The organism is Pseudomonas sp. ICMP 8385, from assembly GCF_002699915.1.
In the GTDB taxonomy this organism is placed as follows: domain Bacteria; phylum Pseudomonadota; class Gammaproteobacteria; order Pseudomonadales; family Pseudomonadaceae; genus Aquipseudomonas; species Aquipseudomonas gessardii.
The window spans coordinates 114,407-172,077 of record NZ_LKBY01000157.1; the positions used below are offsets into that span (position 1 = coordinate 114,407).

A 57,671-nucleotide genomic window follows, 5' to 3' on the forward strand; every position below is an offset into this window, starting at 1 on the left:
GTGGGGTGGCGCTCGCGGCACTGGCGCGCGGCAAGCGAGTCAGGCGCAGGGCGTTGAGCACCACGGTCAACGAACTGAGGGACATGCCGATCGCGGCCCAGATCGGCGTGATCCAACCGAGGGCGGCAAACGGCAACATCAGGCCATTGTACAGCCCGGCCCACAGCAGGTTTTCAATGATGACCCGGCGTGTGCGCCGAGCCAGGCTGAAGGCTTGCACCAGGGCATCCAGGCGGTTGGACAACAGCACCGCATCGGCGCTGGTTTTCGCCAGGTCAGTGGCCGAGCCCATGGCCACGCTGATATCCGCGGCGGCCAACACCGGCACGTCATTCACGCCGTCACCGAGCATCAATACCTTGCGGCCTTCCTTGTGCAGCTGTTGCAGCACTTGCAGCTTGTCATCCGGGCGCAGGCCGCCACGGGCTTCATCGATGCCCAATTCGGCGGCCACGCTGGCGACCATCGGCGAGCTGTCGCCCGACAGCAGCAAGGTGCGCCAGCCTCGCGCCTTGCACGCGGCCAGCAGTGCCGGCGCATCGCTGCGCAGGCGATCATCCAGGACAAACCAGGCCAGGGCGCCGCCGGTATCGCCCAGTAGCAGCCATTGGCCGGCATCTTGCGGCGAATCGGGCATCGCACAGCCGCTTAATTCACACACGAAACCAGGCTGGCCGATGCGCAGCAGGCGTTCGCCGACCCGGCCTTCGAGCCCCAGGCCCGGGGTGCTGAGCACCTCATCAGCCGCCAGCGGGGCACGGCCAAAAGCCCGGGCAATCGGGTGTTCGGAGCGGTTTTCGAGGGCGGCGGCCAGGGCCAGGGCCAGGTCGCTGCTCATCGCGCCCAGTGGCCGGATGGCACGCAGGGCCAGGCGGCCTTCAGTGAGGGTGCCGGTCTTGTCGAAAATCACCGTGTCGATCTGGTTCAAGCCTTCGAGCACATGGCCACGGGTCAGCAGCAGGCCGAGTTTGTGCAGGGTGCCGGTGGCGGCGGTCAGTGCGGTGGGGGTTGCCAGGGACAGGGCGCACGGGCAGGTTGCCACCAGCATCGCCAGGACAATCCAGAACGCCCGCGACGCATCCAGCTCCCACCACAACAGGCCAATCACCGCGGCGGCGATCAGCGAGCAGAGCAGGAACCATTGTGCGGCGCGGTCGGCGATTTGGGCCAGGCGTGGTTTTTCGGCCTGGGCCCGTTCCAGCAGGCGCACGATGGCCGACAAGCGGGTGTCGTGGCCCAGGGCGCGCACTTGCACGGTTAACGGGCCTTCGACATTGAGGGTGCCGGCGGTGATGCTGTCGCCGGCCTGTCGCGGTTGTGGCAGGTATTCGCCGGTGAGCAGGGATTCATCGATGCTCGACTGTCCCTCCAGGATCACCCCGTCGGCCGGCAGGATGGCACCCGGATGCACCAGCACCCTGTCGCCCAGGGCCAGTTCGGTGAGCAGGATACGTTCGCTCTGGCCATCGTGTTTGAGGCGCAGGCATGAGGCGGGCAGCAGGTTGACCAGTTGGGCGGTGGCGGCGGCGGTGCGTTCCCGGGCGCGGCGCTCCAGGTAACGCCCGGCCAGCAGGAACAGGGCGAACATGCCCACGGCATCGAAATACAGCTCGCCCACCCCCGTGATGGCCGTCCAGATGCCCGCCAGGTAAGCGCCGCCGATGGCCAGCGACACCGAGACATCCATGGTCAGGTGGCGGGTGCGCAGGTCGCGCATGGCGCCCTTGAAGAACGGCGCGCAGCTGTAGAACACAATGGGGGTGGTCAGAAACAGCGCGACCCAGCGCAGGATCTCGTGCAGCTCGGGGCTCAGGTCGATATTGAATTCCGGCCAGGTGGCCATGGTCGCCATCATCGCCTGGAACCAGAGCAGGCCGGCCACGCCCAGTTGGCGCAGGGCCAGGCGGTTTTCACTGGCCAGTTGTTCGGCGGCGCGGTCGGCTTGATACGGGTGGGCGGCGTAGCCGATCTGGCGCAACTCGCTGAGCACCTGGCTCAACGGCAATTGCCCGTCGGCCCAGCGCACGTGCAGGCGATGGTTGGACAGGTTCAGCCGCGCCTCGGCCACGGCTGGCAGGCTGTGCAGGTGTTTCTCGATCAGCCAGCCACAGGCGGCGCAACTGATGCCTTCCATCAACAGGGTGGCTTCGGCCAGGTCGCCGTCGTGGCGCACGAAGGGTTTTTGCACATCGGCGCGGTCGTACAGTGCCAGTTCGTCCAGCAACTGCACGGGCAGGGCTTCGGGGTTGGCCGAGGCCTCGCTGCGGTGTTGGTAATAGCTTTGCAGCCCGCCTGCGACAATGGCTTCGGCCACCGCCTGGCAACCCGGGCAGCAGAGCTCGCGGGGCTCGCCGAGGATCACCGCGGTGAAGCGGCTGCCAGGCGGGACGGGGAGGGCGCAGTGGTAGCAGGGGGTTGGGCTGGTCATGGTTCTGGATCTGTGTGGGCGGGAGGGCCTCATCGCTGGCAAGTCGAATCGTCGCACCGCCGCTCCCACATTTGATCGCGATCTCCTGTGGGAGCGGCGGTGCGACGATTCGACTTGCCCGCGATGCGCGAAGCGCAGGCTGTCAGTTCTTCAGGTCTTCAGCACCCTGTAACGGCTCGTCACCCAGCTTCAGGTCCGTGCCGTGGCTGACGTCTTCTTCCTCAAACATGCGCCAGGTGCGGTCACCTTCCACCCCCAGCAGTTCGACGAAGCGCCGGCCCTCGACCTTGTCGGTCACCTGGCCAATATAGCGCCCCGGCTCGCTCTGGCTGCGGGTGAGTACGACCTTGCGGTCCTTTTCCGGCTGGGTCGGCGAAATCAGGTTCAGTTCCAGGGTGGTCGGCCCGCTGTTGCCGGTGAGGAACAGCTCCACTTCGCCGGTCAGTTCATCCAAATGCATGTTGGCGCGCATTTGCAGGGTCTGGGCCAGCAATTCGCGGTCCAGGGAGCGGTTGATGCCTTTGCCGGCCTCGTAGTAATTGTCGTTGACCAGGTTGACCGGGTGGTTCACCGCAATGGTCACCATGGACAGGGTCAGCGTCACCGAGCAGGCCAGGATGGCAATGATGATCCAGGGCCAGAGATGCTTGTACCAGGGGCTTGCGGCAGTTGCTACGGGCATTGTTCTGCTCTCTTTTAACGAATTTGTGGGCCGATGAACCGGCTCTTGGCTTCTACGTGGATGCTGTCATCGTCAGCATCCTTGAGGATGAATTTCACCTCGTTGGTGCTCGACGGCATTTGTTCTGGCGCGCTCGACAGCTCCACCGGCAGGGTGAAGATTTCCCCGGCGGCAACCTTGATCTCGCGCTTGCCTTGCAGCTTGAGGTCCGGCAGGCCGCTGGCGTCCAGCACATAGGTGTGGTCGCGCTGGTCCTTGTTCATGATTTTCAGGCTGTAGACGTTCTCGATCCGCCCTTCGGCGTTTTCGCGGTACAGCACGCGGTCCTTGCTGACATCGAAACCCACCAGTGAGCGCATGAAGAACGCCGTGGCCAGCAGGCTGATCATCGCCAGCAGCACCAGCGCATAGCCGATCAGGCGTGGGCGCAACTTGTGGGTTTTTTGCCCCGACAGGTTATGTTCGGTGGTGTAGCTGATCAACCCGCGAGGGTAGTCCATCTTGTCCATGATGGTGTCGCAGGCGTCGATGCAGGCGGCGCAGCCAATGCACTCGATCTGCAGGCCGTCACGGATGTCGATCCCGGTGGGGCAGACCTGCACGCACATGGTGCAGTCGATGCAATCCCCCAGGCCCTGGGCCTTGTAGTCGACGCCTTTCTTGCGTGGGCCACGCACTTCGCCACGACGTGGGTCGTAGGACACGATCAGGGTGTCCTTGTCGAACATCACGCTCTGGAAGCGCGCATACGGACACATGTAGATGCACACTTGCTCGCGCAGCCAGCCGGCGTTGCCGTAGGTGGCGAGGGTGAAGAAGCCGACCCAGAAGTACGACCAGCCATCGGCCTGGCCGGTGAAGAACTCGAACACCAGCTCGCGGATCGGCGAGAAATAGCCGACAAAGGTCATGCCAGTGACAAAGCCGATCAACAGCCACAGCGTGTGTTTGCTGAGTTTGCGCAGGAACTTGTTGGCGCTCATCGGCGCCTTGTCCAGCTTGATCCGTTGGTTGCGGTCGCCTTCGGTGACCTTTTCGCACCACATGTAGATCCAGGTCCACACGCTTTGCGGGCAGGTGTAGCCGCACCAGATACGCCCGGCGTACACGGTGATAAAGAACAGGCCGAAGGCCGAGATGATCAGGATGCCCGACAGCAGGATGAAATCCTGGGGCCAGAATGTCGCACCGAAAATAAAGAACTTACGCTCCGGCAGGTTCCACCAGACAGCCTGGTGCCCGCCCCAGTTCAGCCACACCGTACCGAAGTACAGCAGGAACAACCCGGCGCCGCCGAGCATCCGCAGATTGCGGAACATCCCGGTGAAGGCACGGGTGTAGATTTTCTCCCGCGAGGCGTAGAGATCGACGGTGTCGCTGGTTTTTTTGGCAGGCGGGGTAACGTCATGTACCGGAATCTGGTTGCTCATCATTGCATCCCACGGCAGTGGAGATTTGCCTTGGCCAGTACGTGCCGGCCAGGGTCAAAATAGGGGTCTTGCAGTGGCGTAATGATACGCCTGTAGTACCGATGAACGGGTGCGACCTTTGGTCGCGTTGGGGGAAATCAATTGATGGTGTACGTGACTTGAATCAATTGACAGGATGAGTATGGACGGTTTTTCAGGGCCCGAAGGTCATTCGTCCCATGGGTTGATCAGTATCACACCACTGCCTTGGAAGTCGGCGACATTGCGGGTGACCACGGTCAGGCCGTGAACCAGAGCGGTTGCGGCGATCAGTGCATCACTTTCGTTGTCTCGATCCGGTACATGCAGGCTGGCACAGCGCAGTGCCACGGCCGCGTCAATCGGCAGGATCCTGGCATCGAAGGCCGGCATGACATGGCGTTTGAGCCAGGTGCGCAAGACCTTGCCTTGCGCGGGGTCACGGCGCTCCATGCGCAGCACCCCGGTCTCCAGTTCCTTCAAGGTAATCGCCGAAATATACAGGCGCGGCGCGGCGACGGTTTTGGCCCAGGCCACCACATTTTTGTCGGCCTGGGGTTTGCGTAACTCGGAAATGACGTTGGTATCGAGCAGATACATCAAGAGAGGTCCACGGGTCGATCAATGATCACGGCGCGCTCGGTTTCAAACTCGATGTCCGCCGCCTCTGGCATCACCAACAGGTCAACAATATCGGCGTTGAGGCCTGTCAATTTTTGGTAGTCCTCAATACTTAGCAGTACATGGGCAGGCTTGCCTCGGTCGGTGATAAAAACCGGTCCTTGGCGCGCGGCTTTTTTGGCACCGCTTGTGTCTTGGTTAAATTCGCGGCTGGAGATTGTCGTAATTGTCATGGAGCGCCTCCCAGCGGGATGGGTGAATGTAGTTACGTTACTACGTTGAAGTGGCGAGCTTCAAGCGGTCGATGCGCTTCACCAGATACAAAAAAGCCCCGCCAGCATGCACTGTACGGAGCTTTTTCTTGCAGCTTGCAGCCTAAAGCTTACTTCTGCTCTGGCTGCTCTTTGTGCGACAGGCTGTAAACATACGCCGCCAGCAAATGCACCTTGTCGTTACCTTGCAGGTGCTCTTGTGCAGGCATCTGGCCCTGGCGGCCGTAACGGATGGTCTGCTGCAGTTGCGCGAAGCTGGAGCCGTAGATGAACGCGCCCGGGTGGGTCAGGTCCGGCGCGCCCATGGCAGGGGTGCCTTTACCGGTCGGGCCGTGGCAGGCCACGCAGTTGGTGGCGAACAACTTCTCGCCGTTGGCCACGTCGGCCTTGGCGCCTTCCGGCAGTTTACGGCCATCGAGGTTGGTCAGCACGAAGCCGGCCACGTCGGCCACGCCTTGTTCACCGATGACTTCAGCCCAGCCTGGCATCACCGCATGGCGGCCAGCCATGATGGTGGCCTTGATGGTTTCCGGCTCGCCGCCCCAGCGCCAGTCGGCGTCGGTCAGGTTGGGGAAGCCATAGGCGCCCTTGGCGTCGGAACCGTGGCAGACCGAGCAGTTGGAGGCGAACAAGCGGCCACCCATCTTCAGGGCTTGCGGGTCCTTGGCCACTTCTTCAATGGGCATGGCCGCGAATTTGGCGAAGATCGGCCCGAACTTGGCGTCCGAGCGCGCCATTTCCTTTTCCCACTCGTGCACGCCGGTCCAGCCGCTCTGGCCGTTGGCGAACTGGGTTTGCTTGTCGTTATCGAGGTAGGCATAGCCCGGCAGCAGGCCTTTCCAGTTGCCCAGGCCGGGGTATAGCACCAGGTAACCCAGGGCAAACACGATGGTGCCGACGAACAGCATGAACCACCACTTGGGCAGTGGGTTGTCGTATTCCTCGATACCATCGAACGAGTGGCCAACGGTCTCGTCGGTTTGTTCGGCGCGCTGGCCCTTGCGGGTTGACAGCAGCAGCCAGGTCAGGGCAAAAATGGTACCCAGACTGAGGACTGTGACGTACAGACTCCAGAACGTAGTCATTCTTTGTTACTCCTAGAAGCTTGCTCGACGTGCTTGATGGCTTCGGGATCATCCGCAAAAGGCAACAAGGTCGCGTCTTCAAACTCTGACTTGCGCTTGGGGCTGAACACCCACAACGCCAGGCCGATAAAGGCCACCATCACGACAACGGTGCCCAGGCCTCGAATCATCCCGATATCCATTCAGATCACCGTTTGCTTTTGATGATGGTGCCCAGGCCTTGCAGGTAGGCCACCAGCGCGTCCATTTCGGTCTTGCCCTTGACGGCTGCCTGGGCACCGGCGATGTCTTCGTCGGTGTAAGGCACGCCGAGGGTGCGCAAGACTTCCATTTTCTTGGCAGTGTCTTTGCCGTCGAGCTTGTTTTCCACGAGGAACGGGTACGCCGGCATTTTCGACTCGGGCACCACGTTGCGCGGGTTGTACAAGTGCGCACGCTGCCAGTCATCGGAGTAACGACCGCCAACCCGGGCCAGGTCCGGGCCGGTACGCTTGGAACCCCACAGGAACGGGTGGTCCCACACGCTTTCACCGGCGACCGAGTAGTGGCCGTAGCGTTCGGTTTCGGCACGGAACGGGCGGATCATCTGCGAGTGGCACTGTACGCAGCCGTTGGCGATGTAGATGTCGCGGCCTTCCAGTTCAAGGGCGGTGCGCGGCTTCATGCCTTCGACCGGCTTGTTGGTCACGTCCTGGAAAAACAGCGGAACGATCTGGGTCAGGCCGCCGATACTCACGGCGATGACCATGAAGAAGGCCAGCAGGCCGATATTCTTCTCGACTACTTCATGCTTCATCAGTGGGCTCCCACAACAGCGATCTTGGTGGCGGCTTCAGCGGCTACAGGGTCTGCCGCACGCACGGTGCGCCACACGTTGTAGGCCATGAACAGCATGCCGCTGGCAAAGAACGCGCCGCCTAAGGCACGCACGATGAAACCAGGATGGCTGGCTTGCAGCGCTTCGACGAAGGAGTAGGTGAGGGTGCCGTCGTCGTTGATCGCACGCCACATCAGGCCCTGGGTGATGCCGTTGACCCACATCGAGGCGATGTACAGCACCGTGCCGATAGTGGCCAGCCAGAAGTGGGTATTGATCAGGCTGATGCTGTGCATCTGCGCCCGGCCGTAGAGCTTGGGAATCATGTGGTACAGCGCGCCGATGGAGATCATCGCTACCCAGCCCAGAGCGCCGGCGTGTACGTGGCCGATGGTCCAGTCGGTGTAGTGGGACAGGGCGTTGACGGTCTTGATCGCCATCATCGGGCCTTCAAAGGTCGACATGCCGTAGAACGCCAGCGACACCACCAAAAAGCGCAGGATCGGGTCGGTGCGCAGCTTATGCCAGGCGCCCGAGAGGGTCATCATGCCGTTGATCATGCCGCCCCAGCTGGGCGCCAGCAGGATGATCGACATGGCCATGCCCAGGGACTGTGCCCAGTCTGGCAACGCGGTGTAGTGCAGGTGGTGAGGACCGGCCCAGATATACAGGGTGATCAGCGCCCAGAAGTGCACGATGGACAGGCGATAGGAGTAGATCGGACGCTCGGCCTGTTTTGGCACGAAGTAGTACATCATCCCCAGGAAACCGGTGGTCAGGAAGAAACCTACGGCGTTGTGGCCGTACCACCACTGGATCATCGCATCGGTCGCACCGGCGTAGGCCGAGTAGGACTTGAAGAAACTCACCGGCAAGGACGCGTGGTTGACGATGTGCAGCATCGCCGTCACGACGATGAATGCGCCGTAGAACCAGTTGCCGACGTAGATGTGCTTGGTCTTGCGCTTGACGATGGTGCCAAAGAACACAATGCCGTAGACCACCCAGACAATCGCCAGAAGGATGGCAAGGGGCCATTCCAATTCCGCGTATTCCTTGGTGGTGGTGAAGCCCATTGGCAGGGTGATGATGGCGCCGATGATGACCGCTTGCCAGCCCCAGAAGGTGAAGGCGGCGAGACCGTCGGAAATCAGTCGCGTCTGGCAGGTTCGCTGCACGACATAGTAGGAAGTGGCAAACAGTGCACATCCGCCGAAGGCGAAGATCACCAGGTTGGTGTGCAGTGGGCGTAGGCGTCCAAACGTCGTCCATGGCAGGTCGAAGTTCAACTCCGGCCAGACCAGTTGCGAGGCGATGAAGACACCGAGCCCCATGCCAAGGATCCCCCAGACCACCGTCATGATGGCGAACTGGCGGACTACCTTATAGTTATAAGCAGTCGGACTGATTGCTGTGCTCATTCTAAGGTTCCACGGTTTAGGTGTTTTATTAGGATAAAAATCGGTCGCAAGTATGGAGAAAGCGAGGTGCCATTGCAACGTAACGCTGACCTGCGTCAATGCTTTACAAACCAGATTCTGCGCCCTTTCCATGTTTGGCGTAAGGACAAAATCCAAAATGAAAAGCTGACGGGTTGGACAGGAATTTTGAGCGGACGCAGGTCCTTGCGCCGAGGTCAGTGCAAACACGCTGGCGGGGGGATGAGCGGTCAATGGCGCGATAGCCGGTCACTGCCAGCCTTTGCGCCTGTCACCCTGCTGGAGCGTTTGACTCGTCGAGTGCAAGTCGAGCTGCGACCGACCAACGCCGGCCCACTGTCGAAACAAGCGTAGACCCGAATGGCGAGAGGGGAAAGGTGTGCTTTGGAAGGGTGCGACAATGGGGCGCAGGGCGCAGTGGTGAGTAGCAAGCTGCAAACGGAAAGTTTGGAGCGGGGAGGGAGAGGGCTGCAAGAGCCGAGTTGAGAACCCTTCTCTTGCAGCTTGCAGCTTGAAGCTTACTTCTGCTCCTTCTGCGACAGACTGTAAACGTAAGCCGCCAACAGATGAACCTTGTCATTGCCTTGCAGGGCTTCCTGCGCCGGCATCTGGCCCTGGCGGCCGTGGCGGATGGTCTGTTGCAACTGCGCCAGGCTGGTGCCATAGATGAACCCGGCAGGTTGCGTCAGGTTCGGCGCGCCCATGGCTTCGACACCGCGGCCCTCTGGGCCGTGGCAAGCTACGCAGGTGGTGTCGAACGCTTGCTTGCCAGCGGCCAGGTCGACCTTGCTGTCAGCCGGCAGCGGCAACTTGGCCAGGTCTTGGCGTACATAGGCGGCGACGTTTTTCACTCCGTCTTCGCCCAGTACTTCACCCCAGGCCGGCATGGCGGCATGGCGACCGTTCATGATGGTCAGCTTGATTGCCTCCGCCGACCCGCCCCAGCGCCAGTTGGTGTCCGCCAGGTTCGGGAAGCCATAGGCACCCTTGGCGTCAGAGCCGTGGCACACCGCGCAGTTGGAGGCAAACAGGCGGCCGCCCATTTTCAACGCTTGCGGGTCCTTAGCCACTTCTTCCACGGGCATGGCAGCAAATTTGGCGAAGATCGGCCCAAACTTGGCGTCGGCCTTGGCCATTTCCTTGTCCCATTCCTTGTTTTGCGTCCAGCCGTCTTCATAGCCCGGCAAGACGCCTTTCCAGTTGCCCAGGCCGGGATAGAGGATCAGGTAGCCGACGGCAAACACCAGGGTGCCGGCGAACAACAGGAACCACCATTGGGGCAGGGGGTTGTCGTACTCCTCAATCCCGTCGAAGGCGTGGCCCATGGTCTGGTCGACGCTGCCCTTGGTCTCGCCCTTGCGGGTGCCGAACAGCAGCCAGGTCAGGCCGATCAGGCTGCCCAGGGTCAGTACACAGATCCATGTACTCCAAAAGGTAGTCATGGCCGAATGCTCCTTGTTACAGGCTCTTCTTGAGCGTCGGATGGGGTGTCGATGGCGTCAGGCTTAGGCTCATCGGCAAATGGCAGCAGGCAGGCCTCGGCGAACTCCGGGTTGCGCTTGGCGTTGAACACCCACAGCGACAGGCCGATGAAGGCAATCGCCACCACCAGCGTGCCGAGGCCGCGGATCATTCCGGTATCCAGTTCAAAACCCATGGTTCACCTCTTGCTCTTGATTGCAGTGCCGAGCACTTGCAGGTAGGAGACCAGGGCGTCCATTTCGGTCTTGCCCTTGAGGCTGTCCACGGCCGCGGTGATGTCCGCGTCGGTGTACGGCACGCCGAGGGTGCGCATGACCTTGAGCTTGGTTTCGGTGTGGCTGCTGTCGACCTGGGCGGTGACCAGCCATGGGTAGGCCGGCATCTTCGACTCAGGCACGACGTTGCGCGGGTTGTACAAGTGCGCGCGGTGCCAGTCGTCGGAGTAGCGTGCGCCCACCCGGGCCAGGTCCGGCCCGGTACGCTTGGAGCCCCACAGGAACGGGTGGTCCCACACGCTTTCGCCGGCGACCGAGTAGTGGCCGTAGCGTTCGGTCTCGGCGCGGAACGGCCGGATCATTTGCGAATGGCACTGTACACAGCCTTCGCGGATGTAGATGTCACGGCCTTCCAGTTGCAGCGCGGTGTAGGGCTTCATGCCTTCGACCGGCTTGTTGGTCACGTCCTGGAAGAACAGCGGGACGATCTGCGTCAGGCCGCCGATACTCACGGCGAGCACCATCAGCAGCATCAGCAGGCCGACGTTCTTTTCAATCGTTTCGTGTTTCATCATCGACTCCTCAGGCCATCTGCGCCGCAGCGGCCACTTCGGCAGGTTGTGCCGAACGCACGGTGCGCCAAGTGTTGTAAGCCATCAGGAACATGCCGCTGAGGAAGATCGCCCCGCCCACCAACCGCACGATGAAGCCTGGGTGGCTGGCCACCAGGGTTTCGACGAAGGAATAGGTCAAGGTGCCGTCTTCGTTGACCGCACGCCACATCAGGCCCTGGGCAATGCCGTTGACCCACATCGAGGCGATGTAGAGCACGGTGCCGATAGTGGCCAGCCAGAAGTGCGCGTTGATCAGGCCGAGGCTGTACATCTGCTCGCGACCGAAGACTTTCGGGATCATGTGGTACAGCGCGCCGATGGAAATCATCGCCACCCAACCCAGAGCGCCGGCGTGTACGTGGCCGATGGTCCAGTCGGTGTAGTGGGACAGGGCGTTAACGGTCTTGATCGCCATCATCGGCCCTTCAAAGGTCGACATGCCGTAGAACGCCAGCGATACAACGAGGAAGCGCAGGATCGGGTCGCTGCGCAGCTTATGCCAGGCGCCCGAGAGGGTCATCATGCCGTTGATCATGCCGCCCCAGCTTGGCGCCAGCAGAACCAGTGACATCACCATGCCCAGGGACTGTGCCCAGTCCGGCAGCGCGGTGTAGTGCAGGTGGTGCGGACCGGCCCAGATGTACAGGGTGATCAGTGCCCAGAAGTGCACGATGGACAGGCGATAGGAGTAGACCGGACGCTCGGCCTGTTTCGGCACGAAGTAGTACATCATCCCCAAAAAGCCCGCAGTGAGGAAGAAACCTACGGCGTTATGGCCGTACCACCACTGCACCATGGCATCCGTCGCACCACCGTAGAGGGAGTAGGACTTGGTCAGGCTGACCGGGATTTCCAGGTTGTTGACGATATGCAGGATCGCCACGGTGATGATGAACGAACCGAAGAACCAGTTGCCCACGTAGATGTGCTTGGTGTTGCGCTTGGCCACGGTGCCGAAGAACACGATGGCATAGGCGACCCAGACGATGGTGATCAGGATGTCGATCGGCCATTCCAGCTCGGCGTATTCCTTGGAGCTGGTGTAGCCCAGCGGCAAGCTGACCGCTGCCAGTACAATCACCAACTGCCAGCCCCAGAAGCAGAACGCGGCGACTTTCGGCGCGAACAGCTGGGTCTGGCAGGTGCGTTGTACCGCGTAGAAGGAGCTGGCAAACAGCGCACAGCCACCAAACGCGAAAATCACCGCGTTGGTGTGCAGTGGGCGCAATCGACCGAAACTGGTCCAAGGCAGGTTGAAGTTGAGTTCGGGCCATACCAACTGGGCAGCGAGAAAAACCCCGAGCCCCATGCCGACGATGCCCCACACCACCGTCATAATGGCGAATTGGCGGACCACCTTGTAGTTATAGGCGGTACTTAAAGTAGTGTTCATGGTTCCCCATCCACGGTTCAACCCAAGCAGATACGGCACTTGGGCTGGAGTTATAGGCAGACTAAAAAGCGAGGTAAGCATGGGCAAAGAGCACAAGGCCAGTATTGACGGGGATCAATGGGCGCAGTGTGTGCGTGAACACGGGTGGTTGTGGAATGCGGCCACGAGCGTTGACGTGGGCCAATCACCGACGCTGATCCTGGCTCACGGTGCCGGTGCGCCGATGGATTCGGGCTTTATGGGCGACATGGCTGCACGCCTTGCCGGGCATGGGGTCAACGTGTTGCGCTTCGAGTTTCCCTACATGGCCCAGCGCCGTGTGGACGGTGGCAAACGCCCACCGAACCCGGCCCCCAGACTGTTGGAATGCTGGCGCGAGGTGTATGCCCAGGTGCGACGTCATGTCGCTGGGCCGCTGGCTATCGGCGGCAAGTCCATGGGCGGGCGAATGGCCAGTTTACTGGCCGATGAACTGGCGGTTGATGCGCTGGTGTGCCTGGGTTATCCGTTCTATGCGGTGGGCAAGCCGCAAAAGCCCCGGGTCGAGCACTTGGCCGGGCTGAAGACGTCGACCTTGATTGTGCAGGGCGAGCGCGATGCGTTGGGCAATCGGGCGGCGGTGCAGGGTTATGTGCTGTCGCCGGGCATCGAGGTGATGTGGCTGGTGGCGGGGGATCATGATCTGAAGCCGTTGAAGGCTTCGGGGTTTACCCATGAGCAGCATTTGGAGGCTGCGGCGGGGAAGGTGGCTGGGTTTCTCGGCGGCTGTTAGGGCCTCATCGCAGGCAAGCCAGCTCCCACATTTTGAATGTATTCACAGATCAAAATGTGGGAGCTGGCTTGCCTGCGATAGCGATCTAGCGGTTAAACCGCTCCACCAGCGAATACTGCGTATTGGCCGTATGGGTCAGCTCCTCACTCAACTGCGCCGAGTTCAACGCCTGCTCCGACGTCTGGTCCGCCAACAAGGCAATGGTGCTGATATTGCGGCTGATCTCTTCGGCCACCGAGCTTTGCTCCTCGGTCGCGGCGGCGATCTGGGTGGTCATGTCGGTGATGTGCGCCACCGCCTCGCTGATCCCCACCAGCGCTGCGTCAGCCTCCATCACCCGGGCCACGCCTTCTTCAGCCTGGCGATGCCCGGCATCCATGGTCTGCACGGCGGTGCTGGCGGTCTGTTGCAACTTGGCGATCAGGGCATGGATCTGCCCGGTGGACTCGCTGGTGCGTTGCGCCAGTTGCCGCACTTCATCGGCCACCACCGCAAACCCGCGGCCCATCTCACCGGCACGTGCCGCTTCGATGGCGGCGTTCAGGGCCAGCAGGTTGGTCTGGTCGGCAATGCCCTTGATCACATCCACCACACCGCCGATTTCGTCGCTGTCCTTGGCCAGTTGGGTCACGGTGCTCCCGGTCTCCCCGACCACCACCGACAGGCGCTGGATGGCTTCGCGGGTTTCCCCGGCAATGTCGCGGCCACGGCTGGTCAGGCGATTGGCTTCCTGGGTCGCATCGGCCGTGCGCTGTACATGGCTGGCGACTTCCTGGGTGGTGGCGGCCATCTGGTTGACCGCGGTGGCCACCTGTTCGGTCTCCACGCGCTGGCGCTCCAGGCTCGTTGAGCTGTTGTGGGCCAGGGTGTTGGACTGCCGCGCCTGGTCGTTCAGATGCTCGGCGGTGTCCTGCAAACGGGTCAGGCAGGTCTTCAGGCGGGCTTCCTGGCTGAGGATCGACATCTCCAGGCGTGCTTGCGCGCCACGGCTGTCGGTGTACATCTGCGCGATCAGCGGGTCGGAGGTGGTCTGTTCGGCCAGGCGCAGCAGGCGCTTGAGGCCGCGCTGTTGCCAGCTCAGGCCAAGCAGGCCCAGCGGCACCGACAAGGCGGCGGCCAGGGCAAAGCCCCAGTGCGAGTTGAACCAGATGCCGATCAGGAAGCCCAGCTGGCTGACCAGGATAAACGGCAGCCAGTCCTGGAGCACCGGCAGCCATTGGTCGCTGCGTGGGATCGCCGACTTGCCCTGGTTGATCCGCAGGTACAGCGCTTCGGCGCGGCGGATCTGCTCGGCGGTCGGCTTGACCCGTACCGATTCGTAGCCGACCACCTGTTCGCCGTCGAACACCGGGGTCACATAGGCGTTGACCCAGTAGTGATCGCCGGTCTTGCAGCGGTTCTTGACGATGCCCATCCATGGCAAGCCTTGTTTGAGCGTCGCCCACATGTGCCCGAACACGGCCGCCGGCACGTCGGGGTGACGAACCAGGTTGTGTGGGGCGCGCATCAGCTCTTCCCGGGAAAACCCACTGATCTCGACAAACGCGTCGTTGCAGTAAGTGATCACGCCTTTGGCATCGGTCGTGGAGATCAACCTTTGTTGAGCCGGGAAGGTACGTTCGCGCTGGGTAACGGGTTGGTTATTACGCATGATTGATCAATCCGCAAGGCTTTGACGGGTTGTCGGCCGCGGCGGGCTTTTATTTAACTTAATTTTTGCAATAATCGGCGCGGCCTCAGCGGGTGCCCAGGATGTCGACAGCCATACGCTGTTGGATGGTGGTCCGGGCGTAGTCGCGGATGAAGGCCGAGCGGTCGGTGGGCTCCAGTTTCAAGCGGGCCAGGGCGGCGATGGCTGCCTCCAGGTCGGCGGGGGTAAACACCGAAGCGTTGGCGATATGAGTGGTAGCAAAGTGTTTTGGATAGCCGGCCAGGCCTGCCAGGATCGGCTTGCCGGTGGCGGCGTACTCGAACAGTTTGGAGGGGACGACCTTGAGGAACGCCTGGAATGTATTGAGGTGCAAAAAGAGCACATCGGCCTCTTGATAGTCATCAATGAGTTGGGAGCGGGGCCTGGGGGCAATCAGCTCGACATTGGTGATCTGCAGGCGTTGCAGCTCGTCGCGCAGCTTTTGCAGGGTGCCGCCATGGCCAATCACCGAGAAGCAGGCGCTGTCAGCCAGCCGTTGTGCCAGCGGCGGGATGATTTTTTCCAGGCCCTGGCCAGCACCGATATTGCCAGCATAGACAATTTTCAGTCGGTCGGTGGGTGCGCGGGCTGGGCCCTGTGGGAGCGGTGGCTTGAAAAAGGCATCGTCCACGCCATTGGTAAAGGTGGAAAACGTCTTGTGCGGATAGCGTTCGACGAAATAAGCGAGAAACCCCGGTGACACCAGGTTGACCCGCGACGCCTGGTTGATCGTCAGTCGTTCGACCACGGCAAACAGCCGGGCCAGGACCTTGCCCCGGATACCGGGGAAAAGCTCGGGCAACACATCGACGAAAATATCGCGGATATCCAGATAGAGCGCAGTCTTGCGCGTGTGGGCGATAGTGGCGGCCAGGGCGGCGGTCATCAGCCGCGAGGACGAAGCAAGGATCAAGTCGTACGCCTTGCCTTTTATCGCCTGGCGCACCCCGCGGGCATAGGCCGTGAACCCCCAGGCCTGATCGCAGAAGTTGTTGGCGTGCCTGGGCAGGGCTATGCGCGTAATACAAAGCCCCGGGCGCTGCGGGTCAGCGCTGTCGGCGGTGTAGGAGGTGGCATAGCGGTTGGGGTGAGTGGTGAGCAAGTCGATCTGCACCTCGCCGCCAGGGTGCGCCAGCAGGGCCTCGACCATCGCTTCGACACGGAAGGCTGCCAGGTCAGGCGGGTAGTAGAAGCTCAAGAGCAGGATACGGGTGGTCATGGATGCCCCCGGCCCTTGCCCGCTAACCGCTGGTACAGCGTCACCAGCTCTGCCTCCTGCTGTTCCCAGTTCAAGTATCTGGCGGCAACTCGTGTGTTGCCGGCATACCGGCGGCGTAGCGCGGGATCATTCAGCAGGCGCGTGAGAGCCGTTTGCAGTGGCAGGTCGTCGCCCGCCGGCACCAGCAGCCCGATGTCATGGGTCCTGACAATCCGACGAATTTCCGGGAAGTCCGTGGCGATCACCGGCAGCCCGGCAATCACGTACTCGAACAGTTTGTTGGAGTCGGTGGTGAAGTGGTTCAGGCAGGTGTTTTCGAGGGGCTGTACGCCAATGTCGGCCGATGCGGTGTAGCTGGGTAACTCCGCCAGGGGCACCACCGGGATAAAATGCACGCGTTCAGTCAAGCCCAGTTCATCGCGCAATGTCATCAGCGGTACGCTCAGTTTTCCGCCGCCGATCAGCACGAAGTACGCATTCTGTACGCTGGCTGCTACCCGCAGCAGGCGCTCCAGCCCGCGTCCCTGCTGCAATCCACCCTGATAGACGACGATCGGCCAGGGCTGCAACAGCCCCAGTTCCGCGCGGATCCGTTGTGTCGGCGGGCTGTTGCTGAACCGTGGCCGATTCTGCAGCACCTGCGGGCGGGCAATGGCGTAGGCCCGGGCAAAGAACTTCGCCCGGGCCTGGGTGGTGGTGATGTTGCCGTCAGTCCTGGGCATCAACGTGCGCTCGACCCGCGCCACCCACTGGCGATAGCGCCCGTAACCTTCGCGGCTGGTGCTGAGCTCATGGGCGTCATACACCAGCTTTGCGCCACTGAGCCGGGCGGCGAGCCAGGCACTGGGCAGGGTATTGACGTCATGGGCGTGGATCACGCTTGCGCGATGCCAGGCGATACGCGTTACCAGGCCGATATGGGTCCACAGCCGCGCCACGACGCGCAGGGCGGTCATGGGGTTGCCGGCAGCCGGCGCGCCCGTCGATGGGGGCACCTTGGCGCCGCGCCATCGCCATAGCGGACGGCGGGCTACCCGTATCACCTGGATACCCTCCGTGAGGGTTTCTTTACTACGGGTCACGCCGGGGGTATGCAGCGCGAATACCGTGACGTGATAGCCCGCCGACTGCAGTGTCTGGGCCTGTTTCAAGACCCGGGCGTCGTGACGGAATTCGTTCCAGACGATCATGGCAATACGGGGCACGTGAACCCACTCCTGTTCGGGCAGTTGCAAATCAATGGGCCAAAAACAGGGCATTGATTTTGTGTTGGTGGCTTTTCAGATAGATCGCGTCCTCGATCAGCGCCTTGAGCCGGGCAAGACTTTGCCGGACCAGGATCAACGAGATCAGGGCGATATAAATGGGGGCAGGGTTCATGTACAGGAAGTCCATGACCATAAAGGCAAAGGTTCCCAGGAAACCCAGGGAGGACAGGGCATTGAGCAGTGGGTTGTGGTGGCGCTGCACAAGTGAGCGAATGCGCGCTTGGCGATTGTATAAAACGATGACCAGTGCTGTGGCCACGACAATATAGAGCAGGGCAATGGTCAGTAACGCCGGGTAGATATACAGCAGGGTGCCGAGGGCGGTTGTCACAAAGGTGGCCGCGGACAAACCGCGGGTGAACCTGGAAAACACCAGCACTGCCAAGGGGCGCTGATTATTTAAAGGGGCCGGCTTTGGGTGGCGGTTCATCAGTTGGTCGGCGCCCGTTCTTGAATAGCGCGACGCGATGAGTTCCGAGACTAGATACAGGCCGTAAAACACAGCGGTCAACACACTGAGGCCGATAATCAGCCAGGGCTTGCTGAACGCCTTGAATACCGGCGGTAAATACTCGGGTATCGAGTCGGAGCCCAGCAGGATGAGGATTTTGATCGGCAACAAGAACGTGACGATCAATAGGCCTTGTGCGCAGAAGTGTGCGGTATGTGCGGTCAAGGTGGCGGTTGGAGTGACCCGCATGAATTTACGAGCCAATGACATGCACCAACCGAGTGTCGAGAGCAGGATGATCTGTAGGGTCGACGCTTTCTCGATGGTCATTTGCATCTCGTATGAGGTTGAGTTCTGCCCTGGAAATCTGCAGCGTGTCGCTTTGCATGACCACGCGTTGCCTGGCGTTCAGGGATTTTTCCTGGAAAATGCCCGGGTTCAGGAACAGGCTTTCAATGGCATCGCTCAGTTCGGTGAAACTGTCCGGGGCCGCCAGGAAACCACTGTCGTCATCGACAAATTCCGGTATTGCGCCGACCCGATTGGTGACGGGCACCAGGCCCGAGGCCATTGCCTCGTCGCGGGAAACACCTTGGGTGTCCATACGGCTGGGGCACAGGAACACCCCATAGTGTTTATGCAGTTCAGCGATTTCGGATTGTTTCAGGTAACCCTTTTCAATCCGTACATTGGGGTATTGGCGTAGGGGGGCCAGTGTTTCCTCAAATAACGGCCCATCGCCGATCAGGCGAAACTCCAGTTCATTGAACCAGGGTTTTTGCGCCAGCAACTGGATGGCCTTGACACTCAGGTCATTGGCATAGGTGCGCGAGACATAGGGGCGGATCGAGAGGATTTTCTTGCGCTGCTCAGGCGGTTTTTCCTGATAGGAAAACAACTGGGTATTGATCGGGTTATGAATGATCCGGTACTGGTTGTTCGGCAGGCGAAAGCCCAGGTCCTCCATGACTTCCTCGGCAAAGTGGCGCGAGACGAAGACCAATTGCAAATTGGCCGGCATGGGGTTCAGCAGCGTGCGCCAGAACGCCAGGCGCCGGTCGCTTTCAAGTTTGCCCAATTGCCGTTGCTCTTCGCTGGCGTAGTTGTGCGCCCGTCGCCACCAGGGCTGGATTTCGGCGCCGTGGACCCAGACGATCATGCGCAGGCTGTGCACATGCAGGCGCAAGACTTCCCACATCTGCGGGTCCAGGAAGTGCACCAGCACCGAGGGGTATGCCCCCGACCCGAGCAGGGTGGCCAGGGCCGCCTGGGCGCCGGTGATGACATCCACATTTTCAAACTCTTGGTAGCTGACCGGCTCATTGGGCCGCAGGCGGAACACATCCACCGCCAGCCCTTGGGCTTGATAGGCGCTCACACGGGTGTGCAAGAAACCGTTGCGGTACAGGTCGTCATAGGCCGGGTAATGGTTGGTCAGCAGCAGGTGCCCGGCCTTGGCCAGCAGGGTCGACGGCTGGATATCGCGATGGCCCAGGACCAGTGCCTTGAGCGTTGTACTGCCGCTTGCATAAACGCGGACCCCCAGGCGTACATAGGCGGCTTCAGGCGGTACGTCGCAGCTCTGGTTGCGGTTGGCCGTGTGCAGCAGCGTGCTGATGCGTTGTTGCTGGGCATCAAGAAACAGGATGACCAATTGAATGTTCAGGCCTGGGGTGGTGTCGAGGAACAGTTTCAGGGGCGCACTGCTCGCCAGCTGGGCCACGGGCAGTTCTTGCCTGGCGTAGTGGTACTCGTGGCGACCGTCCGCGAGGGATGAACGGATGTGCCAGGTATCGGCCTCAACCTCGGTTTGCAGCAACCGGCTGCCGATTGGGCCAAACAGTTTGGCCAAGGCTGCACCGCTGATGTGGGGTGTACTGGCACTCACGTGCAGCGGTGGGATGCTTTCTGCGTGACGTTGAAGTGCGTCGAGGCTGATACCGCTGTCCACCCCCAGATCATCCACCCTGGCGCTGAGGTGCTGTGGGTTGGTGCCAGCCGCGTCCTTGCAGTAGTTGAAGGCGTCAATCGCCAGGGCCTGCGGGTCTTGGTAGGCAAGGGTGGGCAGGGCGTGGAGCCAAGCGCAAGCCGTTTGCCCGGCCAGCGCCGAGGGCTTGATCAGTGCGCACCGGGCGGCAATGGCGCGGGCGCACCGGTAGTCTTGCCCGGCGTTGCGCAGGTGGATGCCATGCTCGTCGGCCATGTAGTGCGCGACCTTGCCGATCACGTTGGCCTGGCTGTAGCGTGTGGCCAGGGCCAGGTCGAGCAGGTAGTGGGGGCCGTAGTAGTCCTCGGCCATCATCCCGCCCACCCAGTCTGCGCCGTTGGCCAGTTCGGCCACGGTCACGGCGTTCAAGTGTTTGCGGCTGATCAGGCGCAATCGTGGGTCTGTGGCGGTTGCACCGACGTTGACCACGACCTGCATGATGACATTGCTGTAGCGCTGCCGCTGCAGGTGCCGGGTCAGAGCCAGGAGTTCGGCGTTATTGACCGCGTTGGCGAGGATGCAAATCGTGGGCAAGGGATCGGCTTGAGGGGTGCCGGTGACTTTGGCCATGACATAGCGCAAGCGATGCGCGTAGGTATGCTCCTGCATCACCTTGCGCAAGCCGGCCAGGCGCAATTTGGCGCTGTGTTGTGGGTTGTCCGCCAGCGCCTGGAGCCGGTTGAGCCGGTGCGCGCTGTTGTCGGTGGTGATCACCAGGTCACCCAGCAATACGCGCAGGCCCCGGGAGAAATTGCTGACCGTCAGGGTGTTGGAGCCCAGCAGCTCGAAGACGCGCCGCGCAAACATGGACTGGGATTGCTTGATCGAATTGAGGTTGACCCCGTAACGATAGCCTTTGTAGGCCAGGTCCATTTGCGCGCTGCTCAGCGTGCCGACGATGTAAGGCTGATACTCGCTGGGGAATTGGTAGCGGGGGTCTTGTTTGCCGAGGTTGCGGTCGAAGATCTCCAGGGGCCGCAAGCGTGGCAGCTCGCTGATAAGGTTGACCAGATCGCGGGTCCGCTCGGGATAACGCACGTAGTAGGCGCCTGCAAAGCAGAACCCATCCTTGCGTTCATACAGTTCGATCGGGTTGTGCACCGCCGGCTGGCAAGCAAAGGGCAGCAGGTAGACGCGCTCGTGCCCCAGGGCGCCTTTGTAGCGGTGGATGCAGTCGATATCCGTGGTGAACACCCAGTCGAACTGCTTGGCCGTGTTGAGGAAGGTTTCATAGTGCACGGGGTCTTCCTTGTTCCAGAACACCGTGGGCACGCCGTGGTCCTTGCACCACTGCACGATCTTTCGCAGCTCTTCGCCGTTGTGCCCGACCTTGTTGCGCCACAAGTCGTCCTGGCCGCGCCATGCCGATTCGATAAACAGCAGCTCGGGCTGGAAGGCTTCAAGCTCCGCCAGGCCGTGGGCCGGGGTCAGTTGCAGCAGCTGGCATTCATGGCGGTACGCATCGTAGGTAAAGCTGTCCATTACACAGGCCACTTTTAATGGCCGGGCATTGTCCTGCGCGCCTGGCAACAGGTGGCTGTGGATATAGTCGGCCTCTGCCAGCGGGCGCGGTGCGGGTGTTGCGACCAGGGGTGCCGGGGCCGGCAGGGACTGGCGCGTCTGGTCGCCCCCTGCCTGTCGGGTGAGCGTGCGACGCCTGCGGGCTTGCCGGTACAGCCTGAGCAAGACCGCTGGCAGACGCAGCAGTGCGCCCAGCGATTGGCTGGCGGTCTTTAGCTGATAGCCCAACTGATAGGTCAAGCTGGCGCGTGTCTTGATCAGCCGCTGTTCGGCCAGGTGGCGCTTGGCGTTGGCACTGTGCAGGTGGTCGTTGAGCGTGGCGATTTGCTCACGGGCCTGGGCCAGTTGTTTGCGTAAAGAGCGTTCCATCGCATTCATTCTCGGTATTTCCTCAAGCCGCCAGTACACCGCCAGCATCAATCACCAGGAGGTCATCGCGCAGGGCGGGCATTGACATGAATTCGCGGTGCCTGACCAGCAAGACATGAATCTGCGCCCGCTCAAGGGCGTCGGCGGCATCGGTCAGCGCGTGCATCGACAGGTCGGCGGGCAACGCCTCGATATTCGGCTCCACCAGCAGCAGCCTGACCCCCAGCTCCTGGCCCAGCTGCCGGGCGATACACAGGGCGGGGCTCTCGCGCAGGTCATCGATATCGGCCTTGAATGCCAGGCCATAGCAGGCAATCTGCACACTCCCTGCCGACAGGTCCGTGCGCTTGAGCAGCAGGGTGGCCAACGCCAGCTTGACCTGCTGGATCACCCACTGCGGCTTGTAGTCATTGACCTCACGTGCGGTGCGGATCAACCGCGCCAGTTCCGGGGCCTGGCTGACGATAAACCACGGGTCGACGGCAATGCAGTGCCCACCGACCCCCGGACCTGGCTGGAGTATGTTCACCCGCGGGTGATGGTTGGCCAGGCGAATCAGCTCCCAGGGGTTGATCTTCAACGGTGCGCAGATCATGGAAAGCTCATTGGCGAAGGCGATATTGACGTCGCGAAAGCTGTTTTCCGTGAGCTTGCACATCTCGGCCGTGCGCGCGTCGGTCACCAGGCATTGCCCCTCGACGAACGTCTGGTACAGCTGTGCGGCGGCGGCAGAACAGGCCGGCGTCAGGCCGCCGATGATCCGGTCGTTGCTCACCAGCTCGCGCAGTACATGGCCCGGCAACACGCGCTCCGGGCAATGGGCAACCCGGATATCGCTGGCTTCGCCGTGGGTCGCCGGAAAGCTCAGGTCGGGGCGCGCCCGGGCGAGCCACTGGGCCATGCGTTCGGTGGTGCCTACTGGCGAGGTGGATTCGAGGATGACCAGGTCGCGTTTTTTCAGCACGGGGGCCAGGGCTTCGGCGGCGGCCCTGATGTAGCTCAGGTCGGGCTCATGCTGGTCCTTGAACGGGGTGGGGACGGCGATCAGGAACGCCTGCGCAGGTTCCACCGTGGTGGTTGCCCGCAGGTAGCCTTGGGTGATCACCGCGTGAACCAGTTGCTCCAGCTCGGGCTCGACAATATGCACGGCCCCGCGATTGATGATATCCACGGTGTGCGGGTTGATATCCACGCCGATCACCTGTTTTTTGCGCGAGGCAAAAATGGCGGCCGTGGGCAGGCCGATGTAGCCAAGGCCAATGACGCAAATCTGCTCGACACTCATGCGGCGGCTTCGTTTTTTTGGGGAAAGTCCAGCAGTGCTGCGCGGATACGCAGGCAAGCATTGCCATCGCCATAAGGGTTATGGGCAATGCTCATGGTTCGATAGGCGGCCTGGTTGTTGAGCAACATATTGAGGTGCTGGGTAATGCGCATGACATCGGTGCCCACCAGCTTGACGGTCCCCGCCTCGACCGCTTCGGGGCGCTCGGTGGTATCGCGCATCACCAGCACCGGCTTGCCCAGGGCGGGCGCTTCTTCCTGGATGCCGCCCGAATCGGTGAGGATCAGGTAGGCACGGGTCATCAGGTACACGAAGGGCAGGTAATCCTGAGGGGCAATCAGGTACACATTGTCGATCCCGGCCAACAGGCGTTTTACGGGCTGCTGCACATTGGGGTTCGGGTGCACCGGGTAGACAAAGGCCACCTCTGGAAAGTAGCGGGCGCTGTCAGCCAGGGCCCGGCAGATTCGCTCCAGGCCCTCGCCAAAGTTCTCGCGGCGATGGCCGGTCACCAGCACCATGCGTTGTTTTGGGGGCAGGAAGGAAAACTGCCGATCAAACCTGGCGCGCATTGGCACCAGTTTTTCCACGGCACTGAGCAGTGCATCAATCACGGTGTTACCGGTGACATGAATGTTTTGCGGGGCCACCCCCTCATTGAGCAGGTTCTGCCGCGACGTCTGTGTGGGCGCAAAGTGGAGGGTCGCCAGGCTGCCGGTCAGGCGCCGATTGCCTTCCTCCGGCCAGGGCGAATACAGGTCGTTGGTGCGCAACCCGGCTTCGATGTGCGCAATCGGGATTTGCCGGTAATAGGCCGCCAGGCTGGCAGCGAAGGTGGTGGCGGTGTCGCCATGGACCAGGATCACATCCGGCTTGAAGTCGTCCAGCACCGCCTGCAGCCCCTGGATGATGGCGGTGGTCACATCCGGCAGGTTCTGCGCGGCTTTCATGATGTTCAGGTCGTAGTCAGGCACCAGCTCAAACAGCTCAAGCACCGGGTCCAGCATTTCGCGATGCTGCGCGGTGACGCAGATTTTCGAGTCGAAATGGGGGTCGTTTGCCAGTTGGATGGCCAGCGGCGCCATTTTTATGGCCTCTGGACGGGTACCGAAGATGGACAGGGTCTTGAGAGGCATGGGCATGGGTTCTTATTCGGTGCCTGGTGTAAAGGCGTGGGTTCCCTCAACACAGTCCCAGCACGTGAAGCCTGTGCTGGTTGGGTGAGTGCGAAAGCGCCTGGGCATTCTTGCCGAATAGGGTGATGGGCGACCACTGACCGTTCGGTTAGGTTTTTTGACGGCCGAAAACGCAAAAGCCGCCCGAAGGCGGCCGTAGGGTCCAGGAAGAGGGTCGGTTCAGCCCGCCAGCATCGGGTAGGTAAACAAGCCGAAATGCAGCAGGTTCAAGCCAAAGTGCGTGGCAATCGCGGCGCCCAGGCCACCGAATCGATACGCCAGGCCATACCCCGCGCCGGCGATACTGGCCAGCAGCACCCACTGCCAGCCCGCGCCCACATGCACCAGGCCAAACAGCAGCGAGGCCAGCAGCAAGGCGAGGTTTTCGCCATAGGGCAACTGTTGGAAACGCCGGCTCAGGCCGCCCTGGATATAGCCGCGAAACAGCGCCTCTTCAACCAGGGTCACCAGCAACAGGTTGTTCAACACCCAGAGCCAGGCCTGGTCCGGCCATTTGGGGGCCCAACTGATCATGCCCAGCAGCACTGCCCCGCCAAGGGCGGCGAGGGTGGTCAGGGTCAAGGCCAGCGCCGTGGCGTAGATCGACAGGCGCAACGGGCGGCGGGCGACGATCCACGGGCAGGCCAGCAGCAGCCAGAAGCCGATCAGCGGCTTGTCTTGGTTCAGGTACAGCGAGAAGGGCACGGCATCGGCCGTGAAGCGCTGCGGGTCGATCCCGCGCCCGTTGTAGAAACCCGGCAGCCAGTGCATTGCCAGGCCCAGGGCCAGGACGATGAACAGGCCGTGGCCGAGGTAGCGCGCCCAGGGGATGTGTTGCTGGCGCACGGCATAACCGGCCACCAGTAATAGGCCGACGGAGACCAGGGCCAGTAACCCCAGTTGCCCGTAGGCCAGGGCCAATCCATAGCCAATGGAAAGAAGGGCCAGGTATAGCCAGGGTAAAGCGAACATCGGGAAATCCTTGTAACAGGTCGATGCAGGGGCGAGCCCGCTCGCGCCTACAGGAGGGATGGGCGCGCGATTATAGCGGCTGTCGCGGGCGGCAAAAATGAAAACACCGCCCGAGGGCGGTGTTTTGTCGGGCTTGACGCGTTATGAAGCAATCAACTGGCGCAGCACGTAATGCAGGATCCCGCCCGCCTTGAAGTATTCAACTTCATTGAGGGTATCGATCCGGCACAGCACTTCGACCTTCTCACTGCGGCCATCTTCGCGGGTAATCACCAGCGTCAGGTTCATGCGCGGCTCGATCTCGGCATCGGTCAGGCCGAGAATATCGATCTTCTCCTTGCCGGTCAGTTGCAGCGCCTTGCGGTTCTGGTCCAGCTTGAACTGCAACGGCAGCACGCCCATGCCCACCAGGTTGGAACGGTGGATGCGCTCGAAACTCTCGGCAATCACCGCCTTGACCCCCAGCAGGTTGGTGCCCTTGGCGGCCCAGTCGCGGCTGGAGCCGGTGCCATATTCCTGGCCTGCGACCACCACCAGCGGCGTGCCGGAGGCCTGGTACTTCATCGCCGCATCGTAGATCGGCATCTTCTCGCCGGTGGGAATGTAGAGGGTGTTGCCCCCTTCTTCGCCGCCGAGCATTTCGTTGCGGATACGGATGTTGGCGAAGGTGCCGCGCATCATCACTTCATGGTTGCCACGGCGCGAGCCGTAGGAGTTGAAGTCCCGGGGTTCCACGCCCTGTTCGCGCAGGTAGTGGCCGGCCGGGCTGTCGGCCTTGATATTGCCGGCAGGGGAGATGTGGTCGGTGGTCACCGAGTCGCCGAGCAGGGCCAGGATATGGGCGCCCTGTACATCCTTGATCACCGGCAATGGCCCGGCGATGTCATCGAAGAACGGCGGGTGCTGGATATAGGTGGAGTCTTTTTGCCACACATAGGTCGCGGCCTGCGGCACTTCAATGGCTTGCCACTGTTCGTCGCCGGCAAACACCTCGGCGTATTCCTTGTGGAACATGCTGGTGCTGACTTGCGCCACGGCGTCGGCAATCTCCTGGCTGCTGGGCCAGATATCGCGCAGGTAGACCGGCGCCCCATCCTTGCCGGTGCCCAGGGGCTCGCGGCTGATATCGATACGCACGGTCCCGGCCAGGGCATAGGCCACCACCAGCGGCGGCGAGGCCAGCCAGTTGGTCTTGACCAGCGGGTGCACGCGGCCTTCAAAGTTACGGTTGCCGGACAGCACCGACGCTACCGTCAGGTCGGCGTTCTGGATGGCTTTCTCGATAGGCTCGGGCAATGGCCCGGAGTTGCCGATGCAGGTGGTGCAGCCATAGCCCACCAGGTCAAAGCCCAGTTGATCCAGGTATTGCGTCAGGCCGGCAGCGTTGTAGTAGTCGGTGACCACCTTGGAGCCAGGCGCCAGGGAGCTTTTCACCCAGGGTTTGCGGGTCAGGCCCTTTTCCACGGCTTTTTTCGCCACCAGGCCTGCGGCCATCATCACGCTTGGGTTGGAGGTGTTGGTGCACGAGGTAATCGCGGCAATCACCACCGCGCCGTTTTTCAGGCGATAGGTCTGGCCTTCAAAGTCGTAGTCGGCTTCGCCCACCAGGTCGGCATTGCCCACTGCAACACCGCCGCCGCCTTCGCTTTCCAGGCGACCTTCTTCCTTGCTGGCGGGTTTGAACTGCAAGTCGAGAAAGTCAGTGAACGCCTGGCTCACATCCGGCAGCGAGACCCGGTCCTGGGGGCGTTTGGGCCCGGCCAGGCTGGCTTCGACGCTGCCCATGTCAAGGGCCAGGCTGTCGGTGAACACCGGTTCTTCCCCGGCATTGCGCCACAGGCCCTGGGCCTTGGTGTACGCCTCCACCAGCTTGACGGTGGCGGCCGGCCGGCCCGACAGGCGCAGGTAGTCCAGGGTCACCTCATCGACGGGGAAAAAGCCACAGGTGGCGCCGTACTCCGGGGCCATGTTGGCGATGGTGGCGCGGTCGGCCAGGGGCAGGTCGGCGAGGCCGTCGCCATAGAACTCGACGAATTTGCCCACCACGCCTTTTTTACGCAGCATCTGCGTGACCGTCAGCACCAGGTCGGTGGCGGTGATGCCTTCTTTCAATTTGCCAGTGAGCTTGAAGCCGATCACTTCCGGGATCAGCATCGACACCGGCTGGCCGAGCATCGCCGCTTCCGCCTCGATCCCGCCCACGCCCCAGCCCAGCACACCGAGGCCGTTGATCATGGTGGTGTGGGAGTCGGTGCCCACCAGGGTGTCGGGGAAGGCGTAGGTGCGACCGTCTTCGTCCTTGGTCCACACCGTGCGGCCCAGGTATTCCAGGTTGACCTGGTGACAGATGCCGGTGCCCGGCGGGACCACGCTGAAATTATCAAAGGCGCTCTGGCCCCAGCGCAGGAACGCATAGCGTTCGCCGTTGCGCTGCATTTCGATATCGACGTTTTGCTCGAAGGCGTCGGCATTGCCGAACTTGTCGACCATCACCGAGTGGTCAATCACCAGGTCCACCGGCGACAGCGGGTTGATGCGCTGTGGATCGCCACCGGCCTTGGCCACGGCGGCGCGCATCGCGGCCAGGTCGACCACGGCGGGCACGCCGGTAAAGTCCTGCATCAGCACCCGGGCCGGGCGGTATTGGATCTCGCGGTCGGAGCGGCGCTCCTTGAGCCAGGCGGCCAGCGCCTTGAGGTCGGCACCGGTTACGGTTTTTTCGTCCTCCCAGCGCAGCAGGTTTTCCAGCAGCACCTTGAGGGACATCGGCAGCTTATCCAGGTCACCCAGGCTCTTGGCGGCTTCGGGCAGGCTGAAGTAGTGGTAGGTCTGGCTGTCGATTTGCAGGGTCTTAAGGGTTCTCAGGCTATCAACGGATGACATTACATGACTCCTTATGGTCCGCACGGCTACGGACCTGACGGGACGAACAGAGCTTATAAGCTAGCCCGGTTTTGAGTAGCAGGCTAATTACTGGACTCTATGGATAAGTCCAAGGTTCCGAACTCGGCTATCATGCGCGCGTTTTCATGACAGGCCTTGCGCTACAGCAAGCCAGTTGCCAGGAGATTCAATGAACACCCTTTTTATGCACTGCCGCCCGGGTTTTGAAGGCGAAGTCTGTTCCGAGATTGCGGAACACGCCGCGCGCCTGAACGTTTCGGGCTATGCCAAGGCCAAGACCGGCAGCGCCTGCGCCGAATTTGTCTGCACTGAAGAAGACGGTGCCCAGCGCCTGATGCGCGGCCAGCGCTTTGCCGAGCTGATCTTCCCGAGGCAGTGGGCGCGTGGGGTGTTCATCGATTTGCCGGAAACCGACCGCATCAGTGTGATCCTCGCGCACCTGCGGGATTTCCCGGTGTGCGGCAGCCTGTGGCTGGAAATGGTCGATACCAACGATGGCAAGGAACTGTCGAACTTCTGCAAGAAATTTGAAGTGCACCTGCGCAAGGCCCTGCTGGCCGCCGGCAAACTGGTCGAAGACCCGGGCAAGCCGCGCCTGCTGCTGACTTTCAAGAGCGGTCGCGAAGTGTTTATGGGCCTGGCCGAGTCAAACAACTCGGCCATGTGGCCGATGGGCATCCCGCGCCTGAAATTCCCCCGTGACGCGCCCAGCCGCTCGACCCTGAAGCTGGAAGAGGCCTGGCATCACTTTATCCCCCGCGACCAGTGGGACGAGCGCCTGCACGGCGACATGACCGGCGTGGACCTTGGTGCCGCGCCGGGCGGCTGGACCTGGCAACTGGTCAACCGTGGCATGCTGGTGACCGCGATTGATAACGGCCCAATGGCCGAAAGCCTGATGGACACTGGCCTGGTGCAACACTTGATGGCGGATGGCTTTACCTTCACCCCCAAGCAACCGGTGGACTGGATGGTCTGCGATATCGTCGAGAAACCGGCGCGCAACGCGGCCTTGCTGGAAACCTGGATTGGCGAAGGCCATTGCCGCGAAGCGGTGGTCAACCTCAAGTTGCCGATGAAGCAGCGTTACGCCGAAGTGAAGCGCCTGCTGGAGCGCATCGAAGAAGGCTTCAAGGCGCGGGGCATCCGCGTGGAAATCGGTTGCAAGCAGCTGTACCACGACCGCGAGGAAGTGACCTGCCACCTGCGCCGCCTGGACGTAAAGAAACCCAAGGCCCGTTGATCCTATGGCGGGCGCCGCTCCAAAATGTGGGAGCGGGCTTGCCCGCGATAGCGTTATAACAGTCGAAATCAATGTTGAATGTGCCCACGTCATCGCGGGCAGCCCGCTCCCACACAGGGGCGGATCTGTTTTCGGAGTGAAGTATGAGTCAGTTTTCGGATGTACCCGTCGACGGCACCCTCGACGCCACCGGCCTCAACTGCCCGGAGCCGGTGATGATGCTGCACCAGCACATCCGCGACCTGGCGCCCGGTGGCCTGCTCAAGGTTATCGCGACCGATCCCTCGACCCGTCGCGATATCCCCAAGTTTTGCGTGTTCCTCGACCATGAACTGGTGGAACAGCGCGAAGAGGCGGGGACTTACCTGTACTGGATCCGCAAGAAGCTCGCTTAACCCGCCGCGCGGATGCGCTTGCGCGCACTGCGTGCCAGGCGCACCACCAGCATCGCCGCCGCGCAGCTGAGGCCGACGATCAGCCCCTGCCACAAGCCGCTTGGGCCGTTGGCCTGGCCCAGCCAGTCGGTGAGCCCCAGCAAGTAACCCACCGGCAGGCCCACGCCCCAATAGGCGAACAGGGTCAGGACCATGGTCACCCGGGTGTCCTGGTAGCCACGCAGGGCACCGGCGGCGGTCACCTGGATCGCATCGGAGAACTGGAACAGCGCCGCAAACACAATCAGCATCGCCGCCACCTGCACCACTCGCGGGTCGGCGGTGTAGATCGTGGCGATCTGCTCGCGAAACAGCAGCATCAGGCTGCACGACAGGCAGGCATACACCAGTGCGGTGCCCATCCCCACGCCGGCGGCGAAGCGCGCTTCACGGGGTTCGCCACGGCCCAGGGCCTGGCCGACCCGCACGGTCACGGCCATGCTCAGGGAGTAGGGGATCATAAACACCAGGGAGCTGAAGTTCAGGGCGATCTGGTGCCCGGCCACCACGGTTGCGCCCAGGCTGCCGATCAGCAGGGCGATCACCGCAAAGATGCTCGATTCGGCAAAAATCGCGATGCCGATCGGCAGGCCAATGCCCAGGATGCGCTTGATCACCGTCCACTGCGGCCAGTCAAAGCGCTTGAACAGCTCGCTGGCCTGATAGGCCGGGGCCCAGCGCGTCCACCCGACGAAGCCCAGCATCATCGCCCACATCACAATCCCGGTGGCCCAGCCGCAACCCACGCCGCCCATGGCCGGCACCCCGAAATGGCCATAGATGAACACGTAGTTCAACGGAATGTTCAATGCCAGCCCGCCCAGGCCGAGGATCATGCTCGGGCGCGTGCGGCCCAGGCCATCACTGAAACAGCGCAGCACGTAGTACAGCGCCACCGCCGGCATGCCCGCCGCGATGCCGTGCAGGTAGCCCATGCAGGGCGCGATCAGTTCGGGATCGACATTCATTGCATGCAGGATCGGTTCGGCACTGACCAGCAGCAATGACGCGGTAAACCCCACCACCAGCGCCAGCCACAACGCCTGGCGCACCAGCGGGCCGATCTGCGTGTGGCTGCCGGCGCCAAAGCGTTGGGCGACTTTGGGGGTGGTGGCCAACAAGGTGCCGGTCATCAACAGATACACCGGGATCCAGATGGAGTTGCCCAGGGCCACCGCCGCCAGGTCCCGCGCACTGACGCGCCCGGCCATTACCGCATCGACAAAGCCCATGGCGGTGGTTGCCAGTTGCCCGATCATGATCGGCAGGGCCAGCGCCAGCAGGCTGTGGACTTCCCGGCGAACGCGGGCAGGGCGGGAAAGGGGCAGGGTGGCAGTGTTCACGTACAGATGTCCGATAAGGAGGAGCGCAGGACGGCGCATTCTACGCGTTGACGGATGGGTCAGGAAAATACCTGTGTAGCGGATTTGTAAACGCACCGCAGGCGGGTGCCTGTACACTGCGGGTCCGCCAAAGGAGCCTGCCATGCTGATTGTTGCCGACGAAAATATCCCGCTGCTCGATGCGTTCTTTGAAGGGTTTGGCGAGGTCCGCCGGGTGCCGGGGCGTGCCATCGACCGCGCCGCCCTTGAACAGGCCGATGTGCTGTTGGTGCGCTCGGTGACCAATGTCAACCGTGCGCTGCTGGAAGGTACGCCGGTACGGTTTGTCGGCACCTGCACCATCGGCACCGACCACCTGGACCTCGACTACTTTCAAAAGGCCGGTATCCAGTGGTCCAGCGCGCCGGGCTGCAATGCCCGTGGCGTGGTGGATTATGTGCTGGGCAGCCTGCTGACCCTGGCCGAAATCGAGGGCGCAGACCTGACCCAGCGTACCTATGGCATCGTCGGTGCCGGTGAAGTGGGCGGGCGCCTGGTCAAGGTACTCAAGGGCCTGGGCTGGAAGGTGCTGGTCTGCGATCCGCCACGCCAGGCCGCCGAAGACGGTGATTACGCCAGCCTGGACCAGATCATCGAACACTGTGATGTGATCAGCCTGCACACCCCGCTGAAAAAATCCGGCAGTGGCTCGACCTGGCACCTGCTCGATCGCCAGCGGCTTGCGCAGCTCAAGCCGGGCACCTGGCTGATCAACGCCAGCCGTGGCCCGGTGGTGGATAACGCGGCGCTGCGTGAGGTGTTGCTGGCGCGCGAAGACCTGCAGGCGGTGCTGGACGTCTGGGAAGGCGAGCCGCAAGTGGATGTGGCGTTGGCCGAGTTGTGCGTGCTGGCGACCCCGCATATCGCCGGCTACAGCCTGGACGGCAAGCAGCGCGGCACGGCGCAGATCTACCAGGCATTGTGCGCGCACCTTGGCCAGCCGGCGAACATTCAGTTGAGCGACTTGTTGCCCGAGCCATGGCTGGCCGGGGTCAACCTCAATGCCAGCACCGACCCGGCCTGGGCCCTGGCGATGCTGTGCCGCAGCGTCTACGACCCGCGCCGCGACGATGCGGACTTTCGCCGTAGCCTGGTAGGAACGGTGGAAGAACAGCGCAAGGCATTCGACCTGTTGCGCAAACACTACCCGGAGCGCCGGGAGATCGATGGCTTGCAGGTGCGGATCCATGGCGAGTCGGCAGCCTTGCACGCCATCGTCAACGCCCTGGGCGCAACCCCGTCACCCTGGTAGGCGCGCATAAAAAAACCGGCCACCAGGGCCGGGTCTGAAAGAGCTTGGGCATATCAGCCTTGCTGGGCAGGCTTGACCAGTTTGCGTTCCAGTTCGGCGCAGGCGCCCTGGATCATCTCTTCGGTAATCTGCACTTCGCGACCCTGGGCATCAATATACGAGCAAGGCAACGGCTGTGGCTGGCGGATTACTTCAACTTTGTCAGTGCTGCGGGTTTGCAAGGACATGGCCTGTCTCCTCATCAGGGTGTGTAGCGACTCTAATTGCGCCGTATGACCGAGCTGTGACAACGCCTGGTCAGGCGGCGGCTTGAATGCCCACTCCAGCAGAAATCGCTGCGGATTTCCAGCCGCAGTTTAGACCGATAGCCTCTAGGGCCTAGTCTTGCGGGGCATAATTAACCTGACTCATTGTGATTTACCCAAGTTCAATCCGATTGCGGTGTAGGCTTGGGTTTGTCTTCCTCAGGTGATGCTCTCCATGCTGTCAGCCCGTCAACGCCGCGCCATTCGCCTGGCCATGCGCTTTATCGCCCCGTATCGCTGGCAGGCCGTCGGCGCCTTGCTCGCACTGATCGTCACCGCAGGCATTACCTTGTCCATGGGCCAGGGCATCCGCCTGTTGGTGGACCAGGGCTTCATGACCCAATCGCCGCACCTGCTCAACCAGTCCATCGGCCTGTTTATGTTCCTCGTGTTGGGCCTGGCGGTGGGCACCTTTACGCGCTTCTACCTGGTGTCGTGGATCGGCGAGCGGGTGGTGGCGGACATTCGCCGGCAGGTGTTCAATCACCTGATCTACCTGCATCCGGGGTTCTACGAGCACAACCGCAGCTCGGAAATCCAGTCACGCTTGACCGCCGACACCACCTTGCTGCAATCGGTGATCGGCTCATCCCTGTCGCTGTTTTTGCGCAATGGGTTGATGGTGATCGGCGGGATTGTGTTGCTGTTTATCACCAACCCCAAGCTCACCAGTATTGTGGTGGTGGCATTGCCGCTGGTGCTGGCGCCGATCCTGGTCTTCGGCCGCCGCGTGCGCAGCCTGTCGCGCCAGAGCCAGGACCGGATTGCCGACGTCGGCAGCTACGTGTCCGAGACCCTGGGCCAGATCAAGACCGTGCAGGCCTACAACCATCAGGTGCAGGATGAGCAGCGCTTCGCGGTGACGGTGGAGGAGGCGTTCGCCACGGCGCGCAAACGCATCGTCCAGCGCGCCTGGCTGATCACCCTGGTGATTGTGCTGGTGCTGGGGGCCGTCGGCGTGATGCTGTGGGTGGGCGGCATGGACGTGATCGCCGGGCGCATCTCCGGCGGCGAGCTGGCGGCCTTTGTGTTCTACAGCCTGATCGTCGGCAGTGCCTTTGGCACCTTGAGCGAGGTGATCGGCGAGTTGCAACGGGCTGCCGGGGCGGCGGAGCGGATCGCCGAACTGTTGCAGTCGAGCAATGACATCCAGGCGCCGGCCACGGGCGTGATTACGTTGGCGCAGCGGGTCAGTGGCCGCCTGGAGCTGCAAGACCTGTATTTCTCCTACCCATCGCGTCCCGACCGTTATGCCATCGAAGGCCTGAACCTGAGCGTCAAGGCCGGCGAAACCCTGGCCCTGGTCGGGCCATCCGGGGCGGGCAAATCCACCTTGTTCGATTTGCTGCTACGGTTCTACGACCCGCAACAGGGGCAGGTGCTGCTCGAAGGCCAGCCGCTTACCCGTCTCGACCCGCTGGACCTGCGCCGCTGTTTTGCCTTGGTGTCCCAAAGCCCGGCGCTGTTTTTTGGCAGCGTCGAAGACAACATCCGCTACGGTAACCCGCAGGCCACCTTTGCCCAGGTCGAAGCCGCGGCGCGCATTGCCCACGCCCACGATTTCATCCTGCAAATGCCTGACGGTTACCAGACCCATCTGGGCGATGGCGGCCTGGGCCTTTCCGGCGGCCAGCGCCAACGCCTGGCCATTGCCCGGGCCTTGCTGGTGGACGCGCCCATCCTGTTGCTGGACGAGGCCACCAGCGCCCTGGACGCCCAGAGCGAGCACCTGATCCAGCAGGCCTTGCCGCAATTGATGCAGGGGCGTACCACCCTGGTGATTGCCCACCGCTTGGCCACGGTAAAAAACGCCGACCGGATTGCGGTGATGGATCAGGGGAAGTTGGTCGCAGTGGGCACCCACCAGCAGCTGATCGCCAGCAACCCGCTGTATGCGCGGCTGGCGGCCTTGCAATTCAACGATGGCCACGACGAACTCTAAAAAAATGCCCGCGTCTCACAACGCGGGCACTTGCAGCTTCAAGCGTGCAGCTTTCGGCTGCTTTTACTGATCATCAAAATAACGCTCGTGCCAATCCACCAACGGCTGTGGCGAGTTGAGCTTCTGCCCGTAGATCACCGAATAAGACAGCACGTTCTGCACATACTGGCGGGTTTCGTCGAACGGGATGCTTTCCACCCACACGTCGAAACTCAGGTGATCGGCGCCGCGCAGCCATTGGCGTACGCGGCCGGGTCCGGCGTTGTAGGCGGCGGAGGCGAGCACGCGGTTGCCGTTGAACTGGCTGTGCACCTGGCTCAGGTAGGCGGCGCCGAGCTGGATGTTCTTGTCCGGGTCCAGCACCTGCTGCGGTGACGCCAGCGGGATGCTGAACTTGCGCGCGGTTTCCTTGGCGGTGGCGGGCATCAGTTGCATCAGGCCGCTGGCACCGACGCCGGAACGGGCGTCATCCATAAAGGCGCTTTCCTGGCGGGTGATAGCAAACACCCAGCTCGAATGCAGGCCACGGACCTTGGCTTCACGCACCAGCGTATCGCGGTGGGCCATGGGGAAGCGAATGTCCAGGTCGTCCCAGTACTTGGCCTGGCTGATGGTGCGGATCGCCGGGAAGTACCACTTCATGTCGTAGGCGAGCTTGGCCTGGGCGACCATTTCGTCACGGTTGAAGTGGCGGCTGACGTGATACCACTCACGGCGGCCGTCGACGATCTGGCCACGGGCATAAAACTCCAGGGCGCGGCGCACACCCGGGGTGTTGCGCACCTTGTTGACCAGGGCGTGGCTCATGACCAGAGGCTGGTTATTCAACTGATACGGGGCCTGGGAGCGATCCGCCGCGAGGAAGCCATAGAAGTCCCGTTCCCGTGCCAGGCCCTTGTACAGCACCAGCGCTTGCGGGTTCTTCGGCTCGGCCAGCTCCAGGGCGCGGGCCTGCCAGTAGCGCCAGCGATTGGTGGTGGCCAGGTCCTGGGGCAGCTTGCGGGTCAACTGGTAGGCATCTTCCCAGCGGGCCAGGCGCAGCAACAGGCGCAGGCGCCATTCGGAGACGGTGTTGTCACGCAGTTCCGGGTCGTATTTGCTCATCACGTCCAGGGCGCGGGGGTCGTAGCGGCGTGCCAGGGTCAGGCCGATTTCCCGGGCGATGGACACTTTTTCGCCGCGCGAGAAGTGCATGCTGCTGGCATACCCATCCAGCAGGGCCATGGCCTGTTCCGGGTCCTGGCGCGCCAGGCGGCGCAGGCCCAGGCCGACGGCGTCGGCCATGGCTTCGGTGGCCGGCAGGAAGCGCGATGGGTCGCTGAGCAGGGTGGGCTTTTGCGCCACGTCCACCATCAGGCGGCCCTGGGCGCCCAGGGTCGGCAAGGTTTTCACCAGGCTGTTGGCCAGCGGGTAGTTACGGGCTTCGGCGGCCAGCTTGGCGCGGTCCCAGATTTTCTGTTCGGTCAATTGCCCGGCGGCGGCCCACTGGCCAAAGGTGGCATCACAGGCGGCCGGCTGGGATTTGCCGGTCATCCACAGGGCTTCGGCGGTCTTGTAGCCTTCGGCCTTGAGGTTGTGGCTCAGTTGGTACTGGCCGTGGAGGCAGTCCAGTTCGGTGAAGTTGAGCTTGGCGTCGTAGTACTTTTCAAAGGTCTGCCAATCGCCACGCTCGGCCAGCCAGCGCAACCAGCGCAGTTTCATCCAGTTGGCCTGGGGCAGGTCGCCATGCTTGGCCAGGAACTGTTCGATTTCCTGGTTGCTCGCGGTCTTCAGGCGGGCGGTCAGTTCGTCGTAGGCCAGGTACGGCGTCAGCGGGTAATCGGCCAGGGCCTGGCGGTATTGCATATAGGGGCCGGTGTCACCCTTGGCCAGGGCGCGCTTGGCCTGGTCGTAATATTGGCGTTGGGTGGTCAGGTCCACTGCCTGGGCGGTCTGGACGGCGGTGGAGGAAAGAAGCAGGCAAGATAAAAAGCTGAAAAGGCGACTGCGCATGAGACGTCCGTGCAAAGAAATCAGGACTAGTGCCGGCGCCGCCGACACTGATTGCTCCTAGCTTAGCCTTTTGCCTACAGCCGGTGAAAGCTTTGCAGGGCGCTTCGCTGAAGTTCTCAAGAAATGTCCTACAGAACGTGTCGGGCATGAAAATGCCGGCCGCTTCACCCCCCAACTCAGGTAGAATGCGCGCCCAGTTTTTGGAGAAGCGTATGACCCTGCTCAAATTCAGCGATGTGTCCCTTGCTTTCGGCGCTATGCCGTTGTTGGACAAGGTGTCCTGGCAGATCGCCCGTGGTGAGCGGGTGTGCATCATCGGCCGCAACGGCACCGGCAAGTCCAGCATGATGAAGCTGGTAAAAGGCGACCAGAAGCCCGATGACGGCTCCGTGTGGCGCGCGCCGGGCCTGAAGATCGGCGAATTGCCGCAGGAATTGCCGGTGGCCGACGAACGGACCGTGTTCGACGTGGTTGCCGAAGGCCTCGACGGCGTGGGCGAACTGCTTGCCCAATACCATCACCTGGCGCAGAACTGCGTCACCGAGGAAGACCTGGACAAACTGATGCACGTCCAGCAAGACCTCGAAGCCCGTGATGGCTGGCGCTTGCAGCAACTGGTCGACAGCACCCTGAGCCGCCTGCAACTGCCGGCCGACAAGACCCTGGCCCAATTGTCCGGTGGCTGGCGTCGCCGCGTGCTGCTGGCCCAGGCCCTGGTATCCGAACCGGACCTGCTGCTGCTCGACGAACCGACCAACCACCTGGATATCGGCGCGATTGCCTGGCTGGAAGAAGCCCTCAAGGACTTCCAGGGCGCCGTGCTGTTTATCACGCACGACCGTTCTTTCCTGCAGAACCTCGCCACGCGCATCCTCGAACTGGATCGCGGCGGCCTGATCGACTGGAACGGCGACTACGCCAGCTTCCTGGTGCACAAGGAAGCCAGCCTGGCCGCTGAAGAAACCGCCAACGCGCTGTTCGACAAGAAACTGGCCCAGGAAGAAGTGTGGATCCGCCAGGGCATCAAGGCCCGCCGCACCCGTAACGAAGGCCGCGTACGCGCCCTGAAAGCCTTGCGTGTGGAGCGCAGCGAACGTCGCGAGCGCACCGGCAAGGCCAATATCCAGCTCGATACCGCCGACAAGTCGGGCAAGCAGGTGATGGTCCTGGAGAACGTCAGCTTCCATCACCCGGACGGCCCGTTCCTGATCAAGGACTTCTCCATGGTCTTGCAGCGCGGCGACCGCATCGGCCTGCTGGGGGCCAACGGCACTGGCAAGACCACCTTGCTCAAGCTGATGCTCAGCGGCCTGCAACCGACCAGCGGCACCGTGGAAGAGGGCACGCGCATCGACGTGGCCTACTTCGACCAGTTGCGCCACCAGTTGGACCTGGAAAAGACCGTGATCGACAACGTCGCCGAAGGCCGCGACTTTATCGATATCGACGGCCAGAGCCGCCACGTGCTGAGCTACCTGGGCGACTTCCTGTTCAGCCCGCAACGTGCCCGCACGCCGGTCAAGGCCCTGTCTGGCGGTGAGCGTGCGCGCCTGCTGCTGGCCAAGCTGTTCAGCAAACCGGCCAACCTGCTGGTGCTCGACGAACCGACCAACGACCTCGACGTGGAAACCCTCGAACTGCTGGAAGAGGTCCTGTTGACCTTCAACGGCACCGTACTGATGGTCAGCCACGACCGGGCATTCCTCGACAACGTGGTCACCAGCACCCTGGTCTTTGAAGGCGAGGGCAAAGTGCGCGAATACGTCGGTGGTTACCAGGACTGGCTGCGCCAGGGCGGCTCGCCGCGCCTGCTGGGCGTGACCGAGAGCAAGTCTGGCAAGGCCGACTTGAACTCTGCGGTGGTTGCACCTGCCGCTGCCGAACCTGTTCAGGACGCTGCGCCGGCGGCCAAGAAAAAGCTCAGCTACAAGTTGCAGCGTGAGCTGGAAGCCTTGCCGGGTGATATCGACGCCAAGGAGCAGCAGATCGCTGCCGTGGAGGCCGAAATGGCTGACGCGGGTTTCTACCTGCGTCCTGCGGCGGAAACGGCCAAGGTCATCGAGTCCCTGGAGAAGCTGAACCAGGAGCTGGAAGTATTGGTTGAGCGTTGGGCCGAGCTGGATGCCTGAATGATTTCGCGGCAATAAAAAACCCGGTGCTCATGTTGATGAGTACCGGGTTTTCTCTATGAATACGGTCAAAATGTGGGGGCGGGCCAGCCTCCACATTTGATTTGCAGTGTTCTTACGAGCTTTTTACCAGCTTCACTGCCAGTACGTCGCACGGTGCGCCGTGCAGTACATCGTTGGCAGTGGAGCCCAGCAGCAACGCCAGGCCGTGACGGCCATGGCTGCCCACCACGATCAGGTCGCACTGTTGCTCCTTGGCCAGTTCGTGGATTTCCTGGCGCGGCTGGCCATATTTGAGGTGGTTTTGCTCTGCTTTCAACGCGGGATACTTATCGGTCAGCCGCCCCAGGCGCTCCTTGGCCTGGTCGAACTGCTGCTGTTGCAGTTGCGAAAGGTCCATCGGTACGTCGCCGCCAAAGGCCATGGCCATGGGTTCGACGATATGCACCAGGGATAGCTTGGCGCTATCGCCGGCAACGGCCATGGCGCGCTTGATCACCGGATCGCACTCTTCGGTCAGGTCCACGGCGACCAGAATATGTTCGTAAGTCATGAGGCGTTCCTCCAGGGGACTGCAATAAGTTCAGTATGGCTGCTTTCAAGCGGATGGGGTTGAGTCAGGTCAAATCCGCTCATCTAGAAATTCGGGAGTACACATATGACGGTCTGGATAGTGGTGTCAATCCTTCTCGTGGTCTTGAGCCCCCTGGCCTGGCTGCGCCCCTCGCGCCACCAGAGCGGGCGCATGGCCCTGCGCATGGAAGCGCGACGCATCGGCCTGGCCATGCAGCTGTCGCCCCAGGAATGGCCGCACTGGCTCAAGCAGGAGCCGCCCAGCCCTTGTGCGCAGTACTGTCGGCCACGGCGCGGCAGCAAACCCGCACTGTGGGTTTACTGGCAACTGGAGCCGGGTGTGTGGGTCAATCAATGGCAGGAAATCTGCGTTGACGAGAAGTTGTTGCCGCATTTTGCAACGCTGCCCGATAACGTCTACAAAATCGAAGCCGACGGGCAAATGATTGCCTTGTATTGGGGCGAGAAGGGCGAATTCAGTGACTTACAGGCCATCAACACCTTGCTCAAGGCCCTGGCCTGATACCTCGCCGCAATAAAAAGCCCGACATCATCATCGGGCTGGAGTTGGCCAGGCAGGCCGGTAAATTGTGCAATCCATCGCGCCGTGCATTCGCCCAGGCGTTCAAACGTGCCGCTAGCCTAGCCGGATATCTGCCGCTGTACAGGCACTTTCCAGGCTTTTTCGATTATTGATTCTGTGAATACCTGCGCATTGATTCGTCTTGGCGGTTCTGAAATGACTGAAAAGTCGCGTTTTAGCGGCTCTTTCGGGCGATTGACAATTGCCTGGAATTGGCTGAAGGTGGCGTACCCAAATCAAACGGGCGTATGAATTGAGTGTTTGTCTGTAAGGCATCTCATACATAATCCCGACTATCGCATTGGCGGGTGTGCCTGGCGCGTTGGCGTGAGCATTGACGACATGATCAATGCCCGACCAGGGGCCAGCGTCCGATGTGTACTGTTCAGCTTCCATATCGTGGAGATCAGTTGATGATTTACGAAGGTAAAGCCATCACGGTTAAGGCTCTTGAAAGTGGCATCGTCGAATTGAAATTCGACCTCAAGGGTGAGTCCGTCAACAAGTTCAACCGTCTAACCCTGAACGAACTGCGTCAGGCCGTAGACACCATCAAGGCTGATGCATCGATCAAGGGTGTGATCGTCTCCAGTGGCAAGGACGTGTTTATCGTCGGCGCCGACATCACCGAATTCGTCGACAACTTCAAGCTGCCCGATGCCGAGCTTGTGGCTGGCAACCTCGAAGCCAACAAGATTTTCAGCGATTTCGAAGACCTCAACGTACCGACCGTTGCCGCGATCAATGGCATCGCGCTGGGCGGCGGTCTGGAAATGTGCCTGGCCGCGGACTTCCGCGTCATGGCCTCCAGCGCGAAAATCGGCCTGCCGGAAGTCAAGCTGGGCATCTACCCGGGCTTCGGCGGTACTGTGCGCCTGCCGCGCATCATCGGTGCCGATAACGCCATCGAGTGGATTGCCGCTGGCAAGGAAAACCGTGCTGAAGACGCGCTGAAAGTGGGCGCCGTGGATGCTGTGGTTGCCCCGGAAAAACTCGCAGAAGCGGCACTGAACCTGATCAAGGGCGCCATCAGCGGCGAATTTGACTACAAGGCCAAGCGTCAGCCGAAGCTGGAAAAACTCAAGCTCAACGCCATCGAACAAATGATGTCGTTTGAAACCGCCAAGGGTTTTGTCGCCGGTCAAGCGGGTCCTAACTACCCGGCCCCGGTCGAAGCGATCAAGACCATCCAGAAAGCCGCGAACTTCGGTCGCGACAAGGCCCTGGAGATCGAAGCCGCCGGCTTCGTCAAACTGGCCAAGACCTCGGCTGCACAGAGCCTGATCGGCCTGTTCCTGAACGATCAGGAACTGAAGAAAAAGGCCAAGGCCTACGACGCCATCGCCAAAGACGTGAAACAGGCTGCCGTCCTCGGCGCCGGGATCATGGGCGGCGGTATTGCCTATCAGTCGGCGTCCAAAGGCACGCCGATCCTGATGAAAGACATCAATGAGCACGGGATCGAGCAAGGCCTGGCCGAAGCCGCCAAGCTGCTGGTAGGCCGCGTTGATAAAGGCCGCATGACCGCTGCGAAAATGGCTGAAGTGCTTAACGGCATTCGTCCTACGCTGTCCTACGGTGATTTCGGCCACGTCGACCTGGTGGTCGAAGCCGTTGTCGAGAACCCGAAGGTCAAGCAGGCGGTACTGGCTGAAGTTGAGGCCCAGGTCAAAGAAGACACGATCCTGGCGTCCAACACCTCGACCATTTCCATCACCTTGCTGGCCAAGGCCCTCAAGCGCCCGGAAAATTTCGTCGGCATGCACTTCTTCAATCCGGTGCACATGATGCCGCTGGTGGAAGTGATCCGTGGCGAGAAGTCCAGCGAGCTGGCCGTTGCCACCACCGTTGCCTACGCCAAGAAAATGGGCAAGAACCCGATCGTGGTCAACGACTGCCCGGGCTTTTTGGTCAACCGCGTGCTGTTCCCGTACTTCGGCGGTTTCGCCAAGCTGGTCAGCGCTGGCGTGGACTTTGTGCGGATCGACAAGGTCATGGAAAAATTCGGCTGGCCCATGGGCCCGGCGTACCTGATGGACGTGGTCGGTATCGACACCGGCCACCACGGTCGCGACGTTATGGCTGAAGGCTTCCCGGACCGCATGAAAGACGACCGTCGCTCGGCCATCGATGCACTCTACGAAGCCAAGCGCCTGGGCCAGAAGAATGGCAAGGGCTTCTACGCCTACGAGACCGACAAGAAGGGCAAGCAGAAGAAAGTTGCCGACCCATCGGTTCACGAAGTGCTGGCTCCCATCGTCTACGAGCAGCGTGAAGTGTCCGACGAGGACATCATCAACTGGATGATGATCGCCCTGTGCCTGGAAACCGTGCGCTGCCTGGAAGACGGCATCGTCGAAACCGCCGCCGAGGCCGATATGGGCCTGGTGTACGGCATTGGTTTCCCTCCATTCCGTGGCGGTGCGCTGCGTTACATCGACTCGATCGGTGTGGCCGAGTTCGTTGCCCTGGCTGATCAGTACGCTGATCTGGGCCCGCTGTACCACCCGACCGCGAAGCTGCGCGAGATGGCCAAGAACGGCCAGAGCTTCTTCGGTTAAGCGCCCAAACGACTAGAGCGAGAATATTTATGAGCTTGAATCCAAGAGACGTCGTGATTGTCGACTTCGGTCGTACTCCGATGGGCCGCTCCAAGGGCGGCATGCACCGCAACACCCGTGCCGAAGACATGTCGGCGCACCTGATCAGCAAACTGCTGGAACGCAACGTCAAGGTCGACCCGAACGAAGTCGAGGACGTGATCTGGGGCTGCGTCAACCAGACCCTGGAGCAGGGCTGGAACATCGCGCGCATGGCCTCCTTGATGACGCAGATCCCGCACACTGCTGCCGGCCAGACCGTCAGCCGCCTGTGTGGCTCGTCGATGAGCGCGCTGCACACAGCCGCCCAGGCGATCATGACCGGCAACGGTGATGTGTTTGTGGTCGGCGGCGTGGAGCACATGGGCCACGTCAGCATGATGCACGGCGTCGACCCCAACCCGCACATGTCGCTGTACGCGGCAAAAGCCTCGGGCATGATGGGCCTGACCGCGGAAATGCTCGGCAAGATGCACGGCATCACCCGTGAAGCCCAGGATGCATTCGGCGTGCGTTCCCACCAACTGGCCCACAAGGCCACCGTGGAAGGCAAGTTCAAGGATGAAATCATCCCGATGAACGGCTACGACGAGAACGGTTTCCTGAAACTGTTCGACTACGACGAAACCATTCGTCCAGACACCACCCTGGAAAGCCTGGCGGCCTTGAAGCCGGCGTTCAATCCAAAGGGCGGCACCGTGACAGCCGGTACGTCGTCGCAGATCACCGATGGTGCTTCGTGCATGATCGTGATGTCGGCCCAGCGTGCCCAGGACCTGGGGATCCAGCCTCTGGCAGTGATCCGTTCCATGGCCGTGGCGGGTGTGGACCCGGCGATCATGGGCTATGGTCCAGTACCGGCCACACAAAAAGCCTTGAAGCGCGCAGGTCTGAGCATCTCCGACATCGACTTCTTCGAGCTCAACGAAGCTTTCGCCGCACAGGCCCTGCCCGTGCTGAAAGATCTGAAAGTGCTCGACAAGATGAACGAGAAGGTTAACCTGCACGGCGGTGCGATTGCCCTGGGCCACCCATTCGGTTGCTCCGGTGCGCGTATCTCCGGTACTTTGCTTAACGTGATGAAGCAAAATGGCGGCAACCTTGGGGTTGCAACCATGTGCATTGGTCTCGGCCAAGGCATTTCCACCGTCTTCGAACGCGTCTAAGCGTTGGGTTGACGGAAGCCGGGGCCCAGTGCCCCGGTTTTTGTTTTTTGGAATTTTTAATTTTTTTTTAACAAATTTTGTAAGAGGGCCAGAGCATGCAAGTCGAACCAGGGCTCTACCGGCATTATAAAGGTCCCGAGTACCGCGTTTTTAATGTGGCGCGGCACTCCGAGACCGAAGAAGAAGTGGTGTTCTACCAAGCGTTGTATGGCGATTACGGCTTTTGGGTACGCCCCTTGAGCATGTTCCTGGAGACCGTTGAAGTTGACGGCAAGCAGGTCCCGCGCTTTGCTTTGGTGCAGGTCGAACCCAGTCTTTTTTCAGGGCAATAACGGCAGGTTGCGCGCAATGCCGCGCTTGACCTCACTGTGTTGCCACTATATATAGCGTTGCCGCGTCAGGCGCCAACCGCCTTTCTCTTCTCGAATTCAGGAATTTTCCGATCCATGGGCAAATCGCTGGTCATTGTGGAATCCCCGGCTAAGGCCAAGACCATCAACAAGTACTTGGGCAACGAGTACGTGGTGAAGTCGAGTATCGGCCATATCCGAGACCTGCCCACCAGCGGTTCGGCTAGCGCCAGCAAGGAGCCTGCTGCCAAGCGCGGCAAGGCGGCTGCGGGCGAAGGTCCGGTGCTCTCGCCTAAAGAGAAGGCGCGCAAGCAGCTGGTCTCGCGCATGGGTGTGGACCCGGATCATGGCTGGAAGGCCAAGTACGAAATCCTTCCGGGCAAGGAAAAGGTGATCGAGGAGCTGCGCCGGCTCGCCAAGGATGCCGACACCATTTATCTGGCGACGGACTTGGACCGCGAAGGGGAAGCCATTGCCTGGCACCTGCGCGAAGCCATCGGTGGGGATGACAGCCGCTATAAACGCGTGGTGTTCAACGAGATCACCAAGAAGGCGATCCAGGAAGCCTTCTCCAAGCCGGGCGAACTGGACATTGACCGCGTCAATGCCCAGCAGGCGCGGCGCTTTCTCGACCGCGTCGTCGGCTACATGGTCTCGCCACTGCTGTGGGCGAAGATCGCCCGTGGCCTGTCCGCTGGCCGTGTGCAATCGGTAGCGGTCAAGCTGGTGGTGGAGCGTGAGCGCGAGATTCGTGCGTTCAACCCTGAAGAGTACTGGGAAGTCCACGCGGACCTCGGTACCGCCAAGGGCGCTACCGTGCGCTTTGACGTGGCCCGCGAGAAAGGCGAGGCCTTCAAGCCGCTCAACGAAGCCCAGGCCATGGCTGCGCTGGACAAGCTCAAGGCTTCCAGCTACAGCATCGTCAAGCGCGAAGACAAGCCCACCAGCAGCAAGCCGTCGGCGCCGTTCATCACGTCCACCCTGCAACAGGCCGCGAGCAACCGCCTGGGCTTTGGCGTGAAGAAGACGATGATGATGGCCCAGCGTCTGTACGAAGCGGGCTACATCACGTATATGCGTACCGACTCCACCAACCTGTCGGTGGACGCGGTGGCGATGGCGCGTACCTATATTGAAAGCGAGTTCGGCAAGAAGTACCTGCCGGAGAAGCCAAACGTCTACAGCAGCAAGGAAGGCGCACAAGAGGCTCACGAAGCGATCCGCCCCTCCGATGCCAATACCGAGCCAAGCAAGCTCACGGGCATGGAACGTGACGCTGAGCGCCTCTACGAGCTGATCTGGCGCCAGTTCCTGGCTTGCCAGATGCTGCCGGCGCAATACCTGTCCACCACCGTCACGGTGGGAGCTGGGGACTTCGAGCTGCGTGCCAAGGGCCGTATCCTCAAGTTCGACGGCTACACCCGCGTAATGCCGCAAATCGCCAAGCCGGGCGATGACGATGTGCTGCCGGATATGGCCCAAGGCGATGTGATGAAGCTGATCAAGCTTGATCCGAGCCAGCACTTCACCAAACCGCCGGCCCGTTATTCGGAAGCCAGCCTGGTCAAGGAGATGGAAAAGCGCGGGATCGGTCGTCCTTCGACCTATGCGGCGATCATCTCCACCATTCAGGACCGTGGCTACGTGGCCCTGCATAACCGTCGTTTCTATTCGGAAAAGATGGGCGATATCGTTACCGAACGTTTGTCCGAGAGCTTCTCCAACCTGATGGACTACGGCTTTACCGCCGGCATGGAAGAGAACCTCGATGACGTGGCCCAGGGCGAGCGCGACTGGAAAAACGTACTCGACGAATTCTATGGTGACTTCAAGAAAAAACTCGAAGTCGCCGAGAGCCCGGAAAACGGCATGCGCGCCAACCAGCCGGTGATGACGGATATTCCGTGCACCACCTGCGGGCGGCCGATGCAGATCCGCACCGCGTCTACCGGGGTGTTCCTGGGTTGCTCGGGCTACAGCCTGCCGCCCAAAGAGCGCTGCAAGGCCACGGTCAACCTGGTACCGGGTGATGAAATTGCTGCCGACGACGAGGGTGAATCCGAGTCGTTGGTGCTGCGTGGCAAGCACCGTTGCCCGATCTGCAGCACGGCGATGGATGCCTACCTGCTGGACGAGAAGCACAAGCTGCACATCTGCGGTAACAACCCCGATTGCAACGGCTACGAGATCGAAGAGGGCACCTACCGCATCAAGGGCTACGAAGGTCCGAGCCTGGAGTGCGACAAGTGTGGCAGCGAGATGCAACTCAAGACCGGCCGTTTCGGCAAGTTCTTCGGTTGCACCAACCCAACCTGCAAGAACACCCGCAAACTGCTGAAAAGTGGTGACGCGGCGCCGCCGAAGATGGACCCGGTGAAGATGCCCGAGCTCAAGTGCGAGAAGGTCAACGACACCTACATCCTGCGTGACGGCGCTTCGGGCCTGTTCCTGGCCGCCAGCCAGTTCCCGAAAAACCGCGAGACCCGTGCGCCCCTGGTGCTGGAAATCGTGCCGCACAAGGATGAGATCGATCCCAAGTACCACTTCCTGTGCGAAGCGCCGAAGAAGGATCCCGACGGTCGTCCGGCCGTGATCCGCTACAGCCGCAAGACCAAGGAGCAATACGTGCAGACCGAGGTGGACGGCAAGCCTACGGGCTGGAAGGCGTTCTACGACGGTGGCAAGTGGAAGGTGGAGGACAAGCGCCAGGGCGCTTGATCCCGCTCCTGCATTGAAATAAAGGCCGCCTTCACAGGCGGCCTTTTGTTTTGTGCTTGCAGTGGGCTTGTCTCATCCGTGACACTGTTCAGCCAGCATCACGTTTATGTCGTTGTGGAGACTGCCGTCATGGCCAACGAACTCTATACCCGTACCAACCAGAAAATTTACTTCGCGGGTTTGTCCCTGGAAGCCCTTGGTCGTGCCGAGGACGGGAAGGAGATGAATGCTATTGCGCTGGTCCAGGCGGGGCGAGAGTCGGCCTTGTTCCATCTATATGGGGCTTTGCTGGGGTTGTGCCATGAAATTGCCGGATTTTATCGCCTGCCCCAGGCGAATGCGCCTCGGGCCGAGGATATCCTGACCCGTGAGGTGCTCGAGTCTATGGCCATCCCCGAGTTGGCCGAACTGGTGGAAATGGCCCGCAGCCCTGACAGTTGGCTGGCCCGCTTGTTGGCTGCCCATTCGGCGCTGTTCCAGCCGCCGCGTGTGCCGCACAAGCCCAAGGGCGATGTGACCCAGCCGTTGATCGTTGCGGTTAGCCTGGAAGAAGAAGGGCCGAAGCCGCTGAGCCGGGCTGAGTTGGAGAGCTGGCGCCAGGAGCTGAAGAAGCTGGCGATCCGCTTTCGGGATGGCTTGAACGAGTGCTGATCGGCAGGACAATGTAGGTGCCGGCTTGCCGACGATAACAATTGATCAAGCAATGCCAAGTTGACTGCCAGAGCGCTATCGCTGGCAAGCCAACGCCTACAGACCATTCATCAAGCCGTAAAGAAAGCTGTTCAGATCCTGAGCGAGGCCGCGTTGATGACTGATATAATGCCGGCCTTTCGTGGAGAACAGATTTTTATGCCAACGTCCTTTCTGGAAATTGTTGAATTGCCCGACGGCCGAATCGAGCTGCGCAGGGCTGAGGACGAGGGTTCTCTGGTGACTTTGGACTTTTCCGAAGACGCCAAGGCGTTCCTGCAAGGCCAGCACGTGGAAGTGGCAAAAGCCATGTTGAGCGTAGGTGTGCAGATGGCGGGGCGTCTGGCTGAAGGCGAACCAGAGAAAGACGACGGTCCACGGGTTCTTCACTGAGCCCGTTTGTCGTTTTAAGATTCAAATACTCAATCGGCTTCTTGGTTCTGTAGAAGCCTTGTGTCCATCGCAGGCACTGACCTGACGTCAGGCTGCAATCGGACGACCTGCAGTGCTCCCGATAACGCGTTGCGCGCCAGTCTCGGGCTTATCCCAATCGAATATTCAAGCTTTGTGCATCGCCCGTGCGCGCTGCGCTGATCAACTGCTGCTTGGCCGAAGCACCCAGCGGGTTTAGCCAACTGACGACGGTGTGGCTACGCCCCAGGCGCAATGCCTCGTAGGTCAGTTGCTGAGCGCTCTGGGTGCCGCGTGGTTGCAACAGCAGGATACGCTCGCGGTTCAGGCCCGCATCGCGCAACCAGGCCTGGGTCAGGCTGGCGGGTGGGGCGATCAGGGTCAGCCAGCGGGCGTCCTGCTCCTCGCTCAATTCGCGCAGGATCGGCGCCAGCAGGCTCAGGCAGTTCCCGGCAGCGCCGCGCAACGACAATTCACTGAATACCTCAGGTTCAGCGGGGGCGGTCCATGGGGACTCCACCGCCTCGCTGAGGAGGGGGGCAAGTGGCTGGGCCAAAAAGGCCTCAAACAGCGGCAGTTGTGTGTGTTGTTGCGCGTGTGGGAACTGCATGATGCCTCCGTTAGCGGCGAATAACGCCGACACTCAAGCCTTCGATCACCAGGTCCTGATCCTTCAGGTTGACTTCAATCGGCGAAAACTCGGGGTTTTCTGCCAGCAGCCAGACTTTGCTGCCTTCGCGCTTGAAGCGCTTGACCGTCACTTCGTCGCCAATGCGGGCCACGACGATCTGGCCGTTGCGCGCTTCGCGGGTGGTGTGCACGGCCAGCAGGTCACCGTCGAAGATGCCCACGTCCTTCATGCTCATGCCATGGACCCGCAACAGGTAGTCGGCGCGAGGGTGGAAGAAGGTCGGGTTGATATTGCAGGATTCCTCGACGTGCTGTTGTGCCAGAATCGGCGCACCGGCAGCGACCCGGCCAATGATCGGCAGCGTCGATTCGTCGGCCTTGGCTTCAAAGCCGGGAATACGAATGCCACGGGATGCACCCGGGGTCATTTCGATCGCGCCCTTGCGAGCAAGGGCCTTCAGGTGTTCTTCGGCAGCATTGGGGGATTTGAACCCCAGCTCCAGGGCGATTTCTGCCCGGGTCGGCGGATAGCCGTTGTCGTCGAGGCAGCGCTTGATAAAAGCGAGAATCTCAGCTTGGCGTGGCGTCAGTTTTAGCATGTTGATCGCTCTGTCTTTTTATACAGTGACTGGGATTATATACAGTGAACTGCGCTTGGCAATCATCGTTTTTGCCGACTCCGCCGGACGGTCATCTGTCGGCCCTTGCAAAGCCTGGAGACAGCGCTGCCTACAGGTTGTTGAAGATGTGATTAAATAGGTGCGAATCGGGTGACTGCCCGGCCGGAAAACGGACCTGCAGGCTTGACATTGCACAAGGTGAAACGTATGTTTCAAACAAGTGTTTGTCAGGCGGAGTAGCCATGGCCCAGTCGGAAACCGTTGAACGCATTCTCGATGCTGCCGAGCAGTTGTTCGCGGAAAAAGGATTTGCTGAAACTTCATTGCGGCTGATCACCAGCAAGGCCGGGGTCAACCTGGCGGCAGTGAACTATCATTTCGGCTCGAAAAAAGCCCTGATCCAGGCGGTGTTCTCACGCTTTCTGGGGCCGTTCTGCGTTAGCCTCGACCGTGAGCTGGAGCGACGCCAGGCCAAGCCCGACAACAAGCCGAGCCTGGAAGACCTGCTGGAAATCCTCGTCGAGCAAGCCCTGGTGGTACAGCCGCGCAGCGGCAACGACCTGTCGATTTTCATGCGCCTCTTGGGCCTGGCCTTCAGTCAGAGCCAGGGCCACTTGCGCCGTTACCTCGAAGACATGTACGGCAAGGTATTCCGTCGCTACATGTTGCTGGTCAACGAAGCCGCCCCGCGTATTCCCCCCATCGAATTGTTCTGGCGCGTGCACTTCATGCTCGGTGCCGCGGCGTTCAGCATGTCCGGGATCAAGGCCTTGCGCGCCATTGCCGAAACCGATTTCGGCGTCAACACCTCCATTGAGCAGGTGATGCGCCTGATGGTGCCGTTCCTGGCGGCCGGCATGCGCGCGGAAAGCGGGGTTACCGACGCGGCCATGGCGGCCGCCCAACTGCGCCCGCGCAGCAAGTCCGTCCCCGTGGCCGCCAAGGTTTAACCGCTGGCGTCTGGGCGCAACCGCTTGCATCCGCTAAGCTAGCCGCCCATGCCGATTTCAACTCGTTACCCGCACCCTACCGCCTTGCCCGGCTCGACCAGGCGAGGTGGTGGCGCGCGCGCGTCATTCAAGGAAAATTTATGACTGCTGCCCTGCAAGGCTCTTTGATGGTGGACGTCGCCGGCACCTGGCTGACGGCTGAAGATCGCCACTTGTTGCGCCAGCCTGAAGTGGGTGGCCTGATCATTTTTGCGCGCAATATCGAGCATCCGCGCCAGGTGCGGGAATTGAGCGCCGCCATTCGTGCGGTGCGCCCGGACCTGTTGCTGGCCGTTGACCAGGAAGGTGGACGGGTCCAGCGCCTGCGCCAGGGGTTTGTCCGCCTGCCGGCCATGCGGGCGCTGGCGGACAATGCCAATGCCGAATACCTGGCCGAGCAGTGCGGCTGGGTCATGGCCACGGAAGTGCTGGCGGTTGGCCTGGACCTGAGCTTCGCCCCGGTGCTGGACCTCGACTACCAGCGCAGCGCAGTGGTGGGCACACGCTCGTTCGAGGGCGATCCCGAGCGCGCCGCGCTGCTGGCCGGCGCCTTTATCCGGGGCATGAACAGCGCCGGCATGGCCGCCACCGGCAAGCACTTCCCGGGGCATGGTTGGGCCGAGGCAGATTCCCACGTCGCCATTCCCAATGATGAGCGCAGCCTGGAACAGATTCGTGCTCATGACCTGGTGCCGTTCGCGCGCCTGAGCAAGCACTTGGCCGCCGTCATGCCGGCCCATGTCATTTACCCGCAGGTGGATAACCAGCCGGCCGGCTTCTCGCGCCGTTGGCTGCAGGACATCCTGCGCGGCGAACTGCAGTTCGACGGGGTGATTTTCAGTGATGACCTGTCCATGGCCGGTGCCCATGTGGTGGGGGACGCGGCGAGCCGGATCGAGGCTGCTTTAAGTGCTGGCTGCGACATGGGCCTGGTGTGCAATGACCGCGCGGCCGCCGAGCTGGCCCTGAGTGCCGCCCAGCGCATGAAGGTCACGCCGTCGGCCCGCCTTGCCCGGATGCGTGGGCAGGCGATGGCGTCGACTGACTATAAGCAGGACCCGCGTTGGTTGGCGGCGCTCGGTGCGCTTCGCGATGCTCAGTTGATCGAATAAGGCTGAGGCGCGTCTATCGCAGGCAAGCCAGCTCCCACATTTTGAATGTATTCACAGAGCAAAATGTGGGCGCTTGCCTGCGATAGCGACCTAACGGTCAACGCTTCTCTTGCTTATTGGGCAACGGCGCAAACAGCGCCTCGATCTCCTCGTTGCCCAGCTTCCAGTCGCCCGTGGTACGACCCTCCAGCACGCCCGCCGCCAGGTCTGATTTTTCCTGCTGCAAGGCCTGGATTTTCTCTTCCACTGTGCCGCGGGCAATCATCTTGTACACAAACACCGGCTTCTCCTGGCCAATGCGGTACGCACGGTCGGTGGCCTGGTTTTCCGTGGCCGGGTTCCACCAGGGGTCGTAGTGGATCACGGTGTCGGCTTCGGTCAGGTTAAGCCCCACGCCACCGGCCTTGAGGCTGATGAGGAAGATTTGCAGCTTGCCGCTCTGGAAGTCCCTGACCGGCGCGCGCCGATCGCGGGTCTGACCGGTCAGCAAGGCATAGGCGACCCCGCGTTTTTTCAGCTCGATTTCAATCAGGCTGAGCATCGAAGTGAACTGCGAGAACAGCAAAATCCTGCGTCCTTCGGCAAACAGTTCGTCGAGCATCTCCATCAGGCTGTCGAGCTTGCCGGAGCTGCTGCCACGGGCGGGCGGGGTGGCATCGTTGACCAGGCGCAGGTCGCAGCAGACCTGGCGCAGCTTGAGCAGCGCTTCCAGAATGATGATCTGGCTACGAGCCACGCCCTTGCGGGTGATCTCGTCGCGCACCTTCTTGTCCATGGCCAGGCGCATGGTTTCGTACACGTCGCGCTGGGCTTCGTTGAGCTCCACCCAGTGGATGATCTCGGTCTTGGGCGGTAACTCAGTGGCCACCTGCTCCTTGGTGCGGCGCAGCAGGAACGGCTTGATCCGACCGTTGAGGTGTTGCAATCGCACGTCGCTGCCGCGTTTTTCGATGGGCACGCGGTAATCACGGTTGAAGCTTTTTACATCGCCCAGCCAGCCCGGCAGCAGGAAGTGGAACAGCGACCACAGCTCGCCCAGGTGGTTTTCCAGGGGCGTGCCGCTCAGGCACAGGCGCTGGCGTGCATTCAGCTCGCGGGCGGCCTGGGCGGCCTTGCTGGTGGGGTTCTTGATGTATTGGGCTTCGTCGAGAATCAAAACATGCAGCGGCTGCGCGGCCAGTTGCTCGATGTCTTTGGGCAGCAGGGCGTAGGTGGTCAGCAGCAGGTCGTAATCGTGCAACTGGGCGAAGTGCTTCTTGCGCCCGGCACCGTACAGCGCCAGCACCTTGAGCTGCGGGGTGAAGTGCGCGGCTTCGTCGAGCCAGTTGGGGATCAGGCTGGTGGGCATCACCACCATGCACGGCCGGTCCAGGCGCCCGGCGATTTTTTCGCTGAGAATATGCGCCAGAGTCTGCAGGGTTTTGCCCAGGCCCATGTCGTCCGCGAGAATCCCGCCCACTTCCAGTTGGCGCAGGGACTGCATCCAGCTCAGGCCTTCGAGCTGGTAGGGGCGCAACGTGGCGTTCAGGCCTTCGGGGGCGGTGCAGGTGAAGTCCTTGATGTCGCGCAGGCGCTGGGCAAAGCTGCGGATCTGCTCGCCACCTTCCCATTGCAGGGGCAGGTCTTCCAGCGGGTTGAGGCGAATGGCGTCGGCCTTGGCCAGGCGCAAGGCGGTGGTGCCGGGCTCTTGCAGGTAGAACTCGCCGAGGGTCGCCAGCACCGGTTTGAGCCGGCCATAGGGCAGGGCGACTTGCAGCGGGCCGTGGCCGCCATTGGGCAGGCCGGGGATGTTCACCAGGATCAGTTCGTCGTCGCGGCGGCGCGCGAGCTTTTCCGGGTTGAGGATTTCGGTGTGGGAGCGCATCAGGTTCAACAGGATCGGCAGCAGGCTCAGGCGTTCGCCATTGACGATAATCCCCAGCTCCAAGTCGAACCAATCGCGCTCCGGCACTTCATCGACGCTGGCGTACCAGTCATCGACCGGGCTCAGGTCGAAGCCGAAATCTTCATCGATCTGCAACTCCCAGCCCTCGGCACGCAAGGTCGGTGAGGCATTGAGGGTGAAGTTCAGCCAGGCGCTGTCATTGACCATCTCAAATAGCTCGCCGGCGCTTTCCGGCAAGGCCTTGCTCTGGCGGGTGGCGATCTTGAAGCCCAGCAGGCGCAGTTGCTCGCGAAACCCTTGCTCGACCTCGGGGTGACGCTTGATCCGCAGGCTCTGGGTCTCCTGGCGCACCATGATATCGGCGTTTTTCTGGCCGCTGACGTAGTTGCCCAGGTAGTTGAACGACAGCGCCGCCCGGTGCTGGATATAGCGCTGCATCTTGCCGTTGCGCGGCTCAAAGGCGCTGAACTCGATACTGGCCAGCCACAACCGGGGAATAGGCTGCACATCCTCGAGCACCACTTGCGGCAGGACCACGCGGTTATCCAGCACGGCCTGCAGCTTTTCCAGCAGCTCGGCATCCTTGGCCGCTGCCGGGTAGGCCAGGGTTTCCTGGACTTGCAGCAGCACCGCCGCGATATGTTTGCAATTGGTGTGCACCGGGCAGGTGCAACGGCTGTCCACCAGGATCAGGGCGCCCTTGGCCGATTCGCGCAGGGAGATGGTCTGGCGATACACATTGCCGCCCGAGCCTTCGCAGCTGGCGATAATGGTGCTGTCGCCGGACTCGACAATCCGCACGCGGTTTTCCAGGGCGTAGCGCCGGCCGCGCTCCAGGCTTTGTTCCTTGAAGCGGTTGGCCCAGGAAGGGGCCAGGGGCTTGGTCAGCGGCGACGGCAGGGACATGGCGCTGGATCAGTCTGCCAGGCCGGGCGGCGGTGCGCTCGGTGGCTTGGCGGTGAGGGAGGTGATCTTGATCAGCAAGGCCAGGTGGCCGCCGTCCAGGTAGTTGAGCTGGTTGTTCTTGGTGCGCACGTCCGGCTGGCTCAGGTGTTCGCTGGCAATCACGCTACCGTTGTTGTCGAACTGGTTGAGCCAGAAGCTCGCATCAATGCTGGTGAAACGCCCCAGTTTCAGCTCCAGGGTGCCCTGGATCGGGTACTGGCCGAACTGTTCCTGGCCGTCGGTGATTTTCACCTTCACCGGCTGTTCGCCCAGGGTCTGTTCCCAGGCCTTGTGCAGCAGCACAGTGTAGTCGCCGCTGGCCTGGAGTTTGTCGACGATGTTGTTCAGGCGCGGCGGGCTGATTTTTTCGCCCCCCTGGCGGGGTAGGCCGGCATCCCAGTTTTCCGGGGCCGGCCGGCTGTTGACCGGCGGCTCCGCATTCTGGCGGATCAGGATCATTTCCACCTGGTAGAGGCTGTCGGCAAACGCCGAAGGTGCGACCACTACCCACAACAGGCTCAGGATACGAAGCAGGCGCATGGGATGTCCTTCAAGCAGATTTCGGGATAAGGCGCTCAAACAGCGCCTCCAATGTATTAAAGCGTTCTTCGGCACGTTCCATCGGCACCATGAACTTGAACAGCGTGGCACCTTCGAATTTGTAACGGTTGGGCTGGCCCTGGATCAACTTGATCAGTACCAACGGGTCCACCGGCGTCTGCGCTTCAAACTCGATACGCCCGCCCTGGGGGCCGGCATCGACCTTCTTGATGCCCAATTGCTCGGCCTGCAACTTGAGCAGGGTCAGGCGCACCAGGTTCTTGGTCGGTTCCGGCAGCAGGCCGAAGCGGTCGATCATCTCCACTTGCAGGTCCTTGAGGCCTTCTTCGTCGGTGGCCGAGGCGATGCGCTTGTACAGGATCAGCCGGGCATGCACATCCGGCAGATAGTCCTCGGGAATCAACGCCGGCAGGCGCAGGTTGATTTCCGGGCCGCCGCCCAGGGGTTGGTCGAGGTTCGGTTGCTCGCCTTTGCGGATGGCTTTCACCGCGCGCTCTAGCATCTCCATATACAGGGTAAAGCCCACAGCCTGGATCTGCCCGCTCTGGCCGTCGCCCAGCAGTTCGCCGGCGCCACGGATTTCCAGGTCGTTGGTGGCCAGCACAAAGCCCGCGCCCAGGTCCTGGGTGTTGGCGATGGCTTCCAGGCGTTTTTCGGCATCGCCGGTAATTTGCTGGCGCGGTGGCGTTAGCAGGTAGGCATAGGCCTGGTGGTGACTGCGGCCGACCCGGCCACGCAACTGGTGCAGTTGCGCCAGGCCGAACTTGTCGGCGCGCTCGATGATAATGGTGTTGGCGCTCGGCACGTCGATGCCGGTCTCGATGATGGTCGAGGCGATCAGCACGTTGAAGCGCTTGTGGTAGAAGTCGCTCATCACCTGTTCGAGTTCGCGCTCGCGCATCTGCCCGTGGCCGATGCCGATCCGCGCTTCCGGCACCAGTTCGGCGAGGTCGGCGGCGCATTTCTCGATGGTTTTCACATCGTTGTGCAGGTAGTAGACCTGGCCGCCGCGCAGCAATTCGCGCAACAGGGCTTCCTTGATCGTGCTTTTGTTCTGTTCCATGACGAAGGTGCGCACCGACAAGCGTCGCGCCGGCGGCGTGGCGATGATCGACAGGTCGCGCATGCCCGACACCGCCATGTTCAGCGTGCGCGGGATCGGTGTGGCGGTCAGGGTCAGGATATCGACCTCGCTGCGCAGGGCCTTGAGCTGCTCCTTCTGGCGCACGCCAAAGCGGTGCTCTTCGTCGATGATCACCAGGCCCAGGTTCTTGATCTTCACATCGTCCGACAGCAGCTTGTGCGTACCGATCACGATATCGATCTTGCCTTCGGCCAAGTCGGCGACGGCTGCGTTGACTTCCTTGGCCGACTTGAAGCGGCTCATCACCTCCACGGTCACCGGCCAATCGGCGAAGCGGTCGCGAAAGCTGTTGTAGTGCTGCTGGGCGAGCAGGGTGGTCGGCACCAGGATTGCCACCTGGCGGCCGCCATGCACCGCGATAAACGCGGCGCGCATCGCCACTTCGGTCTTGCCGAAGCCCACGTCGCCGCAGACCAGGCGGTCCATGGGCTTGGGTGCGAGCATATCGGCGCGCACGGCGTCGATGGTGGTTTGCTGGTCCGGAGTTTCTTCGAAGGCGAAGCCGGCGCTGAAGGTGGCGTAGTCGGCCTTCGGGTCGGCGAACGCATACCCTTCGCGGGCTGCGCGGCGGGCATAGATGTCCAGCAGTTCGGCGGCCACGTCGCGCACCTGTTCGGCGGCCTTGCGCTTGGCTTTCTGCCAGGTCTCGGAGCCCAGGCGGTGCAACGGCGCCAGGGCATCGTCGCTGCCGGTGTAGCGGGCGATCAGGTGCAGGCTGGCCACCGGCACGTAGAGCTTGGCGCCCTCGGCGTATTCCATGGTGAGGAATTCGGCGGCCTGGTTGTCGATCTCCAGGGTCTGCAGGCCCAGGTAGCGCCCCACACCGTGGTCGATATGCACCACCGGCGCGCCTTCGCGCAGTTCGGTGAGGTTCTTGATCACCGCGTCGTTGTTGGCATCGGCGCGTTTTTCCCGGCGCCTGCGTTGCATCACGCGTTGGCCGAACAGCGGGCTCTCGGCAATCAGCGCCAGGGCCGGATCATCCAGTTGCAGGCCTTCGTTGAGCGGGGCAATGGTGATCGCCAGGCGATCCTTGCCAGCCACGAAGTCCGGCCAGCTGTCGACGGTTTTTGGCCGCAGCTTCAGGCGTTCCAGCAACTCCAGCAGCACTTCGCGGCGCCCGGCGGATTCGGCGGTAAACAGCACACGACCGGGGAAGTCGCCGAGGAAGTCGGACAACGCTTGCAGCGGCTGGCTGGCCTTGGCCTCGATGGCCAGGTTCGGCAGGGTCTGGGCCGGGAAGCGTTCGCGACCGACGCCGGCTTCCACATCCTGCTGGCTGGCAACCACGCGCGGCCAGTTCTTGAGGCGGGCGAAGCAGTCTTCTACCGGCAGGAACAGCTCGGCAGGCGGCAATAACGGCCGGGATGGATCGACGCGGCGCTCTTCATAGCGGTTGCGTACGTCGTTCCAGAAGTTTTCCGCTGCCTGCTCGATGCCCGGCAACGAGAACACCTGGGTGTCCTGGGGCAGGTAGTCAAACAGGGTCGAGGTTTCGTCGAAGAACAGCGGCAGGTAGTACTCGATACCGGCGGGGGTAATCCCGCTGCTCAAGTCCTGGAAAATCGGGCAGCGGCGGAAGTCCACGTCAAAACGTTCGCGAAAGCGCGCCTTGAAGCGCGTGACCGCGTCTTTTTGCAGGGGAAACTCCCGGGCCGGCAGCAGTTTGATCGACTGCACCTTGTCGATGGAGCGCTGGTTTTCCGGGTCGAAGGTGCGCAGGGTCTCGATTTCGTCATCGAACAGGTCGATGCGGTAGGGCAGTTTGCTGCCCATCGGGAACAGGTCGATCAGCGCGCCGCGCACGGCGAACTCGCCATGTTCGTACACCGTATCGACGCAGCGGTAGCCGCTGGCTTCCAGGCGCGTGCGCATTTGTTCTACATCGAGCTTCTGGCCGATATCC

The 57,671-nt window shown here is 61.7% G+C and carries 46 protein-coding genes (2 of these 46 running past the window's edge); 15 read left to right on the top strand and 31 right to left on the bottom strand.

All coding sequences use genetic code 11. The features are described from left to right. The 13 genes from AO268_RS30535 to ccoN (AO268_RS30595) form a co-directional block, all read right to left on the bottom strand. On the bottom strand, positions 1-2,428 hold the 5' portion of the coding sequence (locus AO268_RS30535; protein WP_099170759.1) for a heavy metal translocating P-type ATPase. The gene continues 23 nt to the left of window position 1, outside the view; only the first 2,428 of its 2,451 coding nucleotides appear in the window; the start codon lies at positions 2,426-2,428; the stop codon falls past the left edge of the window. A 142-nt stretch (positions 2,429-2,570) separates the two neighbouring features. Further along, on the bottom strand, positions 2,571-3,110 hold the full coding sequence (locus tag AO268_RS30540; protein WP_076961238.1) for a FixH family protein: 540 nt from the start codon (positions 3,108-3,110) through the stop codon (positions 2,571-2,573). A 14-nt stretch (positions 3,111-3,124) separates the two neighbouring features. Continuing rightward, positions 3,125-4,540, bottom strand: coding sequence for a cytochrome c oxidase accessory protein CcoG (ccoG, locus tag AO268_RS30545; RefSeq protein WP_099170760.1), 1,416 nt, complete (start codon positions 4,538-4,540; stop codon positions 3,125-3,127). Positions 4,541-4,747: 207 nt separating this feature from the next. Further along, complete coding sequence (locus AO268_RS30550) at positions 4,748-5,158, bottom strand: type II toxin-antitoxin system VapC family toxin (protein WP_099170761.1); 411 nt, start codon at positions 5,156-5,158, stop codon at positions 4,748-4,750. Next, complete coding sequence (locus tag AO268_RS30555; protein ID WP_099170762.1) at positions 5,158-5,412, bottom strand: type II toxin-antitoxin system Phd/YefM family antitoxin; 255 nt, start codon at positions 5,410-5,412, stop codon at positions 5,158-5,160. The genes AO268_RS30550 and AO268_RS30555 overlap by 1 nt, the downstream gene beginning before the upstream one ends. 149 nt (positions 5,413-5,561) lie before the next feature. Beyond that, the gene (gene ccoP / locus AO268_RS30560) at positions 5,562-6,536 is read right to left on the bottom strand and encodes a cytochrome-c oxidase, cbb3-type subunit III (protein WP_076961242.1); all 975 of its coding nucleotides are present in this window, start codon (positions 6,534-6,536) and stop codon (positions 5,562-5,564) included. Further along, positions 6,533-6,718, bottom strand: a complete 186-nt coding sequence (locus AO268_RS30565; RefSeq protein WP_003175465.1) for a CcoQ/FixQ family Cbb3-type cytochrome c oxidase assembly chaperone — start codon at positions 6,716-6,718, stop codon at positions 6,533-6,535. The genes ccoP (AO268_RS30560) and AO268_RS30565 overlap by 4 nt, the downstream gene beginning before the upstream one ends. A 5-nt stretch (positions 6,719-6,723) precedes the next feature. After that, the gene (gene ccoO, locus AO268_RS30570; RefSeq protein ID WP_076961243.1) at positions 6,724-7,332 is read right to left on the bottom strand and encodes a cytochrome-c oxidase, cbb3-type subunit II; all 609 of its coding nucleotides are present in this window, start codon (positions 7,330-7,332) and stop codon (positions 6,724-6,726) included. Continuing rightward, complete coding sequence (gene ccoN, locus AO268_RS30575; protein WP_076961244.1) at positions 7,332-8,774, bottom strand: cytochrome-c oxidase, cbb3-type subunit I; 1,443 nt, start codon at positions 8,772-8,774, stop codon at positions 7,332-7,334. Before ccoN (AO268_RS30575) ends, ccoO (AO268_RS30570) begins: the two co-directional genes overlap by 1 nt. Positions 8,775-9,310: 536 nt before the next feature. Then, entirely contained in the window at positions 9,311-10,234 is a 924-nt protein-coding gene (gene ccoP / locus AO268_RS30580) for a cytochrome-c oxidase, cbb3-type subunit III (protein WP_099170763.1), read from the bottom strand. Further along, positions 10,231-10,449, bottom strand: coding sequence for a cbb3-type cytochrome oxidase subunit 3 (locus AO268_RS30585; protein WP_076961246.1), 219 nt, complete (start codon positions 10,447-10,449; stop codon positions 10,231-10,233). Before AO268_RS30585 ends, ccoP (AO268_RS30580) begins: the two co-directional genes overlap by 4 nt. A 3-nt stretch (positions 10,450-10,452) precedes the next feature. Beyond that, positions 10,453-11,061 carry a cytochrome-c oxidase, cbb3-type subunit II gene (ccoO, locus tag AO268_RS30590; RefSeq protein WP_029300055.1) on the bottom strand — a complete coding sequence of 203 codons (609 nt, stop codon included), beginning with the start codon at positions 11,059-11,061 and terminating at the stop codon, positions 10,453-10,455. Positions 11,062-11,071: 10 nt separating this feature from the next. Next, a complete protein-coding gene (gene ccoN, locus AO268_RS30595; RefSeq protein WP_076961247.1) occupies positions 11,072-12,496 on the bottom strand; it encodes a cytochrome-c oxidase, cbb3-type subunit I in 1,425 nt (474 codons plus the stop codon). Between the two features lie 79 nt (positions 12,497-12,575). Here ccoN (AO268_RS30595) and AO268_RS30600 point away from each other — a divergent pair, with 79 nt between their 5' ends. Then, on the top strand, positions 12,576-13,268 hold the full coding sequence (locus tag AO268_RS30600) for an alpha/beta family hydrolase (protein WP_099170764.1): 693 nt from the start codon (positions 12,576-12,578) through the stop codon (positions 13,266-13,268). Positions 13,269-13,353: 85 nt separating this feature from the next. Here the strand turns inward: AO268_RS30600 and AO268_RS30605 are convergent, their stop codons facing one another. The 9 genes from AO268_RS30605 to acnA form a co-directional block, all read right to left on the bottom strand. Next, entirely contained in the window at positions 13,354-14,919 is a 1,566-nt protein-coding gene (locus AO268_RS30605; RefSeq protein WP_076961249.1) for a methyl-accepting chemotaxis protein, read from the bottom strand. 85 nt (positions 14,920-15,004) lie between these two features. Further along, entirely contained in the window at positions 15,005-16,177 is a 1,173-nt protein-coding gene (locus AO268_RS30610; protein WP_099170765.1) for a glycosyltransferase family 4 protein, read from the bottom strand. Further along, positions 16,174-17,382 (bottom strand): glycosyltransferase family 4 protein, encoded by a 1,209-nt coding sequence (locus AO268_RS30615; RefSeq protein ID WP_099170766.1) that lies wholly within the window; start codon positions 17,380-17,382, stop codon positions 16,174-16,176. The genes AO268_RS30610 and AO268_RS30615 overlap by 4 nt, the downstream gene beginning before the upstream one ends. A 31-nt stretch (positions 17,383-17,413) precedes the next feature. Then, complete coding sequence (locus AO268_RS30620; RefSeq protein WP_141562861.1) at positions 17,414-18,226, bottom strand: hypothetical protein; 813 nt, start codon at positions 18,224-18,226, stop codon at positions 17,414-17,416. Then, a complete protein-coding gene (locus AO268_RS30625) occupies positions 18,150-21,782 on the bottom strand; it encodes a glycosyltransferase family protein (RefSeq protein ID WP_257154488.1) in 3,633 nt (1,210 codons plus the stop codon). Before AO268_RS30625 ends, AO268_RS30620 begins: the two co-directional genes overlap by 77 nt. A gap of 13 nt (positions 21,783-21,795) precedes the next feature. Next, positions 21,796-23,058, bottom strand: a complete 1,263-nt coding sequence (gene wecC, locus AO268_RS30630; protein WP_099170769.1) for a UDP-N-acetyl-D-mannosamine dehydrogenase — start codon at positions 23,056-23,058, stop codon at positions 21,796-21,798. Beyond that, the gene (gene wecB / locus AO268_RS30635) at positions 23,055-24,194 is read right to left on the bottom strand and encodes a non-hydrolyzing UDP-N-acetylglucosamine 2-epimerase (RefSeq protein WP_076961255.1); all 1,140 of its coding nucleotides are present in this window, start codon (positions 24,192-24,194) and stop codon (positions 23,055-23,057) included. The genes wecC and wecB overlap by 4 nt, the downstream gene beginning before the upstream one ends. A 219-nt stretch (positions 24,195-24,413) precedes the next feature. Further along, entirely contained in the window at positions 24,414-25,205 is a 792-nt protein-coding gene (locus AO268_RS30640; protein WP_099170770.1) for a CPBP family intramembrane glutamic endopeptidase, read from the bottom strand. A 141-nt stretch (positions 25,206-25,346) separates the two neighbouring features. Beyond that, the gene (acnA, locus tag AO268_RS30645; protein ID WP_099170771.1) at positions 25,347-28,088 is read right to left on the bottom strand and encodes an aconitate hydratase AcnA; all 2,742 of its coding nucleotides are present in this window, start codon (positions 28,086-28,088) and stop codon (positions 25,347-25,349) included. Between the two features lie 190 nt (positions 28,089-28,278). Between acnA and rlmM the strand changes: the two genes are divergently transcribed. Further along, complete coding sequence (gene rlmM / locus AO268_RS30650) at positions 28,279-29,352, top strand: 23S rRNA (cytidine(2498)-2'-O)-methyltransferase RlmM (protein ID WP_076961258.1); 1,074 nt, start codon at positions 28,279-28,281, stop codon at positions 29,350-29,352. Positions 29,353-29,495: 143 nt separating this feature from the next. Beyond that, on the top strand, positions 29,496-29,747 hold the full coding sequence (tusA, locus tag AO268_RS30655) for a sulfurtransferase TusA (protein ID WP_076961259.1): 252 nt from the start codon (positions 29,496-29,498) through the stop codon (positions 29,745-29,747). Here tusA and AO268_RS30660 read toward each other — a convergent pair. Beyond that, positions 29,744-31,129: an MATE family efflux transporter gene (locus tag AO268_RS30660; RefSeq protein WP_099170772.1), complete on the bottom strand. Its 1,386-nt coding sequence runs from the start codon at positions 31,127-31,129 to the stop codon at positions 29,744-29,746. The two genes, tusA and AO268_RS30660, sit on opposite strands and share 4 nt — an antisense overlap. Positions 31,130-31,271: 142 nt before the next feature. Between AO268_RS30660 and pdxB the strand changes: the two genes are divergently transcribed. Beyond that, positions 31,272-32,420 (top strand): 4-phosphoerythronate dehydrogenase PdxB, encoded by a 1,149-nt coding sequence (pdxB, locus tag AO268_RS30665; RefSeq protein WP_099170773.1) that lies wholly within the window; start codon positions 31,272-31,274, stop codon positions 32,418-32,420. Positions 32,421-32,473: 53 nt separating this feature from the next. Here pdxB and AO268_RS32860 read toward each other — a convergent pair whose 3' ends face one another. Beyond that, positions 32,474-32,647, bottom strand: a complete 174-nt coding sequence (locus tag AO268_RS32860) for a PA1571 family protein (RefSeq protein ID WP_162843708.1) — start codon at positions 32,645-32,647, stop codon at positions 32,474-32,476. A gap of 244 nt (positions 32,648-32,891) precedes the next feature. Between AO268_RS32860 and AO268_RS30670 the strand changes: the two genes are divergently transcribed. Continuing rightward, positions 32,892-34,667, top strand: a complete 1,776-nt coding sequence (locus AO268_RS30670) for an ABC transporter transmembrane domain-containing protein (RefSeq protein ID WP_176561428.1) — start codon at positions 32,892-32,894, stop codon at positions 34,665-34,667. Positions 34,668-34,730: 63 nt separating this feature from the next. Here AO268_RS30670 and AO268_RS30675 read toward each other — a convergent pair whose 3' ends face one another. Beyond that, positions 34,731-36,659, bottom strand: a complete 1,929-nt coding sequence (locus AO268_RS30675) for a transglycosylase SLT domain-containing protein (RefSeq protein WP_076961263.1) — start codon at positions 36,657-36,659, stop codon at positions 34,731-34,733. A gap of 212 nt (positions 36,660-36,871) precedes the next feature. On the opposite strand from AO268_RS30675, the gene AO268_RS30680 reads away from it, so the two are divergent. Next, on the top strand, positions 36,872-38,788 hold the full coding sequence (locus AO268_RS30680; protein ID WP_076961353.1) for an ATP-binding cassette domain-containing protein: 1,917 nt from the start codon (positions 36,872-36,874) through the stop codon (positions 38,786-38,788). Positions 38,789-38,903: 115 nt separating this feature from the next. On the opposite strand, the gene AO268_RS30685 is transcribed toward AO268_RS30680, so the two are convergent. After that, positions 38,904-39,341 carry a universal stress protein gene (locus AO268_RS30685; protein WP_076961264.1) on the bottom strand — a complete coding sequence of 146 codons (438 nt, stop codon included), beginning with the start codon at positions 39,339-39,341 and terminating at the stop codon, positions 38,904-38,906. 105 nt (positions 39,342-39,446) lie between these two features. Between AO268_RS30685 and AO268_RS30690 the strand changes: the two genes are divergently transcribed. The 7 genes from AO268_RS30690 (at position 39,447) to AO268_RS30720 (ending at position 47,861) form a co-directional block, all read left to right on the top strand. Beyond that, the gene (locus AO268_RS30690; RefSeq protein WP_099170775.1) at positions 39,447-39,884 is read left to right on the top strand and encodes a hypothetical protein; all 438 of its coding nucleotides are present in this window, start codon (positions 39,447-39,449) and stop codon (positions 39,882-39,884) included. 473 nt (positions 39,885-40,357) lie between these two features. Continuing rightward, positions 40,358-42,505, top strand: a complete 2,148-nt coding sequence (gene fadB, locus AO268_RS30695) for a fatty acid oxidation complex subunit alpha FadB (RefSeq protein WP_076961266.1) — start codon at positions 40,358-40,360, stop codon at positions 42,503-42,505. 29 nt (positions 42,506-42,534) lie between these two features. Next, positions 42,535-43,710 carry an acetyl-CoA C-acyltransferase FadA gene (gene fadA / locus AO268_RS30700; RefSeq protein ID WP_003172567.1) on the top strand — a complete coding sequence of 392 codons (1,176 nt, stop codon included), beginning with the start codon at positions 42,535-42,537 and terminating at the stop codon, positions 43,708-43,710. A 95-nt stretch (positions 43,711-43,805) separates the two neighbouring features. Beyond that, a complete protein-coding gene (locus tag AO268_RS30705; protein WP_076961267.1) occupies positions 43,806-44,042 on the top strand; it encodes a DUF1653 domain-containing protein in 237 nt (78 codons plus the stop codon). A gap of 114 nt (positions 44,043-44,156) precedes the next feature. After that, a complete protein-coding gene (gene topA, locus AO268_RS30710; RefSeq protein WP_076961268.1) occupies positions 44,157-46,778 on the top strand; it encodes a type I DNA topoisomerase in 2,622 nt (873 codons plus the stop codon). Positions 46,779-46,907: 129 nt separating this feature from the next. Further along, entirely contained in the window at positions 46,908-47,429 is a 522-nt protein-coding gene (locus tag AO268_RS30715; RefSeq protein WP_099170776.1) for a DUF6586 family protein, read from the top strand. A 198-nt stretch (positions 47,430-47,627) separates the two neighbouring features. Further along, on the top strand, positions 47,628-47,861 hold the full coding sequence (locus AO268_RS30720) for a hypothetical protein (RefSeq protein ID WP_026136850.1): 234 nt from the start codon (positions 47,628-47,630) through the stop codon (positions 47,859-47,861). Between the two features lie 148 nt (positions 47,862-48,009). On the opposite strand, the gene sulA is transcribed toward AO268_RS30720, so the two are convergent. Both sulA and lexA read right to left on the bottom strand, forming a co-directional pair. Continuing rightward, positions 48,010-48,489 (bottom strand): SOS-induced cell division inhibitor SulA, encoded by a 480-nt coding sequence (sulA, locus tag AO268_RS30725; RefSeq protein ID WP_099170777.1) that lies wholly within the window; start codon positions 48,487-48,489, stop codon positions 48,010-48,012. Between the two features lie 10 nt (positions 48,490-48,499). Continuing rightward, positions 48,500-49,108, bottom strand: coding sequence for a transcriptional repressor LexA (gene lexA, locus AO268_RS30730; protein WP_029300096.1), 609 nt, complete (start codon positions 49,106-49,108; stop codon positions 48,500-48,502). A 263-nt stretch (positions 49,109-49,371) separates the two neighbouring features. Here lexA and AO268_RS30735 point away from each other — a divergent pair, with 263 nt between their 5' ends. Then, positions 49,372-50,079, top strand: a complete 708-nt coding sequence (locus tag AO268_RS30735) for a TetR/AcrR family transcriptional regulator (RefSeq protein ID WP_076961271.1) — start codon at positions 49,372-49,374, stop codon at positions 50,077-50,079. Between the two features lie 140 nt (positions 50,080-50,219). Next, the gene (gene nagZ, locus AO268_RS30740) at positions 50,220-51,230 is read left to right on the top strand and encodes a beta-N-acetylhexosaminidase (RefSeq protein ID WP_099170778.1); all 1,011 of its coding nucleotides are present in this window, start codon (positions 50,220-50,222) and stop codon (positions 51,228-51,230) included. Positions 51,231-51,327: 97 nt separating this feature from the next. Here nagZ and AO268_RS30745 read toward each other — a convergent pair whose 3' ends face one another. The 3 genes in view from AO268_RS30745 to mfd are tightly spaced (at most 10 nt apart) and all read right to left on the bottom strand, a layout consistent with a single transcriptional unit that may run on beyond the window. Further along, complete coding sequence (locus tag AO268_RS30745; protein WP_099170779.1) at positions 51,328-54,021, bottom strand: DEAD/DEAH box helicase; 2,694 nt, start codon at positions 54,019-54,021, stop codon at positions 51,328-51,330. Between the two features lie 9 nt (positions 54,022-54,030). Then, positions 54,031-54,600 (bottom strand): CsiV family protein, encoded by a 570-nt coding sequence (locus tag AO268_RS30750; protein ID WP_076961274.1) that lies wholly within the window; start codon positions 54,598-54,600, stop codon positions 54,031-54,033. Positions 54,601-54,610: 10 nt separating this feature from the next. Further along, positions 54,611-57,671, bottom strand: the 3' portion of a protein-coding gene (gene mfd / locus AO268_RS30755) for a transcription-repair coupling factor (RefSeq protein ID WP_076961275.1). It continues 389 nt past the right edge of the window; the window shows 3,061 of its 3,450 coding nt (coding positions 390-3,450); its start codon lies beyond the right edge, outside the window; its stop codon occupies positions 54,611-54,613.

What these genes read in the sequence shown, in the direction of transcription:
- AO268_RS30540 (WP_076961238.1), bottom strand. Translation starts at nt 3,110, where the DNA reads ATGCCCGTAGCAACTGCCGCAAGCCCCTGGTACAAGCATCTCTGGCCC.
- ccoG (WP_099170760.1), bottom strand. Translation starts at nt 4,540, where the DNA reads ATGAGCAACCAGATTCCGGTACATGACGTTACCCCGCCTGCCAAAAAA.
- AO268_RS30550 (WP_099170761.1), bottom strand. Translation starts at nt 5,158, where the DNA reads ATGTATCTGCTCGATACCAACGTCATTTCCGAGTTACGCAAACCCCAG.
- AO268_RS30555 (WP_099170762.1), bottom strand. Translation starts at nt 5,412, where the DNA reads ATGACAATTACGACAATCTCCAGCCGCGAATTTAACCAAGACACAAGC.
- ccoP (WP_076961242.1), bottom strand. Translation starts at nt 6,536, where the DNA reads ATGACTACGTTCTGGAGTCTGTACGTCACAGTCCTCAGTCTGGGTACC.
- AO268_RS30565 (WP_003175465.1), bottom strand. Translation starts at nt 6,718, where the DNA reads ATGGATATCGGGATGATTCGAGGCCTGGGCACCGTTGTCGTGATGGTG.
- ccoO (WP_076961243.1), bottom strand. Translation starts at nt 7,332, where the DNA reads ATGAAGCATGAAGTAGTCGAGAAGAATATCGGCCTGCTGGCCTTCTTC.
- ccoN (WP_076961244.1), bottom strand. Translation starts at nt 8,774, where the DNA reads ATGAGCACAGCAATCAGTCCGACTGCTTATAACTATAAGGTAGTCCGC.
- ccoP (WP_099170763.1), bottom strand. Translation starts at nt 10,234, where the DNA reads ATGACTACCTTTTGGAGTACATGGATCTGTGTACTGACCCTGGGCAGC.
- AO268_RS30585 (WP_076961246.1), bottom strand. Translation starts at nt 10,449, where the DNA reads ATGGGTTTTGAACTGGATACCGGAATGATCCGCGGCCTCGGCACGCTG.
- ccoO (WP_029300055.1), bottom strand. Translation starts at nt 11,061, where the DNA reads ATGAAACACGAAACGATTGAAAAGAACGTCGGCCTGCTGATGCTGCTG.
- ccoN (WP_076961247.1), bottom strand. Translation starts at nt 12,496, where the DNA reads ATGAACACTACTTTAAGTACCGCCTATAACTACAAGGTGGTCCGCCAA.
- AO268_RS30600 (WP_099170764.1), top strand. Translation starts at nt 12,576, where the DNA reads ATGGGCAAAGAGCACAAGGCCAGTATTGACGGGGATCAATGGGCGCAG.
- AO268_RS30605 (WP_076961249.1), bottom strand. Translation starts at nt 14,919, where the DNA reads ATGCGTAATAACCAACCCGTTACCCAGCGCGAACGTACCTTCCCGGCT.
- AO268_RS30610 (WP_099170765.1), bottom strand. Translation starts at nt 16,177, where the DNA reads ATGACCACCCGTATCCTGCTCTTGAGCTTCTACTACCCGCCTGACCTG.
- AO268_RS30620 (WP_141562861.1), bottom strand. Translation starts at nt 18,226, where the DNA reads ATGACCATCGAGAAAGCGTCGACCCTACAGATCATCCTGCTCTCGACA.
- AO268_RS30625 (WP_257154488.1), bottom strand. Translation starts at nt 21,782, where the DNA reads ATGAATGCGATGGAACGCTCTTTACGCAAACAACTGGCCCAGGCCCGT.
- wecC (WP_099170769.1), bottom strand. Translation starts at nt 23,058, where the DNA reads ATGAGTGTCGAGCAGATTTGCGTCATTGGCCTTGGCTACATCGGCCTG.
- wecB (WP_076961255.1), bottom strand. Translation starts at nt 24,194, where the DNA reads ATGCCTCTCAAGACCCTGTCCATCTTCGGTACCCGTCCAGAGGCCATA.
- AO268_RS30640 (WP_099170770.1), bottom strand. Translation starts at nt 25,205, where the DNA reads ATGTTCGCTTTACCCTGGCTATACCTGGCCCTTCTTTCCATTGGCTAT.
- acnA (WP_099170771.1), bottom strand. Translation starts at nt 28,088, where the DNA reads ATGTCATCCGTTGATAGCCTGAGAACCCTTAAGACCCTGCAAATCGAC.
- rlmM (WP_076961258.1), top strand. Translation starts at nt 28,279, where the DNA reads ATGAACACCCTTTTTATGCACTGCCGCCCGGGTTTTGAAGGCGAAGTC.
- tusA (WP_076961259.1), top strand. Translation starts at nt 29,496, where the DNA reads ATGAGTCAGTTTTCGGATGTACCCGTCGACGGCACCCTCGACGCCACC.
- pdxB (WP_099170773.1), top strand. Translation starts at nt 31,272, where the DNA reads ATGCTGATTGTTGCCGACGAAAATATCCCGCTGCTCGATGCGTTCTTT.
- AO268_RS32860 (WP_162843708.1), bottom strand. Translation starts at nt 32,647, where the DNA reads ATGTCCTTGCAAACCCGCAGCACTGACAAAGTTGAAGTAATCCGCCAG.
- AO268_RS30670 (WP_176561428.1), top strand. Translation starts at nt 32,892, where the DNA reads ATGCTCTCCATGCTGTCAGCCCGTCAACGCCGCGCCATTCGCCTGGCC.
- AO268_RS30675 (WP_076961263.1), bottom strand. Translation starts at nt 36,659, where the DNA reads ATGCGCAGTCGCCTTTTCAGCTTTTTATCTTGCCTGCTTCTTTCCTCC.
- AO268_RS30680 (WP_076961353.1), top strand. Translation starts at nt 36,872, where the DNA reads ATGACCCTGCTCAAATTCAGCGATGTGTCCCTTGCTTTCGGCGCTATG.
- AO268_RS30685 (WP_076961264.1), bottom strand. Translation starts at nt 39,341, where the DNA reads ATGACTTACGAACATATTCTGGTCGCCGTGGACCTGACCGAAGAGTGC.
- AO268_RS30690 (WP_099170775.1), top strand. Translation starts at nt 39,447, where the DNA reads ATGACGGTCTGGATAGTGGTGTCAATCCTTCTCGTGGTCTTGAGCCCC.
- fadB (WP_076961266.1), top strand. Translation starts at nt 40,358, where the DNA reads ATGATTTACGAAGGTAAAGCCATCACGGTTAAGGCTCTTGAAAGTGGC.
- fadA (WP_003172567.1), top strand. Translation starts at nt 42,535, where the DNA reads ATGAGCTTGAATCCAAGAGACGTCGTGATTGTCGACTTCGGTCGTACT.
- AO268_RS30705 (WP_076961267.1), top strand. Translation starts at nt 43,806, where the DNA reads ATGCAAGTCGAACCAGGGCTCTACCGGCATTATAAAGGTCCCGAGTAC.
- topA (WP_076961268.1), top strand. Translation starts at nt 44,157, where the DNA reads ATGGGCAAATCGCTGGTCATTGTGGAATCCCCGGCTAAGGCCAAGACC.
- AO268_RS30715 (WP_099170776.1), top strand. Translation starts at nt 46,908, where the DNA reads ATGGCCAACGAACTCTATACCCGTACCAACCAGAAAATTTACTTCGCG.
- AO268_RS30720 (WP_026136850.1), top strand. Translation starts at nt 47,628, where the DNA reads ATGCCAACGTCCTTTCTGGAAATTGTTGAATTGCCCGACGGCCGAATC.
- sulA (WP_099170777.1), bottom strand. Translation starts at nt 48,489, where the DNA reads ATGCAGTTCCCACACGCGCAACAACACACACAACTGCCGCTGTTTGAG.
- lexA (WP_029300096.1), bottom strand. Translation starts at nt 49,108, where the DNA reads ATGCTAAAACTGACGCCACGCCAAGCTGAGATTCTCGCTTTTATCAAG.
- AO268_RS30735 (WP_076961271.1), top strand. Translation starts at nt 49,372, where the DNA reads ATGGCCCAGTCGGAAACCGTTGAACGCATTCTCGATGCTGCCGAGCAG.
- nagZ (WP_099170778.1), top strand. Translation starts at nt 50,220, where the DNA reads ATGACTGCTGCCCTGCAAGGCTCTTTGATGGTGGACGTCGCCGGCACC.
- AO268_RS30745 (WP_099170779.1), bottom strand. Translation starts at nt 54,021, where the DNA reads ATGTCCCTGCCGTCGCCGCTGACCAAGCCCCTGGCCCCTTCCTGGGCC.
- AO268_RS30750 (WP_076961274.1), bottom strand. Translation starts at nt 54,600, where the DNA reads ATGCGCCTGCTTCGTATCCTGAGCCTGTTGTGGGTAGTGGTCGCACCT.